This window comes from Actinomadura kijaniata NBRC 14229 (genome assembly GCF_001552175.1).
In the GTDB taxonomy this organism is placed as follows: Bacteria; Actinomycetota; Actinomycetes; order Streptosporangiales; family Streptosporangiaceae; genus Spirillospora; species Spirillospora kijaniata.
Genome location: NZ_BCQR01000038.1, coordinates 1 through 43,611 on the forward strand (window position 1 = coordinate 1; position 43,611 = coordinate 43,611).

The 43,611-nt window shown below is 75.7% G+C and carries 41 protein-coding genes; 28 read left to right on the plus strand and 13 right to left on the minus strand.

The features are described from left to right. The 8 genes from AKI01S_RS13840 to AKI01S_RS13875 form a co-directional block, all read left to right on the plus strand. Positions 1-1,383, plus strand: a 1,383-nt coding sequence (locus tag AKI01S_RS13840; RefSeq protein ID WP_067816208.1) for an HAD-IIIA family hydrolase, incomplete at its 5' end; no start/stop codon positions are given. Then, the gene (locus AKI01S_RS13845) at positions 1,380-2,369 is read left to right on the plus strand and encodes a glycosyltransferase family 9 protein (protein WP_067816211.1); all 990 of its coding nucleotides are present in this window, start codon (positions 1,380-1,382) and stop codon (positions 2,367-2,369) included. The genes AKI01S_RS13840 and AKI01S_RS13845, both read left to right, overlap by 4 nt. Continuing rightward, positions 2,366-3,361 (plus strand): glycosyltransferase, encoded by a 996-nt coding sequence (locus tag AKI01S_RS13850; protein WP_067816214.1) that lies wholly within the window; start codon positions 2,366-2,368, stop codon positions 3,359-3,361. The genes AKI01S_RS13845 and AKI01S_RS13850 overlap by 4 nt, the downstream gene beginning before the upstream one ends. Beyond that, positions 3,358-4,575, plus strand: coding sequence for a glycosyltransferase (locus AKI01S_RS13855; protein WP_067816216.1), 1,218 nt, complete (start codon positions 3,358-3,360; stop codon positions 4,573-4,575). The genes AKI01S_RS13850 and AKI01S_RS13855 overlap by 4 nt, the downstream gene beginning before the upstream one ends. Beyond that, positions 4,572-5,183, plus strand: coding sequence for a D-sedoheptulose-7-phosphate isomerase (locus AKI01S_RS13860; RefSeq protein ID WP_083999530.1), 612 nt, complete (start codon positions 4,572-4,574; stop codon positions 5,181-5,183). The genes AKI01S_RS13855 and AKI01S_RS13860 overlap by 4 nt, the downstream gene beginning before the upstream one ends. Continuing rightward, positions 5,180-6,607: a D-glycero-beta-D-manno-heptose 1-phosphate adenylyltransferase gene (rfaE2, locus tag AKI01S_RS13865; protein WP_067816219.1), complete on the plus strand. Its 1,428-nt coding sequence runs from the start codon at positions 5,180-5,182 to the stop codon at positions 6,605-6,607. Before AKI01S_RS13860 ends, rfaE2 begins: the two co-directional genes overlap by 4 nt. After that, on the plus strand, positions 6,604-7,557 hold the full coding sequence (locus AKI01S_RS13870) for a glycosyltransferase family 9 protein (RefSeq protein ID WP_067816221.1): 954 nt from the start codon (positions 6,604-6,606) through the stop codon (positions 7,555-7,557). The genes rfaE2 and AKI01S_RS13870 overlap by 4 nt, the downstream gene beginning before the upstream one ends. A 32-nt stretch (positions 7,558-7,589) precedes the next feature. Beyond that, a complete protein-coding gene (locus AKI01S_RS13875) occupies positions 7,590-8,594 on the plus strand; it encodes a UDP-glucuronic acid decarboxylase family protein (RefSeq protein ID WP_067816224.1) in 1,005 nt (334 codons plus the stop codon). Between the two features lie 84 nt (positions 8,595-8,678). Here the strand turns inward: AKI01S_RS13875 and mgrA are convergent, their stop codons facing one another. Together mgrA and AKI01S_RS13885 are read right to left on the minus strand one after the other, a co-directional pair. Then, positions 8,679-9,704 carry an L-glyceraldehyde 3-phosphate reductase gene (gene mgrA, locus AKI01S_RS13880; protein ID WP_067816227.1) on the minus strand — a complete coding sequence of 342 codons (1,026 nt, stop codon included), beginning with the start codon at positions 9,702-9,704 and terminating at the stop codon, positions 8,679-8,681. Positions 9,705-9,747: 43 nt separating this feature from the next. After that, on the minus strand, positions 9,748-10,149 hold the full coding sequence (locus tag AKI01S_RS13885) for a hypothetical protein (protein ID WP_067816230.1): 402 nt from the start codon (positions 10,147-10,149) through the stop codon (positions 9,748-9,750). A gap of 118 nt (positions 10,150-10,267) precedes the next feature. On the opposite strand from AKI01S_RS13885, the gene AKI01S_RS13890 reads away from it, so the two are divergent. Continuing rightward, the gene (locus AKI01S_RS13890; protein ID WP_067816315.1) at positions 10,268-10,780 is read left to right on the plus strand and encodes a hypothetical protein; all 513 of its coding nucleotides are present in this window, start codon (positions 10,268-10,270) and stop codon (positions 10,778-10,780) included. A 36-nt stretch (positions 10,781-10,816) separates the two neighbouring features. Here the strand turns inward: AKI01S_RS13890 and AKI01S_RS13895 are convergent, their stop codons facing one another. Both AKI01S_RS13895 and AKI01S_RS13900 read right to left on the minus strand, forming a co-directional pair. Beyond that, the gene (locus AKI01S_RS13895; RefSeq protein ID WP_067816233.1) at positions 10,817-12,397 is read right to left on the minus strand and encodes an AMP-binding protein; all 1,581 of its coding nucleotides are present in this window, start codon (positions 12,395-12,397) and stop codon (positions 10,817-10,819) included. Positions 12,398-12,465: 68 nt separating this feature from the next. After that, positions 12,466-13,296, minus strand: coding sequence for an NAD(P)H-binding protein (locus tag AKI01S_RS13900; protein WP_067816237.1), 831 nt, complete (start codon positions 13,294-13,296; stop codon positions 12,466-12,468). Positions 13,297-13,414: 118 nt separating this feature from the next. Here AKI01S_RS13900 and AKI01S_RS13905 point away from each other — a divergent pair, with 118 nt between their 5' ends. From AKI01S_RS13905 to AKI01S_RS13950, 10 genes are all read left to right on the plus strand, one after another. Further along, positions 13,415-13,996, plus strand: coding sequence for a hypothetical protein (locus AKI01S_RS13905; protein WP_067816239.1), 582 nt, complete (start codon positions 13,415-13,417; stop codon positions 13,994-13,996). A gap of 193 nt (positions 13,997-14,189) precedes the next feature. After that, positions 14,190-14,798: a GNAT family N-acetyltransferase gene (locus AKI01S_RS13910; protein WP_067816318.1), complete on the plus strand. Its 609-nt coding sequence runs from the start codon at positions 14,190-14,192 to the stop codon at positions 14,796-14,798. Positions 14,799-14,853: 55 nt separating this feature from the next. Next, a complete protein-coding gene (locus tag AKI01S_RS13915; protein ID WP_067816242.1) occupies positions 14,854-15,465 on the plus strand; it encodes a helix-turn-helix domain-containing protein in 612 nt (203 codons plus the stop codon). A gap of 89 nt (positions 15,466-15,554) precedes the next feature. After that, positions 15,555-16,721 (plus strand): NAD(P)/FAD-dependent oxidoreductase, encoded by a 1,167-nt coding sequence (locus AKI01S_RS13920; RefSeq protein ID WP_067816245.1) that lies wholly within the window; start codon positions 15,555-15,557, stop codon positions 16,719-16,721. After that, the gene (locus tag AKI01S_RS50490; protein WP_067816248.1) at positions 16,718-17,023 is read left to right on the plus strand and encodes a (2Fe-2S)-binding protein; all 306 of its coding nucleotides are present in this window, start codon (positions 16,718-16,720) and stop codon (positions 17,021-17,023) included. The genes AKI01S_RS13920 and AKI01S_RS50490 overlap by 4 nt, the downstream gene beginning before the upstream one ends. Further along, positions 17,020-18,450 (plus strand): FAD/NAD(P)-dependent oxidoreductase, encoded by a 1,431-nt coding sequence (locus tag AKI01S_RS13930; RefSeq protein WP_067816251.1) that lies wholly within the window; start codon positions 17,020-17,022, stop codon positions 18,448-18,450. Before AKI01S_RS50490 ends, AKI01S_RS13930 begins: the two co-directional genes overlap by 4 nt. Next, positions 18,447-19,376 (plus strand): dihydrodipicolinate synthase family protein, encoded by a 930-nt coding sequence (locus AKI01S_RS13935; RefSeq protein WP_067816254.1) that lies wholly within the window; start codon positions 18,447-18,449, stop codon positions 19,374-19,376. Before AKI01S_RS13930 ends, AKI01S_RS13935 begins: the two co-directional genes overlap by 4 nt. After that, the gene (locus tag AKI01S_RS13940) at positions 19,373-20,374 is read left to right on the plus strand and encodes a proline racemase family protein (RefSeq protein WP_067816258.1); all 1,002 of its coding nucleotides are present in this window, start codon (positions 19,373-19,375) and stop codon (positions 20,372-20,374) included. Before AKI01S_RS13935 ends, AKI01S_RS13940 begins: the two co-directional genes overlap by 4 nt. A gap of 307 nt (positions 20,375-20,681) precedes the next feature. Continuing rightward, positions 20,682-22,178, plus strand: coding sequence for an amino acid permease (locus AKI01S_RS13945; RefSeq protein ID WP_245681615.1), 1,497 nt, complete (start codon positions 20,682-20,684; stop codon positions 22,176-22,178). Further along, positions 22,175-23,563 (plus strand): aldehyde dehydrogenase (NADP(+)), encoded by a 1,389-nt coding sequence (locus tag AKI01S_RS13950; RefSeq protein WP_067816264.1) that lies wholly within the window; start codon positions 22,175-22,177, stop codon positions 23,561-23,563. The genes AKI01S_RS13945 and AKI01S_RS13950 overlap by 4 nt, the downstream gene beginning before the upstream one ends. Positions 23,564-23,594: 31 nt before the next feature. Here AKI01S_RS13950 and AKI01S_RS13955 read toward each other — a convergent pair whose 3' ends face one another. The 3 genes from AKI01S_RS13955 to AKI01S_RS13965 are packed head-to-tail and all read right to left on the minus strand — an operon-like array spanning position 23,595 to position 27,918. Next, complete coding sequence (locus tag AKI01S_RS13955; RefSeq protein WP_067816267.1) at positions 23,595-24,416, minus strand: ABC transporter ATP-binding protein; 822 nt, start codon at positions 24,414-24,416, stop codon at positions 23,595-23,597. Between the two features lie 38 nt (positions 24,417-24,454). Then, positions 24,455-26,254 carry an ABC transporter ATP-binding protein gene (locus AKI01S_RS13960; RefSeq protein WP_067816270.1) on the minus strand — a complete coding sequence of 600 codons (1,800 nt, stop codon included), beginning with the start codon at positions 26,252-26,254 and terminating at the stop codon, positions 24,455-24,457. Then, positions 26,251-27,918 (minus strand): ABC transporter transmembrane domain-containing protein, encoded by a 1,668-nt coding sequence (locus tag AKI01S_RS13965; protein ID WP_067816273.1) that lies wholly within the window; start codon positions 27,916-27,918, stop codon positions 26,251-26,253. The genes AKI01S_RS13960 and AKI01S_RS13965 overlap by 4 nt, the downstream gene beginning before the upstream one ends. A gap of 146 nt (positions 27,919-28,064) precedes the next feature. Between AKI01S_RS13965 and AKI01S_RS13970 the strand changes: the two genes are divergently transcribed. Both AKI01S_RS13970 and trxA read left to right on the plus strand, forming a co-directional pair. Beyond that, positions 28,065-28,262: a hypothetical protein gene (locus AKI01S_RS13970; protein ID WP_067816276.1), complete on the plus strand. Its 198-nt coding sequence runs from the start codon at positions 28,065-28,067 to the stop codon at positions 28,260-28,262. A gap of 91 nt (positions 28,263-28,353) precedes the next feature. Further along, entirely contained in the window at positions 28,354-28,725 is a 372-nt protein-coding gene (gene trxA / locus AKI01S_RS13975; protein WP_067816279.1) for a thioredoxin, read from the plus strand. A gap of 96 nt (positions 28,726-28,821) precedes the next feature. On the opposite strand, the gene AKI01S_RS13980 is transcribed toward trxA, so the two are convergent. Together AKI01S_RS13980 and AKI01S_RS13985 are read right to left on the minus strand one after the other, a co-directional pair. Next, complete coding sequence (locus AKI01S_RS13980; protein WP_157419831.1) at positions 28,822-29,910, minus strand: FecCD family ABC transporter permease; 1,089 nt, start codon at positions 29,908-29,910, stop codon at positions 28,822-28,824. Between the two features lie 3 nt (positions 29,911-29,913). Then, positions 29,914-30,969, minus strand: a complete 1,056-nt coding sequence (locus tag AKI01S_RS13985) for a FecCD family ABC transporter permease (protein ID WP_083999536.1) — start codon at positions 30,967-30,969, stop codon at positions 29,914-29,916. A gap of 100 nt (positions 30,970-31,069) precedes the next feature. Between AKI01S_RS13985 and AKI01S_RS13990 the strand changes: the two genes are divergently transcribed. Further along, complete coding sequence (locus AKI01S_RS13990; RefSeq protein ID WP_067816282.1) at positions 31,070-32,107, plus strand: ABC transporter substrate-binding protein; 1,038 nt, start codon at positions 31,070-31,072, stop codon at positions 32,105-32,107. An 18-nt stretch (positions 32,108-32,125) separates the two neighbouring features. Here the strand turns inward: AKI01S_RS13990 and AKI01S_RS13995 are convergent, their stop codons facing one another. Then, positions 32,126-33,154, minus strand: coding sequence for a lactonase family protein (locus AKI01S_RS13995; protein WP_067816285.1), 1,029 nt, complete (start codon positions 33,152-33,154; stop codon positions 32,126-32,128). 253 nt (positions 33,155-33,407) lie between these two features. Here AKI01S_RS13995 and pgi point away from each other — a divergent pair, with 253 nt between their 5' ends. Beyond that, positions 33,408-35,054: a glucose-6-phosphate isomerase gene (pgi, locus tag AKI01S_RS14000; RefSeq protein WP_067816289.1), complete on the plus strand. Its 1,647-nt coding sequence runs from the start codon at positions 33,408-33,410 to the stop codon at positions 35,052-35,054. Between the two features lie 22 nt (positions 35,055-35,076). Here the strand turns inward: pgi and AKI01S_RS14005 are convergent, their stop codons facing one another. From AKI01S_RS14005 to AKI01S_RS53405, 3 genes are all read right to left on the minus strand, one after another. Further along, positions 35,077-35,898 carry an alpha/beta hydrolase family protein gene (locus tag AKI01S_RS14005; RefSeq protein ID WP_067816328.1) on the minus strand — a complete coding sequence of 274 codons (822 nt, stop codon included), beginning with the start codon at positions 35,896-35,898 and terminating at the stop codon, positions 35,077-35,079. 203 nt (positions 35,899-36,101) lie between these two features. After that, a complete protein-coding gene (locus AKI01S_RS14010) occupies positions 36,102-36,359 on the minus strand; it encodes an EF-hand domain-containing protein (RefSeq protein WP_067816292.1) in 258 nt (85 codons plus the stop codon). Positions 36,360-36,487: 128 nt separating this feature from the next. Next, entirely contained in the window at positions 36,488-36,691 is a 204-nt protein-coding gene (locus AKI01S_RS53405) for a hypothetical protein (protein WP_067816295.1), read from the minus strand. Between the two features lie 323 nt (positions 36,692-37,014). Here AKI01S_RS53405 and AKI01S_RS53410 point away from each other — a divergent pair, with 323 nt between their 5' ends. The 5 genes from AKI01S_RS53410 to AKI01S_RS54250 are packed head-to-tail and all read left to right on the plus strand — an operon-like array spanning position 37,015 to position 43,581. Beyond that, positions 37,015-38,151 (plus strand): carbohydrate kinase family protein, encoded by a 1,137-nt coding sequence (locus tag AKI01S_RS53410; protein WP_245681616.1) that lies wholly within the window; start codon positions 37,015-37,017, stop codon positions 38,149-38,151. Next, on the plus strand, positions 38,152-39,513 hold the full coding sequence (locus AKI01S_RS14025) for an extracellular solute-binding protein (protein WP_067816299.1): 1,362 nt from the start codon (positions 38,152-38,154) through the stop codon (positions 39,511-39,513). It abuts the gene before it with no gap. Next, entirely contained in the window at positions 39,510-40,421 is a 912-nt protein-coding gene (locus tag AKI01S_RS14030; RefSeq protein ID WP_067816302.1) for a carbohydrate ABC transporter permease, read from the plus strand. The genes AKI01S_RS14025 and AKI01S_RS14030 overlap by 4 nt, the downstream gene beginning before the upstream one ends. Next, positions 40,418-41,209 carry a carbohydrate ABC transporter permease gene (locus AKI01S_RS14035; RefSeq protein WP_067816306.1) on the plus strand — a complete coding sequence of 264 codons (792 nt, stop codon included), beginning with the start codon at positions 40,418-40,420 and terminating at the stop codon, positions 41,207-41,209. The genes AKI01S_RS14030 and AKI01S_RS14035 overlap by 4 nt, the downstream gene beginning before the upstream one ends. 8 nt (positions 41,210-41,217) lie before the next feature. After that, on the plus strand, positions 41,218-43,581 hold the full coding sequence (locus tag AKI01S_RS54250) for a sugar-binding protein (RefSeq protein WP_067816309.1): 2,364 nt from the start codon (positions 41,218-41,220) through the stop codon (positions 43,579-43,581). Positions 43,582-43,611 lie beyond the last annotated feature (30 nt).

Consider the following 43,611-nt stretch of genomic DNA (forward strand, 5'->3'; position numbering starts at 1 on the left):
GCCCCCGGCCCGCCGCTGCCGCTACCGCCGCCCGGCGCCGCGGGACCCGGGCTGCGGGTCCTGCGGTCGGGCGGGCGCGGCCCCGCCGCTGCCCGCAACGTCGGCTGGCGCGCCGCGACCGGCGAGTGGACGGTGTTCCTGGACGACGACGTGGTGCCCTCGGACGGATGGGCCGCCGACCTGGTCACCGACCTGGCGGGCCTGCCCGCCGACGTCGGCGGCTCCCAGGGGCGCGTCACCGTGCCGCTGCCGTCCGGCCGCCGCCCCACCGACTGGGAGCGCAACACCGCCGGGCTGGAGTCGGCCGCCTGGATCACCGCCGACATGGCCTACCGGCGCGACGCGCTCACCGCGACCGGCGGGTTCGACGAGCGCTTCCCCCGCGCGTTCCGTGAGGACGCCGACCTGGCGCTGCGCGTCCAGGACGCCGGATGCCGCCTGGTCCGGGGGGAGCGCCGGACCGTCCACCCGGTGCGGCCCGCCGGGTTCTGGGCGTCGGTGCGCGCCCAGGCGGGCAACCGCGACGACGCGCTGATGGCCCGCCTGCACGGCCGCGACTGGCGGACCCGCGCCCGCGAGCACCGCGGCCGCTTCGGCCGCCATGTCGCGACCACCGCCGCCGGGCTGCTGGCGCTGGCCGCCCTGCCCGCCCGGCGACCGGCCGCGTTCGGGGCCGCCGCCGTGTGGGCGGCGCTGACCGCCGAGTTCGCCGCCGCGCGGATCCGGCCGGGCCCGCGCACCCCCGACGAGATCGCCCGGATGCTGGTGACCAGCGTCGTGATTCCTCCGGTCGCCGTGGCGCACCGGCTCCGCGGCGAGCTCGCCCACCGCGGCGCCGGGCCGTGGAGCCCGTGCCCGGTGGTGCTGTTCGACCGTGACGACACGCTGATCCATGACGTGCCCTACAACGGCGACCCCGCCAGGGTCGAGCCGGTGCCCGGCGCGCGTGCCGCCCTGGACAGGCTGCGCCGCCACGGCGTCCGCGTCGGCGTCGTGTCCAACCAGTCCGGCGTCGCCAAGGGCCGTATCACCGCCGCCGACGTCGGCCGCGTCAACGCCCGCGTCGAACGCCTCCTCGGCCCCGTCGACGTCTGGGAGTTCTGCCCGCACGACGACGCCGACGGCTGCGCCTGCCGCAAACCCCACCCCGGGCTGATCGAACGCGCCGCCGCCCGGCTCGGCGTGCACCCCTCCGACTGCGTCGTGGTCGGGGACATCGGCAGCGACATGCAGGCCGCCGCGGCCGCCGGGGCGCGCGGCATCCTCGTGCCGACCGTCCGCACCCGCCCCGAGGAGGTCGGCGCGGCCCGCGAGGTCGCCCCCGACCTGGCGGCCGCCGTGGACCTGGTCCTGTCCGGCGCGCGACCGGGGAGGCCGCGATGAGGGTCCTGGTGGTCCGGCTCGACAACCTCGGCGACGTGCTGCTGTCGGGGCCGGCGGTCCGCGCGGTCGCCGCCCGCGCCGACGAGGTCGTGATGCTGTGCGGACCGCGCGGCCGGGCCGCCGCCGACCTGCTGCCCGGCGTGGACCGCGTCGTGGAGTGGTGCGCCCCGTGGATCGACCCCGAGCCCGGCCCCGTCGAGCGGGCCGAGGCCGAACGCCTGGTGGACCTGGTGCGCGACGCCGACCGCGCGCTGATCTTCACCTCGTTCCACCAGTCGCCGCTGCCGCTGGCGCTGCTGCTGCGGCTGGCCGGGGTACCGTGGATCGGGGGGATCAGCGACGACTACCCCGGCTCGCTGCTGGACCTGCGCCACCGCTGCGACGCCGACGTCCCCGAACCCGAACGGATGCTGGCGCTCGCCGCCGACGCCGGGTTCCCCACCCCGCACGACACGCGGCTGCGCGTCCGCGGGCCCCTCCCCGACGTCACCGCGCTCACCGGCGCGGCCGGCTACGTCGTCGTCCACCCCGGCACCTCGGTGCCCGCGCGGGCCTGGCCGCCGGAACGTTGCGCCGAGGCCGTGCGGGCCCTCACCGCCGCCGGGCACCGCGTCGTGGTCACCGGCGACCGCCGGGAGAAGGAACTGACCGCCCACGTCGCCGGGGTCGACGGCGTCGACCTGGGCGGCCGCACCACCCTGCCGGAACTGGCGGCGGTGCTGGCCGGGGCCGCTGCCGTCGTCGCGGGCAACACCGGCCCCGCCCACCTGGCCGCGGCCGTCGGCGCCCCCGTGGTGTCGCTGTTCGCGCCGACCGTCCCGGCGGCGCGCTGGGCCCCCTACGGGGTCCGCACCGTGCTGCTGGGCGACCAGAACGCTCCCTGCAAAGACAGCCGCGCGCGGGTCTGCCCCGTTCCGGGCCACCCGTGCCTGTCCTCGGTGACCGCCGACCGGGTGGCCGCCGCCGTGGAGGAGGTCACCGCATGAGAGTGCTGCTGTGGCACGTGCACGGTTCCTGGGCCACCTCGTTCGTGCACGGCCCCTGGACCAGCGTCGTGCCGGTCACACCCGACCGGGGGCCCGACGGACTCGGCCGGGCCCGCACGTTCCCCTGGCCGGACCGCGCCGTGGAGGTCCCGCACGACCGGCTGCGCGACGAGCACGTGGACGCCGTGGTGCTGCAACGTCCCCACGAGTTCCGCCTCGTGGAGGAGTGGCTGGGGCGGCGGCCCGGACGCGACGTCCCGGCCGTGTACGTCGAGCACGACACCCCGCACCGCCGCTTCGCCGACGCCGACCTTCCCGAGGAGGTCGTCCCCGACATCCGCCACTTCCTGCACGGCCGCTCCGACGTCCCGCTCGTGCACGTCACCCACTTCAACGAGCTGTTCTGGAACTCCGGACGCGCCCCCGCCACCGTGATCGAGCACGGCGTCGTCGACCCGGGCTACCGGTTCGTCGGCGACATGCCGCGCGCCGGGATCGTCATCAACGACCCGCTGCGCCGCGGCCGGACCACCGGCACCGACCTGCTGCCGCGGCTGGCCCGCCAGGTCCCGCTGGACCTGTTCGGCATGAACGTCACCGACGCGCCCCGCGCGCTCGGCCTGCCCGCCGAGTCGCTGTGGACGTTCGAGGACCTGCCCCAGGCCCGGATGCACGCCGAGCTGGCCCGCCGCCGCGTCTACCTGCACCCCTACCGCTGGACGTCGCTGGGCCTGTCCCTGATCGAGGCGATGCTGCTCGGCCTGCCGGTGGTGGCGCTGGCCACCACCGAGGCCGTGGAGGCGGTGCCGCCGGAGGCCGGGGTGCTGTCCACCCGGGTGGACGCCCTCGCCGACGCGGCCCGCGCGCTGGCCCACGACCCCGAACGCGCCCGCCAGCTCGGCAAGGAGGGCCGGGCCGTCGCCGCGCAGCGGTACGGCCTGGCCCGCTTCCTGCGGGACTGGGAGTGCCTGCTGAACGAGGTGATCCGATGAGAGTGGCCATGATCTCCGAGCACGCCAGCCCGCTCGCCGCGCGCGGCGGGCTGGGCGGCGCCGACGGCGGCGGGCAGAACGTGTTCGTCGCCGACCTGGCCGCCGAGCTGGGCCGCCAGGGCCACCACGTGACCGTCCACACCCGCCGCGACGACCCCGGCCTGCCCGGACGGGTCCGGTGCGCGCCCGGCGTGACGGTCGAGCACGTCCCGGCCGGCCCGGCCGCCGAGGTGCCCAAGGACGAGCTGGTGCGCTGGATGCCCGACTTCGCCTGTCACCTGGAGCGCCGCTGGGCGCAGGAACCGCCGGACGTCGTCCACGCGCACTTCTGGATGAGCGGCATGGCCGCCCTCTGGGCGACCGGGCGGCTGCCCGGCCCGAGCGTGCCGGTCGTGCAGACCTACCACGCGCTCGGCACCGTCAAGCGCCGCCACCAGGGGGACCGCGACACCAGCCCGCCCGACCGGGTCGACTGGGAGCGCCGGATCGGGAGGGCGGTCGACGCGATCATCGCGACCTGCTCCGACGAGGCCCGCGAACTCGCCGACATGGGGGTGCCGACCGACCACGTCGCGGTCGTGCCCTGCGGGGTGGACCTGGGGCGGTTCCGCCCGGACGGCCCCGCCGAGCCGCGCGCCGCCCGGCACCGGCTGGTCGCGCTGTCGCGGCTGGTGGAGCGCAAGGGCGTCGACACCGCGATCCGGGCGCTGGCCCACCTGCCGGACACCGAGCTGGTCGTCGCCGGTGGCCCGCCCGCCGACGCCCTGGACGCCGACCCCGAGGTGCGCCGGCTGCGGGACGTCGCCGCCGGGACCGGGGTCGCCGGGCGCGTGACGTTCACCGGGCGGCGCGGCCGCGACGAGGTCCCGGCGCTGCTGCGCTCGGCCGACCTGGTCGTCACGCTGCCCTGGTACGAGCCGTTCGGGATGGTGCCGCTGGAGGCGATGGCCTGCGGCGTCCCGGTCGTCGCCACCGCCGTGGGCGGCCACCTCGACACCGTCGCCGACGGCCGCACCGGGCTGCTGGTCCCGCCCCGCGATCCGGCCGGGGCCGCGCGGGCGATCGGGGACCTGCTGGCCGACGGCGACCGCCGCGCGCGGATGGGCGCGGCCGCGCTGCTGCGGGCGCGGCTCGACCACTCCTGGGAGCGCGTCGCCCGCGCCACCGCCGACGTCTACGACAGGGCCGGCCGGCGAAGGGAGGTGCGGGCATGACCGCCACGTCACAGCAGCGTGTCTCGCTGCGGCACGCGTCCACCGCCGAGGACGAGCGCCTGGCGGAGCTGGCGCGGGCCGCGCTGCGGTTCCGCGCCTGGACCCCGGTGCTCAACCGGTGGGGGGTGCGGCTGGCCCGGGTGCTGGACTCCGGCGGGCGGCTGCTGGCCTGCGGCAACGGCGGCAGCGCCGCCGAGGCCCAGCACCTGACCGCCGAGCTCACCGGCCGCTTCGAGGACGACCGGCGCCCGCTGTCGGCGATCCCCCTGCACGGCGACGCCTCGGCGGTCACCGCCATCGGCAACGACTACGGCGCCGAGCAGGTGTTCGCCCGGCAGGTCCGGGCGCACGCGCGCCGCGGCGACGTGCTGGTCTGCCTGTCCACCAGCGGGCGCAGCCCCAACGTGCTGGCCGCCGCGCGGCAGGCCCGGCGGCTCGGCGCGACCGCCTGGGCGATCACCGGGCCGGGCCCCAACCCCCTCGCCGAGGCGTGCGACGACGCGATCACCGTGGAGGCGGAACGCGCCTGCACCGTCCAGGAGATCCACCTGGCGGCGGTGCACCTGCTGTGCGCGGTCGTCGACCGGACGCTGGGGGGGAAGCGGTGAGCGGGCCCCTGGTCGTGATCGGTGACACACTGCTGGACGTGGACATCGTCGGGGAGGCCGCCCGGCTGTGCCCGGACGCGCCGGTGCCGGTCATCGGGCGGGCCGTGGAGCGGCCCCGGCCCGGCGGCGCGGGCCTGGCGGCGCTGCTGGCGGCGGCCGACCGGCCCGGCCGGGACGTGGTGCTGGTGACCGCGCTGGCCGACGACGACCCCGGCCACCGCCTGCGGGCGCTGCTCGCCCCGCACGTGGAGATGGTGGCGCTGCGGCTGGGCGGCGGCACGCCCTGCAAGATGCGGGTCCGCGCGGGCCGCCACCCGGTCGCCCGACTGGACGTCGGCGACGGCGAGGCCGCCGACGGGCCGGTCGGCCCGGCCGTCTCCGACGCCCTCGCCGAGGCCGGGACGGTGCTGGTGTCGGACTACGGGCGCGGCATGACCCGGCACCGGGCCGTGCGTTCCCTGCTGGAGCGCCTGACCGGCCGCACGCCGGTGGTGTGGGACCCGCATCCGCGCGGCGAGCCGCCCGTCCCGGGCGTCCGGCTGGTGACGCCCAACGAGGACGAGGCGGCGCTGCTGGCCGCCGCGCTGGGCGGCGACGGCGGCGGCACGGGCCTGTCGGCCGCCGCGCGCCGCGCCCGGTTCCTGGCCGGGACCTGGAACGCGGCGGGCGTCGCGGTGACGCTCGGCGCGAGGGGGGCGCTGCTGCACGACGGCGCGCGCACCCCGTTCCTGGTGCCCGCCGAGCCCGCCGAGGGCGACACCTGCGGCGCGGGCGACAGCTTCGCCGCCGGGGCCGCGCTGGCGCTGGCCGACGGCGGCGCCCTCACCGACGCCGTCGGCGAGGGGGTGCGCGATGCGTCCCGGTTCGTCGGCGCGGGCGGCGCGTCGGAGCTGGCCGCGCGGCTGGCCGAGACCGGCTCGCCCCGGACGCCGGCGCCGCGGGAGGCCGACGCGTTCGAGGTGGCCGAGCGGACCCGGCGCGCTGGCGGCACGGTGGTGGCGACCGGCGGCTGCTTCGACCTGCTGCACGCCGGGCACGTGAGCCTGCTCCAGCAGGCCCGGCGGCTCGGCGACTGCCTGGTCGTGTGCGTCAACTCCGACGCCTCGGTGCGCCGCCGCAAGGGGCCCGACCGGCCGGTCACCACCGCCGGGGACCGGGTGCGCGTGCTGCGGGCGCTGGCCGACGTGGACGCCGCCGTCGTCTTCGACGACGACACCCCGGCCCCGCTGCTGGAGCGCCTGCGGCCCGACATCTGGGTCAAGGGCGCCGACTACGCCGGGTCACCGCTGCCCGAGGCCGGCGTCGTGCGCTCCTACGGCGGCGAGGTGGTGCTGCTGCCCCTGCTGGAGGGCCGCTCCACCACCCGCCTGCTGTCGTCGGCGCGGTCGCCCTCGAACGGCTCGCCGGCCGGAGGGGCGCGATGAGCGTCCCACGCGCCCTGGTGTTGCGGGCCCTCGGCCTCGGGGACCTGCTCACCGGCGTCCCCGCGCTGCGGGCGCTGCGGCGCGGGCTGCCCGACCACCGGATCACGCTGGCCGCCCCGCGCGCGCTGGAGCCCCTGGCCCTGCTGTCGGGGGCGGTGGACGAGGTGGTGCACAGCGTCGAGCTGGCGCCGCTGCCGCCGGTCGACGGCGTCGACGTCGCCGTGGACCTGCACGGCTGCGACCCGGCCAGCCACGACCTGCTGCGGCCGTCGCGGCCCCGGCGGCTGCTGGCGTTCGCCCATCCCGACTCGCCCGACATCGACGGGCCGCCGTGGGACCCCGAGGAGCGCGAGGTGCGCCGCTGGTGCCGCCTGGTGTCGTGGTACGGGTTCCCCGCCGACCCCGGCGACCTGGACCTGCCCGCGCCGCCGTGCGCGTCGCCCGCGCCCGGCGCGGTGGTGGTGCATCCGGGTGCGGCGTTCCCGTCCCGCCGGTGGCCTCCCGAGCGCTTCGCGGCCGTCGCCGCCGCCCTGCGCGACGACGGGCACCGCGTGGTGGTGACCGGCGGGCCCGACGAGACCGCCCTGGCGCGGCGCGTCGTCGAGGGCGCCGGGCTGGACCCCGACGCCGACCTGTCCGGCCGGACCGGCCCGCTGGAGCTGGCCGCGCTGATCCGCGAGGCGCGCCTGGTGGTGTGTGGGGACACCGGCACGGGGCATCTGGCCACCGCCTACCGCACCCCGTCGGTGCTGCTGTTCGGCCCGACCCCGCCCGCCTGGTGGGGGCCGCCGCCGGGGCGGACCCGGCACCGGGTGCTGTGGGCGGGCCGCAGGGGCGACCCGCACGGCCGCGTCCCCGACCCCGGGCTGCTGGCGATCCCGGCGGCCGTCGTCACGGACACGGCACGGCGGACGCTCGCCCTCCACCACAACTCTCTGGAGGCGACATGACAGGTGAGACGACAGACGAGACGACGGCCGACATGACGGGGGACACGGCGGGGGAAACAGCGGGGGACACGGCGGCGGGTCCGGCCGGGCGGCGTGCCGTGGTGACCGGCGGGGCCGGCTTCCTCGGCTCCCACCTGTGCGAGACGCTGCTCGACCGGGGGGCCGCGGTCGTGTGCCTGGACAACCTGCTGACCGGCACGGCCCGCAACATCGCGCACCTGCGCGCGCGGCCGGGGTTCCGGTTCGCGCACTGCGACCTCACCCGGCCGGTGGACGTGCCCGGGCCGGTGACGGAGGTGTACCACTTCGCCTCGGCGGCCTCGCCCGCCGACTACCTGCGGCTGCCGATCCAGACGCTGGAGGTCGGCAGCCAGGGCACCCGCAACGCCCTGGAGCTGGCCGAGCGCAAGGGCGCGCGGTTCGTGCTCGCCTCCACCTCCGAGGTCTACGGCGACCCCCTGGAGCATCCCCAGAAGGAGAGCTACTGGGGCAACGTCAACCCGGTCGGCCCGCGCAGCGTCTACGACGAGGCCAAGCGGTTCGGGGAGGCGCTGACCTCGGCGTTCCGGCACGCGCGCGGGCTGGACACCGCCATCGTGCGGATCTTCAACACCTACGGCCCCCGGATGCGGCCCGACGACGGCCGCGCCGTCCCCACGTTCCTCGGGCAGGCCCTCACCGGCGCGCCGCTCACCGTGACCGGCGACGGCTCCCAGACCCGTTCCATCTGCTACGTCGACGACACGGTGCGGGGCGTGCTGGACCTGGCGGCGTCCGACCACCCGGGGCCGATGAACATCGGCAGCCCGTTCGAGACCTCGATGCTGGACCTCGCCCGGCTGATCATCGAGATGACCGGGTCGCGGTCGCGGATCCGGTTCATCGAACGCCCCGTCGACGACCCGGCGGTGCGCCGCCCCGACACCACCCTCGCCCGCCGGGTCCTCGGCTGGGAGCCGCGGGTCTCGGTGGAGCAGGGGCTGCGCGCCACGATCGAGTGGTTCGTCAGGGAACTGGGCGTCCCGCGGAGCGCCTGAGCACGGCGACCGGCCCGGCGGCGCCCCCCCGGCAACGGTGGCCAGGTCCCGCCGGGCGTCGTCCGTGCCCGTGCGCTCCGGGGGTCAGTGCGCGCTGGAGGCCGACCAGATGTTGATCCCGGCTTCCACCGCGTCCTTGTCGATCGCGTCCAGCTCCTCGGCGGTGAACTCCAGGCGGTCCAGGCTCGCCACGTTCGCCTCCAGCTGGGCGACGCTGCTGGCCCCGATCAGCACCGAGGTGACCCGGCGGTCGCGCAGCGCCCAGGCCAGCGCCAGCTGGGCGAGGGACTGGCCGCGCCGGGCGGCGATCTCGTTCAGCGCCCGGACGTGCCGCAGGGTCTCCTCGGTGAGCAGGTCCGGGGACAGCGACTTGCCCTGGCTGGCGCGCGACCCCTCCGGTATCCCGTCGAGGTACCTGTCGGTGAGCATGCCCTGGGCGAGCGGGGAGAACGCGATGCAGCCCACCCCCTCCCGTTCCAGGGTGTCCAGCAGGCCGCCCTCGATCCAGCGGTTCAGCATCGAGTACGACGGCTGGTGGATCAGCAGCGGCGTGCCCATCTCCCGCAGGATCGCGGCGGCCTCGGCGGTGCGTTCGGGGGAGTAGGAGGAGATCCCGGCGTACAGGGCCTTGCCGGACCGGACCGCCCGGTCCAGCGCGCCCATCGTCTCCTCCAGCGGCGTCTCGGGGTCGAAACGGTGGCTGTAGAAGATGTCGACGTACTCCACGCCCATCCGCTTCAGCGACTGGTCGAGGCTGGCCAGCAGGTACTTGCGCGATCCCCACTCGCCGTACGGGCCGGGCCACATGTCGTAGCCCGCCTTCGTTGAGATGACCATCTCGTCGCGGTAGGCGGCGAAGTCCTCGCGGAGGATCCGGCCGAAGTTCCTCTCCGCCGAGCCGTACGGCGGGCCGTAGTTGTTGGCCAGGTCGAAGTGCGTGATGCCGAGGTCGAACGCCCGGCGCAGGATCGCCCGCTGGGTGTCCAGCGGGCGGTCGTCGCCGAAGTTGTGCCACAGCCCCAGGGACACGGCGGGCAGTTTCAGCCCGCTGCGCCCGCACCGGCGGTACTGGATTCGGTCATAGCGGTCGGCTGCCGCTGCGTAGGTCATGACCGTGATTGTCGCAGCGGGCCGTCCGGCGTCCCGCGCCGCCTCAGCGGTCGCGGCGCAGCGCCGTCCACTGGAGCGCGGCGAACCCGGCGACCACGACGGCCTGCATGACCGCCCACACCGAGCCCAGGGTGTTCAACGACAGCCAGCCGGTGACCACGGCGACCACGCTCAGGACGGTCCACAGCAGGTTGGCCTCGACCACCGCCCGCACCGCGACGCGGCGGGGGCGGCCGGGCATCGAGACCGCCCACACGGCGGCCGCGTACACCAGCAGGAACGCGCCGATCGCGCGGCCCGGCCCGGCGGGCAGCCCGAGCAGGTCGGCCACGGGACCGGCCAGGGCCAGGTAGACCAGGCCGTTCACGCCGGTGACGACGGCGTCCAGCCGGAGCGCCAGGCGGAGCATGGGGCGGGCGGCGGTAACGGACGAAACGGTGGTCATCGGGGTTCCCCTTCCGGGAGGTCCGCGTGTCGCTGACATCTCCGACGCTAGGGGGAGGAGGATCGGGGAAACGATTACCTCGCGGGTAGGCCCCGGGAAGACGGAGCGAGGAGACATGATGGGCGTGCTGTTCGAATACTTCCGCGCGGCCGACCGCGGCGCGGCCCTGGTGCTGCTCGGCCCGGACGGCGACCCGCCCTCGGCCCCGAGCGCCACCACCGCCGACGCGCTGCGCGCCGAGGGGATCGACTCGACGGTCATGCTGGGGCAGCTGGTGGCGCTGGTCCGCGAGGTGCCGTGGGACTCGGACCTGGTGCGCGTCGACCTGGTGTGGCCCGAGTCCGAGCCCGACGCCGCCGACGCCGGGGACCTGGCGGAGGACTCGCCGTGGAACAGCGGCGTCACGGTGGAGGAGCTGGACGACGGGCTGCGCGACGACCTGGCCGCCGTGCCGGACGCCGAGCTGCCCGCCCTCGCCGGGCGGTGGGCGCGGATCGAGCGGACCGACGAGCTCACCGACGACGCCGACCCCGAGGCCCTGGCGGCGCTGCTGGCGCAGCTGGTGGGGCTGGCGCGCCGGGCCCGCGACGACGGCGACCACCTGTACTCCTGGTGCTCGGTCGAGGTGTGACCGCCCGGGCCGCCGGGCGTCGGGGCCGGGGCGCGGTCAGTCGCGGGGCAGCTCCCGTCTGAGGAGCTTGCCGGTCGGGTTGCGGGGCAGCTCGTCCAGGAACACCACGTCGCGCGGCACCTTGTAGCGGGCGAGGCGCGCGGCCACGTGCGCGCGCACCTCGTCGGCGGTCAGGTCGCCGACCACGAACGCCCGCAGCCGCGTCCCGAACTCCTCGTCCGGCACCCCGACGACCGCCGCCTCCCGGACGGCCGGGTGTGCCGACAGCAGCTCCTCGACCTCGCCGGGGTACACGTTCTCGCCCCCGGAGACGATCATGTCGTCGGCGCGGCCGTCCACGAACAGCCGTCCCGCCGCGTCCAGGTGCCCGAGGTCGCCGACCTCCATCAGCCGTCCCACCTCGGTCCGGCCGCCCCCGCCGGTGTAGCCGCCGAACCGCGCCGGGGAGTCCACGAAGATCCGGCCGGTGATGCCCGCCGGGACGCGCCGCCCGTGCCCGTCCAGGACCGCCACGACCGTGCCGGCCGGCGGGCGGCCCACGCAGCCGGGCGCTGCGGCCAGGTCGGCGGGCGTGGCGATCGTGACGCAGGACGCCTCGGTGGAGCCGTAGAAGTTGTAGAGCCTCGGCCCCAGCGCCGCCAGCGCCCGCCGCGCGAGCGGGGCCTCCAGCGGCGCGCCGCCGGTCAGCACCACCCGCAGCCCCGACAGGTCGGCCGCCGCCGTCCCGGGCAGGTCCAGCAGCCGTCTCAGCATCACCGGGACCGCGACGAACGCCGTGCAGCGGTGTCCCACCAGGTCGTCGAGGACGGCGGCGGCGTCGAACCGGCGGCGCAGCACCAGCGTGGAGCCGACGCCGAGCGCCAGCAGCGCCATCGTCAGCCCGAGCCCGTGGAACATCGGCGGCCCCACGAACACCGCCTCCCCGCCGCGCAGCGGGACCTTCGACAGGATCCCGCCGGGCAGCGCCACCGAGGGCCCCTGGTGGCGCGGCGCGCCCCTGGGCCGCCCGGACGTCCCGCTGGTCAGGATGACCATCGCGCCCTGCCGCGACGGCGCGGGCGGGGGAGCGGGGTCCCCCTCGGCGATGAGCGCGTCCAGGTCGCCGTCCCCCGCGTCGCGCCAGGCCGTGAACGCGCCGTCGCGTAGCTCCAGCCCCTCGGCGACGGCGGCGAACTCCTCGTCGTACACCAGCGCGGTCACGCCCTCGCGTTCCACCGCGTCGCGCAGTTGCGGGGCGGCGAAGTCGGTGTTGAGGAACAGCACCGACGCGCCGGTCTTGGCCCCGGCCGACATCGCCTCCAGCAGGCCCCGGTGGTTGCGGCACAGCACCCCGACCGTGGAGCCGACGCCGATCCCGCGCGCCCGCCAGGCGTTGGCGAGGGCGTTGCAGCGCCGCTCCAGCTCACCGAACGTCAGCGCGCCGCGCTCGTCGACCAGCCCGGTCCGGTGCGGGAAGCGGCAGGCGGGCAGCGTCGTCGCCGCGCCCAGCGGGCCGTACCCGCGCAGCGCCCGCAGCGTCGCGGCCAGCGCCGTCGGGGACGTCGGCCCGAGCATTCCGGCGCGCAGCGCGGCGCGCAGGCCGTTCAGCTCGGCGACGATCCGGGGAAGGGAGACCATGCCCCGGATCGTAGGGAACAGCGCTACAAACAGACAAGAGTTGTAGCGCTGTTCCTCCGGTGTCCGGGTCAGGCCGCCGGGCGGAACGCGTCGGCGTTGCCGGCCGCCCACTCCGCGAACGTCAGCGCCGGGCGTCCCAGCACCTCCGGCACCGTCGGCGCGACCGTGTAGCCGATCTCGGGGGTGTTGCCGAGCGCGTCCACCAGGAACTCGATCAGCTCGGCGGCCATCCCGTCGGCCGCCCACTTCTCCCGGGCCTCCTGCTCGGTCAGCTCGACGAACGCGATGTCGCGCCCGACCGCCCCGGCCAGGATCCGCACCTTCTCCGCCGTCGTGATCGCCTCGGGCCCGGTCAGCACCAGCTCCCGGCCCGCGTACCCGCCCTCGGCCAGCACGGTCGCGGCGACCGCGCCGATGTCGGCCTCGTGGACCATCGCGCTGAGCCGCCCGCCGAACGGCTCGCGCACCACGCCCTCGGCCCGCACGCTCTCGGCCCACCACAGCAGCGTGTTGCCCATGAACTCGACCGGGACGAGCATCGTCCACTCCAGGTCGCTCGCGGTCAGGGCCTTCTCCAGCGCTCCCTCGTCGCGCCCGCCGAGCAGGGTCACCCGCCGCACGCCCTTGCGGACCATCAGGTCCACCAGCTCCGGGCCGTTGTCGAGGGCCCCGTACCCGTCGCCCGCGAAGTTGATCAGGTGGACCCCCGTGACGCCGTCGAACGCGGCCTCCAGGGACCCGGTGTCGGCCAGGTCGCCGCCGACGACCTCGACGCCCGCGGGCAGGTCCGCCTTCTCGGGGGTGCGGCTGAGCGCGCGCACGTCCCGTCCGAGCCGCAGCAGTTCCGCCACCACGTGCCGACCGACCATGCCCGTCGCACCCGTCACCAGGAAGGTCATACCGTAACTCCTTTTCCAGAGCGGAACGTTCTGTTCCCATAGTAGCAGAACGGAACGCTTCATTCCACAAGAGAGAGCTACCGTTGTCGCGGTCACCGGAGAAAGGGGCGGGAGGCGGATGGGCGACCGGGCGAGAACGCTCACCGAACGGCTGGAGGCCGCCCGGTGGGGCGGCGAACCGCTGCCGTCGTGGCCCCTGCTGTTCCGGGAGCACATGCGCATCGGCGCGTTGTGGGCGCGCCACCTGGGGCTGCGGGCCACGGTCTTCGACATCCCCGGCGAGGTCGCGCCCGGGATCGAGGCCGACGCCGCCCTCGTCCGGCGGGTCGACGAGACGCTGGCGAACGCGTACGCGAGCCACGACGACCGCCGGTCGGCGCGATGGGCCCTGGCCATGGCGGCCGTCCGGGACGAGGGCGCGGCGCTGCCGGACCTGCCCGACCCCTACGAACCGTTGATCATGCTGTTCGAGCGGGGCGGCTCGTTCGCCCGGGACTGCGCGGGCGTCCTGTGGGAGGTCGGGTTCGTCGGCGTCCCGCGCCGCAGGTACCTGGACGGCGAGGGCGTCACCGAGCCGGTCGCCCCTCTGGACCACGCCCTGCTGGACGCCTACGACCTGGACCGCGCCGCCCGGGACGCCCGCTGGCCCGGCGGGGCGAGCGCGATCCGCGAGGCCCTGGACGCGCTGCGGTCCCGCTGAGCGACCGGCCGTCCGCCCTCGGACGGGACGGCCCGCCTGGTCCCGCGCGCCGAACCGGTGGACCTGCCAGGCGGGCGCGGGCTGCCCTTCGGGGAGCCCGGCCTGTTCGTCGCTACGGTCGCCGGCCATCTGGACCGGCACGTCGCCGTCCCGGCGTGACCCCGCGGAGGGGTGGGCGAATAGCATGATCATGATGAGTGACGAGAACATCGGGGCCGCTGCCGTCCGTACCGCCACGCCCGGCGACCTGGACGGGATCGCCGACGTCCTGGCCGACGCCTTCGCCGACTACGCCTACACCCGCTGGGTCATCCCCGCCGACGACCACGAGCGGCGGCTGCGCGCGTTGCAGCTGTACTTCGCCGAACGGGTCGCGCTGCCCTACGGCAGCGGCTGGGTGGCGGGGGAGGGGGTGCCGGAGGCCGTGTCGCTGTGGACGCGGCCGGACAGCGAAGTCCCCGCCGAGCTGTTCACCGCCCCCGAGGTGCTGGAGCTGTACGGCGACCGGGTCGCGCGGGGCATGGCGTTCGAGGAGGCCATGGGCCCGCACCGGCCCGCCGGGCCGTGCTGGTTCCTGGCCTCGATCGGGGTGCGCCGCGACCGGCGGGGCGCCGGGCTCGGGGCCGCGGTGCTGCTGCCCGGGCTGGAGGCCGCCGACCGCGACGGCCACGACGTCTACCTGGAGACCTCCGACGAGCGCAACGTCCGCTTCTACCGCCGCTTCGGCTTCGCGGTGACCGCCGAGACCGACCTGCCCGACGGCGGCCCGCGGAGCTGGGGAATGCTGCGGCGGGCCGGCTGAGGGCCCGCGCCTATACTCGTTCGGTAAAGCGAACGGGTGAGGGAAAGGGACGGGTGTGAACGCTCCAGGCGAGTCGGTGCGGGAGACGCTGGCGACCAACCTCCGGCGCGTCCGGGGCGAACGGGACCTGTCGCTGTCGGAGCTGGCCCGCCGCTCCGGCATCGGCAAGGCCACGCTGTCGCAGCTGGAGGCCGGGTCGGGCAACCCGACCATCGAGACGGTCTTCAGCCTGTCGCGGGTGCTGGCCGTCCCCATCTCCGACCTGCTGGACCCGCCGCGCGCCGCCGGCCTGACCGTGGTGCGCGGCGCGGACGTCGAGGTGCTGCGCGGCCAGGGCGTGGACCTGCGCCCGCTGCGCGGCATCGAGTCCGGTGAGGCGATCTTCGAGGTGTACGACCAGCAGGTCAGGGCCGACTCGCGGCAGGACTCGCTCGGCCACGTCGGCACCGAGCACACCATCGTGCAGGCCGGGCGGCTCGGCGTTCGGGTCGACGGACGGGAGGTCGAGCTCGGCCCCGGCGACTACGTCGGGTTCGACGCGCTGCTGCCGCACTCCTACACCGCCCTCGACGGCCCCGTCCGCTCGGTGCTGCTCCTCCAGTACCGCGCTGACCAGCGGCTTCACTCGGCGCCCACGCGGTTGCCCTGCCTGCCGGAAAAAGAGTGACCCGGTGCGCCCGGGGGCGTTGACACTGGTCGGCCGGGAGGCATAGCCTCCGAAGCGTTCGGTTTACCGAACGTTCATCGGAGGTGAGCATGCGGGTCGTGGTGCTGGGCGCCGGGATCGTCGGCGCGGCCTGCGCGCGCGAGCTGGCGCGGGCCGGGCTGGCGGTGACCGTCCTGGACCGCGGCGGCCCGGCGGCGGCGACCACCGCGCACGGCGAGGGCAACGTGCTGGTGTCCGACAAGGGCCCCGGCCCCGAACTGGAGCTGGCCCGGATGTCGCGGCGTCTGTGGGAGGAGGCCCTCGCCGAGGCCGCCGGGCGATCGGACGCCGACCGGGTCGAGTGGGATCCCAAGGGCGGCATCGTCGTCGCCACCACCGACGCCGGGGCCCGCGGCCTGGAGGAGTTCGCGGCCGGGCAGCGCGCGGCGGGCGTCACCGTCGAGACCCTGGACGCCCCCGGCCTCGCCGCCGCCGAACCCCAGGTGACCCGCGACTTCGCGCTCGCCGTCCACTACCCCGAGGACGCCCAGGTGCAGCCGGTGGGCGCGGCGGCGTTCCTGCTGGGCGACGCGCTGCGCGCCGGGGCCGGGCTGCGCACCGGCGTGGAGGTCCTCGGCGCGGTCACGCGCGGCGGCCGGATCACCGCCGTCCGCACCTCCGCCGGGACCGTCGAGGGCGACGTGTTCGTCAACGCGGCCGGCCCCTGGTCCGGCGCCGTCGCCGAACGCCTCGGCGCGCCGGTCGACGTGCGGCCCCGGCGCGGCGAGGTGCTGGTCACCACCCCGCAGCCGCCCACCGTCTTCCACAAGGTCTACGACGCCGACTACGTGGGCGCGGTCGGCAGCGGCGCCGAGGAGCTCCAGGCGTCGGCGGTGGTGGAGTCCACCCGCGCCGGGACGATCCTGCTGGGCTCCTCCCGCCGCCGCGTCGGCTTCGACGACCGGATCCGCCCCGAGGTGCTGTCGGTGATCGCGGGCAAGGCGCTGCGGCTGTTCCCCCGCCTGGCCGGGGTCCCGGTGATGCGCGCCTACGGCGGCTTCCGCCCCTATGTCCCCGACCACCTGCCGGTCATCGGCCCCGACCCGCGCCTGCCCGGCCTGTGGCACGCCACCGGCCACGAGGGCGCCGGGATCGGCCTGTCGGTCGGCACCGGACGCGTGCTGGCCGACCTGCTGCTGGGCCGCGAGCCGGAGATCGACGCGGGGCCGTTCCGGGTGGACCGGCCCGCCGTGCTGTTCGAAGGAGACGACCAGTGAGCCCCAGACTCGTCCGGGCCGACCGCGACGCGGTCCGCCGCCGCGACACGCCCCTGAGCATCACCGTCGACGGCGACGCGCTGTCCGGCGTCGCGGGCCAGACCATCGCGGGCGTGCTGCTGGCCAACGGCCGCCGCGCCTGGCGCGCCGGGCCGTCGGGCGCACCGCGCGGGGTGTTCTGCGGCATCGGCGTGTGCTTCGACTGCCTGGTCACCGTCAACGGCGAACCCGACGTGCGGGCCTGCCGCCGCCGCGCCGCCGACGGCGACCAGGTCGCCACCCAGTCGAGGGAGGCCCGGTGAGCCGGAACGTCGTCATCGTCGGCGCGGGCCCCGCCGGGCTGGCCGCCGCCGCTGCCGCCCTGCGCGCCGGGGCCCGCGTCACCCTGCTCGACGCGGCCGAGTCCCCCGGCGGGCAGTACCACCGGATGCTGCCCGAGGCGTTCGCCGCCGAGCGCCCGGGCCGGCTGCACCACGGCTGGGCCGCGTTCGACCGGGCCCGCCGCCACGTGCTGGGGCACCCGCGCTGCACCTGGCTGGCCGAGACGTCGGTGTGGTCGCTGGAACGCCGCGACCCCGGCGACGCGCGGCCCCCGCGCGTCCACCTGGTGCACGGCCCCGACGGCGCCGGACGCGACCGGTCCGTCCTCGACCCGGACGCCCTCGTGCTGGCCACCGGCGCGCACGACCGCGTCCTGCCGTTCCCCGGCTGGGACCTGCCCGGCGTGTTCACCGCCGGGGCCGCCCAGGCCCTGGCCAAGGGCGAACGCCTCGCCGTCGGCGACGAGGTGCTGGTCGCCGGGTCCGGGCCGTTCCTGCTGCCGGTCGCCGCGTCCCTGCTGGAGGCCGGGTCCCGCGTGCGGGGGGTGCTGGAGGCCAACCCCGCCGCCACCGTCCTGCGCGGCTGGGGCGCCCGACCCCGGGAGCTGGCGTCCCAGCCCGGAAAGGCCGCCGAGCTGGCCGGGTACACCGCGCTGCTGGCGCGCCACCGCGTCCCCTACCGCACGGGCCGCGCCGTCATCGCCGCGCGCGGCGACGGACGCGTGGAGGAGGCCGTCACCGCCCGGCTGCGCGCCGACTGGTCGGTGGTCCCCGGCACCGAACGCGCCGTCCCCGTCGACGCCGTGTGCGTCACCCACGGCTTCAGCCCCCAGCTCGAACTGCCGCTCGCCGCCGGATGCGCGCTGCGCGACGGGCCGGAGGACGGCACGGCGTTCGTGGACGTCGACGACGACCAGCGCACCACCGCCCCCGGCGTCCACGCCGCCGGTGAGATCACCGGCGTGGCCGGGGCGCCCGCCGCCCGAGCCGAGGGGCTGCTGGCGGGCTGGCTCGCCGGGGGAGGATCCCCCGACGCGCCCGAGCTGCGCGCCGTGCGCCGCCGCCGCGACCAGGGCCGCGCGTTCGCGCGCCGCCTCGCCGCCGCCCACCCGGTCGGCGACGGCTGGAAGAGCTGGCTGACCCCGCGGACCGTGGTCTGCCGCTGCGAGGAGACCACCTACGGCGCGCTGTGCCGCGCCGCCGACGACCCGGCCGGCGGCTCCGACCGCGCCGTCCGGCTCGGCACCCGCGCGGGCCTCGGCCCCTGCCAGGCCCGGATCTGCGGGCCCGCCGTGGCCGCGCTGCTCGGCGGCCGGGTCACCCGGACCGCCACCCCGCACCACCGACCCGTCGCCCAGCCGATCCGGCTCGGCGAACTGGCACGACCCCCCAAGGAGGGCACCCCGTGAGCAAGGAGAAGGTCACCGGCCTCGGCGGCGTCATCGTCGCGACCGCGCTCCCCTACAAGGAGGACGCGTCCGCGCCCGCCGGGCTGGCCGTGGACTACGACCGCTACGCCGAGCACTGCCGCTGGCTGGTCGACAACGGCTGCCGCGGCGTCGGCCCCAACGGCTCCCTCGGCGAGTACTCCTCGCTCACCGACGAGGAGCGCCGCCGCGTCGCCCGCACCGCCGTGGAGACCGTCGGCGACGACGGCGTGGTGGTGGTCGGCGTCCACGGCCCCGGCTCCCACCAGGCGAGGCACTGGGCCGAGGTCGCCGCCGAGGACGGCGCGGACGGCGTGCTGTGCCTGCCGCCGACCATGTACCGCGCCAACCCCGGCGAGGTCGTCGCGCACTTCGAGGCCGTCGCCTCGGTCGGCCTGCCGGTCATGGTCTACAACAACCCGATCGACACCAAGGTCGACCTGACCCCCGAGCTGCTCGCCGAGATCGCGCAGATCGACAACGTGGTGGCCGTCAAGGAGTTCTCCGGCGACGTGCGCCGCGTCCTGGAGATCCGCGAGAAGGCCCCCGGCGTCGAGGTGGTCGCCGGTGCCGACGACGTCACCCTGGAGGCGCTGCTGATGGGCGCCACCGGATGGTTCGCCGGGTTCCCCAACGTGTTCCCCGCCGAGTCCGTCGAGCTGTACGAGCTGGCGCTGCAGGGGAGGGTCGCCGAGGCCCGCGAGCTGTACGAGCCGCTGGTCGCCGCGTTCCGCTGGGACTCGCGCACCGAGTTCGTGCAGGCCATCAAGCTCGGCATGGAGATGGTCGGCCGGTACGGCGGCCCGTGCCGCCCGCCGCGCGGCCCGCTGGTCGAGGAGCACCGCGCGGGCGTCACCGCCGACATGGAACGCGCCATCGCCGCCCTCCGGAAGAGGAGGGGCGCATGAGGTCGGTCCGGACCATCAGCGCCGTCGACTCCCACACCGAGGGGATGCCGACGCGCGTGGTGACCGGCGGCGTCCCGGTGATCCCCGGCGACACCATGGCCGAACGCCGCCGTCACGCGATCGAGCACCTGGACGGCCTGCGCCGCTTCCTGGTGGACGAGCCGCGCGGGCACCCGGCGATGAGCGGCGCGATCCTCCAGCCGCCCACCCGGCCGGACGCCGACTGGGGCGTGCTCTACATCGAGGTGAGCGGGTTCCTGCCGATGTGCGGGCACGGCACCATCGGGGTCGCGACCGTGCTGGTGGAGACCGGCATGGTCGAGGTCACCGAACCCGAGACCGTCGTGCGCCTCGACGCGCCCGCCGGGCTGGTGGAGGCCCGCGTCCGGGTCCGCGACGGCCGCGCCGAGCAGGTCACCCTGCGCAACGTCCCGTCGTTCGCCCTGGACCGGGACGCCCGGGTCGAGGTGCCGGGGCTCGGCGAGGTCCGCTACGACATGGCCTACGGCGGCAACTTCTACGCCATCGTGGACATCGAGAGCGTCGGCCTGCCGTTCGACCGCGCCCGCAAGGACGACATCCTGCGCGCCGGGCTCGACATCATGGCCGCGGTCAACGAGCGGAACCGCCCGCGCCACCCCGCCGACCCGCTGATCGGCGGCTGCAAGCACGTGCAGTTCCTCGCGCCCGGCTCGGACGCCGAGCACTCGCGCAACGCCATGGCGATCCATCCCGGGTGGTTCGACCGGTCGCCCTGCGGCACCGGCACCTCCGCCCGCATGGCCCAGCTCCACGCGCGCGGCGAACTGGCCCTGGACACCGAGTTCGTCAACGAGTCGTTCATCGGCACCCGCTTCACCGGCCGCCTGGTCGGCACCACCGAGGTCGGCGGCGTGCCCGCCGTCGTCCCGGAGTTCTCCGGCCGCGCCTGGATCACCGGCACCGCCAACTACCTGCTCGACCCGAGCGACCCGTTCCCCGAGGGCTTCGTCCTCTGAGACCCGCCCCCTGACGGCGGTGTCCCCGCGGTCCCGGCCCACGGCGCCCGCCCGGCGGCTCGCGCCGTGACCGTGCCCGGGCGAGTGCGGCACCGCTTCGCGATCCGCCCGGTGCGGCTCGCCTCCGGCGTCGCCTCACCGGCCGGGTCACGCGCTCGCGCGACGGCCGGGGGCCACCGGAGAACAGATCCCAACGCCCCGAAGGGGCAACCGGCGGCCCCAGGGCCGCCGTTCACCGCGCGTCCGCCGACTCCGGGCGCGCGGTCACCCCCATCGCATCCCCCGCACCCATCCGGGAGGGACCCCCATGTCCCGAGTCATGCCAGAAACCGGCTCCGGTCCGGCCCCCGCCGGGCGGACCGGAACCTTCTCCAGGGCGGGCGTGTTCCGCCTCAAGCCCGTCGACTCCTCCGAGCAGGAGACCGAGGGCGGCCTCAGGCGCACCATGGGCCTGTGGCAGCTGGTCGCCCTCAGCCTGGGCGGCCTGGTCGGCGCGGGCGTGTTCTCGCTGGCCGGGGTCGTCGCCCACGAGGACGCCGGACCCGGCGTGATGATCTCGTTCCTGATCGCGATCATCGCCAGCTCCGCCGCCGCCCTGTGCTACGCCGAGTTCGCCGGAATGATCCCGAAGGCCGGCTCCGCCTACACCTACTCCTACGCCACCCTCGGCGAGCTCGTCGGCTGGGCGATCGGCTGGGACCTGCTGCTGGAGTACACCGCGATCGTCGCGGTCGTCGCCATCGCCATCTCCGGCTACCTGTCCTACCTGTGCGAGCAGATCGGCCTCGACCTGCCGACCTGGGCGCTGGGCGCGCCCGGCACCGGGGCGGGCCACAAGGTGGACCTGTTCGCGGCGCTGCTGTGCCTGCTGCTGGCGTTCGTGCTGTCGCGCGGCACCCGCGAGTCGGCCCGCTTCGAGACGATCCTGGTGGTCGTCAAGCTCGCCATCGTCGCGCTGGTGCTGGTCGTCGGCGCCTTCCACATCTCCGGCGGCAACTACACGCCGTTCCTGCCGTTCGGCATCAGCGGCGCGGTCGCCGGGGCCGCCACCACGTTCTTCGCGGTGTACGGCTACGACGCGATGAGCGCCGCCGCCGAGGAGAGCGCCGAGGCCAAGAAGGTGCTGCCCAGGGCGATCGTCATCTCGCTCGGCATCGCCGCCGTCATCTACCTGCTGGTCTGCCTGGTGATGCTGGGCATGCAGAGCTACCAGGACATCGACACCAGGAGCCCGTTCTCCAGCGCCATGTCCTCGGTCGGCCTGGCCTGGGTCGGGACGATCATCGCGGTCGGCGCGGTGCTCGGCATCGCCAGCTCCGCCCTGGCCAACATGCTGGCGGTCACCCGCGTCTGGTTCTCGATGAGCCGCGACGGGCTGCTGCCCGCCTACTTCGCGCGCAACCACCCCACGCGGGCCGTGCCGACCCGCGTGATCTGGATCGTCGGCGTCGGCTCGGCCGTCATCGCCGGGCTGCTGCCGATCCGCGAGGCCGCCGACCTGACCAACATCGGCATCCTGTCGGCGTTCATCGTGGTGGCGCTCGCCGTCATCGTGATGCGCCGCACCCGCCCCGACCTGCCGCGCGGCTTCCGCACCCCGTGGGTGCCGGTCGTCCCGCTGGTCGGCGTCGCGTTCTCGGTCTGGCTGATCGCCAACCTCGACTGGGTCACCTGGGCCCGCTTCGCGGGCTGGATGGTCCTTGGCATGATCGTGTACGCGTTCTACGGTTACCGGCACTCGGCGGAGAACCGCCGCGCCGCCGACCCGACCCCGCCCGCGACCCCCGAAGGGAGCAGCACATGACCCCGGACCAGGCGGTCACCGCCGCCGCGTCCGCCGCCGCCGGCTGGGCGGGCACCCCGCCCGCCGCGCGCGCCGAGGCCCTGGAGGCCGTCGCCGCCGCGCTGGAGGCGGCCCGCGCCGAGCTCGTCGGGCTGGCCGCCGCCGAGTCGCACCTTCCCGACGCGCGGCTGAACGGCGAGCTGACCCGCACCACCTTCCAGCTCGGGCTGTTCGCCGAGCTGGTCCGCGAGGGCGCCCTCCACGACGCCCGCATCGACCGGCCCGACCCCGACTGGCCCACCGGCCCCCGTCCCGACCTGCGCCGCTACCGCGCGCCGATCGGCCCGGTGCTGGTGTTCGCCGCCAGCAACTTCCCGTTCGCGTTCAGCGTCGCCGGCGGCGACACCGCCGCGGCGCTGGCGGCGGGCTGCCCCGTCGTGGTCAAGGCCCACCCCGGCCACCCCCGGCTGTCGCGCCGCACCGCCGAGATCGTCGCCAAGGCGCTGCCCGAGGGCGTGTTCGGCCTGATCGAGGGGGAGACCGAGGGCGTGGAGGCGCTGCGGCACCCGGCGCTGGCCGCCGCCGCGTTCACCGGCTCCGAACGCGGCGGGCTGACCCTGGCGAGGATCGCCGCCGAACGCCCGGTGCCGATCCCGTTCTACGGCGAGCTCGGCAGCGTCAACCCGGTCGTGGTCACCCCGCGCGCCGCCGCCGCCCGCGCCCGGGAGATCGCCGAGGGGTACGTCGGGTCCCTCACCCTGGGGGCGGGCCAGTTCTGCACCAACCCCGGCCTGCTGTTCGCGCCCGCGTCGCTGGTGGAGCACCTCACGCCGCTGGTGGCCGGGGCCCCGGCCGCGCCGATGCTCAACGACCGCATCGCCGCCGGGTTCGTCGACACCGCCGCCGCCCTGGCCGAACGCCCCGGCGTCCGCCGCGCGGTGTGGCCGGAGGACGTCCTGCGGCCCCGCCTGCTGACGATGGACCTGGCGGCGTTCCGGGCCGACCGGGACGCGGCGCAGGAGTGCTTCGGGCCGCTCGGGCTCGTGGTGACCTACGACGACCTGGCCGAGGTCGCGGACGCCGTCGCCGCGCTGCCCGGCCAGCTCACCGCGTCGCTGCACGCCGAGCCCGACGAGGCCGCCGACCTGGCGGCCCTGGCGGCGACGCTGGTCGACCGCAGCGGCCGGGTGCTGTGGAACCAGTGGCCCACCGGCGTGTCGGTCACCTCCGCCATGCAGCACGGCGGGCCGTTCCCGGCGACCACCGCGCCGCTCACCACCTCGGTGGGCACCGCCGCCGTCGAACGGTTCCTGCGCCCGGTGGCGTTCCAGAACTGGCCGCCGGAGCTGCTGCCGGAGCCGCTGCGCGACGACAACCCCTGGAACGTCCCGCAGCGGACCGGCTGAGCCGCCGGCCGGGGAGGAGGGGCGCCCCCGCTCAGGCGGGGGCGCCCGGCGCCCGGTGGTGGCGGCCGATCGGGACGACCAGCGGCGTGCCGCTGACCGGATCCGGCACGATCTCGCACTCCAGGCCGAACACGTCGGCGACCAGCGCCGCCGTGACGACCTCGCGGGGCGCCCCCCGCGCCACGACCCTCCCGGCCTTCATCGCGACGATGTGGTCGGCGTACCGGCACGCCTGGTTCAGGTCGTGCAGCACCATCAGGACGGTGCGGCCCTCGTCGCGGTTCAGGTCGACGACCAGGTCCAGCACGTCGACCTGGTGGGCGAGGTCGAGGTAGGTCGTCGGCTCGTCCAGCAGCAGGACCGGTGTCTCCTGCGCGACGGCCATCGCGATCCAGGCGCGCTGCCGCTGCCCGCCCGACAGCTCGTCCACCGCCCGGCCGGCCAGGTCGGTCATCCCGGTGCACTCCAGGGCGCGGGCGACGGCGCGCTCGTCGTCGGCCGACCACTGCCGCCACCACGTCTGGTGCGGCGACCGCCCCTGGCCCACCAGCTCCCCGACGGTCAGGCCCTCCGGCGCCACGGGCGACTGGGGCAGGATGCCCAGCCGCCGCGCCAGCGTCCGCGTCGGGATCGACGACAGCGCGCGCCCGTCCAGCAGCACCCGCCCCGCCCGGGGCGACAGCAGCCGCGCCAGCGCCCGCAGCAGGGTGGACTTGCCGCAGGCGTTGGCCCCGACGATGACGGTGACCTTCCCCGGCGGGACGGTCAGGTCCAGGTCGTCCACGACGACGCGGCCGTCGTAGGCCAGCCGGAGCCCGGCGGCGCTCAGCTCCGGGACGTTCTGCTCGGTCACGGTCGTGGATCAGCCTTCCCGAAGGGGCCGGACGGGGGTCAGGGAGCGGTGCGGGAGCCGGACCAGGCGGCCCACAGCTCGGCGTAGCGGCCGCCCGCGTCGCGGAGCTCGGCGTGGGTGCCGCTCTCCACGACGCGCCCGCCGTCCATGACCAGGACGCGGTCGGCGGCGGCGGCCTGGGTGAGACGGTGCGCGACGATCAGCGCGGTGCGGCCCTCCACGGCCGCGGCGGCGGACCGCTCCAGCGCGCGGGCGCCGGTGCTGCCCGCCTCCGCCGTCGCCTCGTCCAGCACCGCGACCGGCGGGTCGGCCAGCACCAGCCGGGCGAGCGCGAGCTGCTGGGCCTGCGCCCCGGTGAGGCGGTGGCCGCCCTCGCCGACGACGGTGTCCAGTCCCTCGGGCAGGGCCTCGGCCCAGCCGAGCGCGCCGACCCGGTCCAGCGCCCGGCGCAGGTCGGCGTCGGAGGCGTCCGGGCGGGCCAGCCGCAGGTCGTCGGCGAGCGGCCCGGCGAACACGTGGACCTCCTGGGTGACCAGCGCGACGGCGCGGCGGGTCGCGTCCGGGCCCAGCTCGTCCAGGGCGACGCCGCCGAGCCGCACGGTGCCGCCGGTCGGCGGGTGGACGCCCGCGACGATCCGGGCCAGCGTCGTCTTGCCCGCGCCGCTGGCGCCGACGAGCGCGACGCGCTCCCCGGCCCGCAGGTCCAGGTCCACGCCGTGCAGCACGGGGCGGTCCGGCAGGTAGGCGTGCTCGACGCCCTTGGCCGACACCGTCGCCTCGGCCGGGACCGGGCGGCCGGTGGCCTCGGCGGCGGGACGGTCGGCGACCCCGACCAGGCGGGCCAGGCCCGCGGCGGCGGCCTGCGCGTCGTCCAGCAGCACCAGCACGGTGTTCATCGGGGCGAACAGGTTGTGGAAGTACAGCGCGGCGGCGGTCGCGGTGCCGACCGACACCGACCCGCCCCGCACCAGCCAGAACCCGGCGGCCAGCACGGCGGCCAGCCCGGCGAACTCGGCCACGTGCAGCCGGTTGTAGAACCGCAGCACCAGGTGGACGCCCCGCAGGGTCCAGTCCACGACCGACCCGGAGGAACGCGCGACGCGTTCGGTGTGGTCGTCCTCCAGCCGGAACGCGCGCACGGTCGCGCCCCCGCCGATGCTGTCGAGCAGGCGCTGCTGCTGCTTGCCCGTCTCGATCCGCTGCCGCGCGTACAGCGACGTGGCGCGCCGCACGTACCAGCGGGCCGTGGCGACCTGGACGGGCAGCGCCACCAGCGCCGCCAACAGGAACCGCCAGTCCAGCAGCGCCATCGCGGCCAGCGTCAGGACGATCGCCAGGCTGGAGCGGACCAGCTCGGGCAGCGCCCGCCGGACCGCCTCGGCGACCAGCGAGACGTCGCCGGTGACGCGCGCGGTCAGGTCGCCGGTGCCCGCCCGCTCGACCTCCGCCAGCGGGAGGGACAGCGCGCGTTCGACGAACCGCTCGCGCAGGCGGGCCAGGACGGTCTCGCCGAGCCGCGACACCAGCGACAGCCCGGCCGCCGTGGCGAGGCCCTGGACGACCGCGACGGCCACCAGCAGCACGGCCACGGGCGTGACGGCCGAGGCGGGCCGGTGGTCGGCCACGATGTCGACGACGCGGCCGAGCGCGGGGGCGGTCACCAGCCCGACGCCGGTCGCGGCGGCGAGCACGGTGAAGCCGGCGGCGGCCAGTTCCCGGTGCGGGCGGACCAGTTCGCCGAGCACGGCGCGCACGCGCGCGCCGGAGGCGGTGGGGAGCAGGGCGTCGGGAGCCCCGGGGGACTCGGGGGTCTCGGGGGTCTCGGGGGAGGGGGTCATGCCAGCACCGCCGTCCGGTAGTCGTCGTGCCGGTCGACCAGCTCGGCGTGCGGCGCGGTGTCGGCGGCCCGGCCGCCGGTCAGCAGCACCACGCGGTCGGTGACGGCCAGCAGCGCCGGGCTCGTGGTGACCACGATCGTCGTGCGGCCGGTGCGCAGGGCGCGGATCCCGTCGGCGATCCGCGCCTCGGTGACGGCGTCGACGGCGGTCGTCGGGTCGTGCAGCACCAGCACGGGCGCGTCGGCGGCCAGCGCGCGGGCCAGCGCGACCCGCTGCCGCTGCCCGCCCGACAGGGACCGGCCGCCCTCGCCGACCGGGGCGGCCGCGTCCACGTCGTCGGCTCCGGCGGCGGTCAGGGCCGCGCGCGCGTCGAGGCGGGCGGCGGCGGAGACGTTGTCCAGCGGGGTGCCGTCGAACAGGTCGGCGTCGTGCGGGGCCACCAGGATCTCCCGCCGCACGTCGCCGGGGTCGAGCGAGGCCAGCCGGACGCCGTCCAGCTCCACCGCGCCGTCGTCGGGGTCGCGCTCGCGGCCCAGGCAGCGCAGCAGCGCGACGGCGTCGGCGGGGTCGGCGGCGACCACCCCGACCAGCTCGCCGGGCCGCGCCTCCAGGTCGAGGCCGCGCAGCGTGCCGCAGGTCACGCCGGTCAGCCGGACGTGCCCGCGCACCGGGCGCGCCGGTTCGGCGTCGCCGGGCGGGACGGCGGCGGGGGAGGCCAGCACCTCGGCGATCCGGGCGGCCGAGGCCCGCGCCTGCGCGAACTCGGTGTTCACCCACGCCAGCACCTGGAGCGGCCCGAGCAGCAGCAGCGCCAGGCCGACGGCGGTGACCAGGTCGCCCAGGGAGATGTCGCCGGCCGCCGCGAGCCGCCCGCCGATCAGCGCGACGATCGCGATGAAGGTCCCGGTGAGGGCGAGCACGGTGCCGTTCTGCCAGGCCTCGGCCCGCGCCGCGCGGACCGTGGCGGTCAGCGACTCGCCGCTGATGCGCCGGTAGCGCCGGACGGCGGCCGACTCGGCGCCGACGCCCTTGAGCACCCGCAGCCCGCCGATCAGGTCGGCGGCGACGGCCGAGGCGTGGGCGGCGCGTTCCTGCTCGGCGTGGCTGCGGCGCTCCAGGGGCTTGCTCAGCAGGTGCCCGGCCGCCAGCAGCGCGGGGGTGCCGAGCAGCACCAGCAGGCCGAGCGGGAGCGACACCCGCAGCAGCACCACGGCCGCCACCACGATCGCCACCAGCGCCGCGACCCCGGCGAAGACCGCCACGTTGACCGCGCCGACGCGCCGGGCGTCCTCGGTGGCGATGGTGGCCAGGGCGCCGGGCAGCCGCCCGTCGGCCGCGCCGCCGCGCGGGTCCAGGACCCGCCGCACCAGCGCGGTCCGCAGGCCGTGGGCGGCGCGGGCCCCGGCCCGCTCCCCGGCCCCGGCGCCGAGCCGGAAGCCCCACGACAGGCCGAGGTAGACGACGGCGAGGACGGCCAGCCACAGCAGCAGCGCGCCGCCGTCGCCGCGCCCGATCGCCCGGTCCACCGCCAGGCCGATCAGGACGGGGACCAGCGTCTCGCCGATCTGGTGCCCGGAGGTGAGGACGGAGCTGACCGCCACGTCCCGCCACTGTCCCCGGACGGCGCCCCACAGCACCCGCCGCCCTGTCAGCGCCTCGTCCACGTCCCCCCACTTCGATGATCAGCAACTTAGGTAAGCCTTATCAAACCAGGAGAGTCGCAAAGCGGGCAAAACATGATCTGGGCGCAGTTTTCTGTCCCGTTTTGCGGGGACAGGTCCGACACCGCCGTTGGAAGAGAGGTCGTGTCATGAGGATCGGATCGCTCGTACTCATCGTCTGGCTGGTGATCGGCGCCATCGCGGGCGGGCAGCGCGGCTACTACACGGGCGAGGTCGAGAACTGCAGCAAGGTCGGGACGATCCTGGTGACGATCATCGCGGGGCCGCTCAACTACATCGGCCTCAACCCCAAGATCTCCTGCGACGCGCCGGAACCCAGCAAGTGATCGGACGGAATGCGGACGGTCCTCCTCCGGTTGTACGGGGCGCCGGTGGCCGACCGCGCACCCGGCCCGCCCGAGGATCCAGGAGGAGAGCATGGCCACGATCGAGCTGACCAAGGAGACCTTCACCGAGACGGTGGAGTCCCACGACATGGTCCTGATCGACTTCTGGGCGTCGTGGTGCGGGCCGTGCCGCCAGTTCGCGCCGGTCTACGAGAAGGTCTCCGAGCGCCACGAGGACGTCGTGTTCGCCAAGGTGGACACCGAGGCCGAGCAGGAGCTGGCCGCCGCGTTCCAGATCACCTCGATCCCGACGCTGGCCATCATCCGCGACAACGTGATGGTCTTCTCCCAGCCGGGCGCGCTGCCCGAGCACGTCCTGGAGGACCTGGTCGCCCAGGCCCGCGCCCTGGACATGGAGGAGATCCGCAGGGACATCGCCGCCCAGGAGGAGCAGCCGTCCTGACCCGGCCCCGGCCTGCCGCGCGGTCCCTCCGGCCCCGCCCGCGCCCGACGCGGACGGGGCCGCCGCGTTCCCGGGACCGCCTGCGAAGGGCGGCGTTCACCCGCCCGAGCCCGCCCGGTTGGCGCGCGCGAGCTGCCACAGCAGGAACGGCGCGCCGAGCACCCCGGTCACCACGCCGACGGGCAGCATCAGCGAGCCGAACGCCCGCTGGGCGACCAGGTCGGAGACCAGCACCAGCGACGCCCCGGTGAGCGCGGCGGCCGCCACCGGCGGGGCGGCGGCGCGGGTCAGCCGCTGGGCGATCTGCGGCGAGGCCAGCGCGACGAACAGCACCGGACCGGCCGCGGCGGTCGCGAACGCCGCCAGCGCCGTCCCGCACAGCAGCAGCGCCAGCCGGGTGCGCTGGACCGGCGTGCCGAGCCCGGCGGCGACCTCGTCGCCCAGCATCAGCGTCCGGCGCAGGCGGCCGAGCAGCAGCAGCGTCGGCAGCAGCGCCGCCAGCGCCAGCGCCGTCGGCCGGGCGTGCTCCCAGCCCCGGTCGTTGAGGTTGCCGACCAGCCAGCCCAGCACCTTCTGCGCCTGGTGCAGCTCGGCCCGGCTGAGCAGGTGGTAGGTGAGGCTGAGGCCCATCCAGCTCACCCCGACGCCCACCAGCACGATCCGGTAGCCGGTCGTGCCCCGGTTCCACGCCAGCGCGTACACCAGGACCCCGGCCGTCAGCGCCCCCGCCAGCCCGAGGTCCTGCGTGCCGAGCCCGGCGCCGGTGCCCAGCACCATCCCGGCGGCCACCGCCGCGCCCGCGCCCTGGGTGATGCCGAGCATGTCCGGGCTGGCCAGGGGGTTGCGCGTCACCGACTGGAAGACCGCGCCCGCCGCGCCGAACGCCGCGCCCGCCGCGAGGGCGACCGACGCCCTCGGCAGCCGCAGCTCGCGCACCACGAACAGCGAGGCGGTGTCGCCGCCGCCCCACAGCGCGGGCACCACCTGCGTGAGCGGCACCGTGTAACCGCCGCTGCCGAACGCGACCGTCCCGCAGAACACCAGGAACGTCACGGCCGCCAGCGCCAGCCCCACCAGCGCCGTCCGCACGTGCACCGTGCCGGAGACGGCGGGCCGGTCCAGCCGGAAGGCCACCTTCCGGGTCGTGTCCATCGCCTCCATCGCCTCCACCGTCTTCGCGCGCATCGCCTACAGCCCCGCCATCCGCCGCCGCCGGACCAGGGCGATGAAGAAGGGGCCGCCGAGGAACGCGGCGACCAGGCTCACGTCGATCTCCTGCGGCCGCGCGACCACCCGGCCGAGGATGTCGGCCGCCAGCAGCACGCCCGGCGCGACCAGCATCGACCCCGGCAGCAGCCAGCGGTGGCCGGGGCCGACGAGGGACCGCAGCAGGTGCGGCACCACCAGCCCGACGAACACGATCGGCCCGGTGACGGCGACGGACGCGCCGGTCAGCAGCGTGACCGCCAGCGCCGCGCGCGTCCGCACCGCGCCCAGCCGCCGGCCCAGCGACGTCGCGACGTCGTCGCCGAGGGCGATGCTGTCGAGCGCGGGCGCGGCGCTGAGCGCCAGCAGCGCCCCGGCCGCCAGGAACGGCGCCACCCGCGCCAGCGTGGCCCCGTCGTGCCCGGTCAGCGAACCGGCCGACCAGTACCGGTAGCGGTCCAGCGCCTCGGGGTCGGTCAGGGCGATCCCGCTGGTCAGCGAGTCCAGCAGCGCCGTCACCGCGACCCCGGCCAGGGCCAGCTTCACCGGCGAGGCCCCGCCCCGGCCCCGGCTGCCCAGCAGGTACACCGCGACCGCGGCGGCGAGCGCGCCGCCGAAGGCGAACCAGATCGACCCGAGCAGCCCGGTCAGCCCGAGCAGCCCGGCGGCGACCACGGTGCCGAACGCCGCGCCCGCGCTGACGCCGAGCAGGCCCGGGTCGGCCAGCGGGTTGCGGGTGAGCCCCTGCATGACCGCGCCCGCCAGCCCCAGCGCCGCGCCGGTCAGCACGGCGACGAGGGTGCGCGTCGCGCGGGTGCCGCGCACGATCGCCTCGGTCTCGGCGTCCACCGCCGGATGCGCCGGGTCCCACAGCGCGCGCACGACCGTGTCGAGGGGGATCGAGCGGCTGCCGACGGCCAGCGACGCCAGGCACAGCAGGACGAGGACCACGGCGGCCACGGACAGCACCAGGGTCCGCCGGGCCGTGCGGCCCGTCCCGGCGGCGACCGCCGGGGGAGGGGCGGTGGAGAGTGTCACGAAGATCCGATCTGAGGGGGAGGCCCGGCTCCGGTGTTGATCTTAGGTAAGCCTCACCTTAGTATCGCCGGGCCGGCCGGCCCCACCCGAAGAGGACACGATGCCCCATCTCCGCAAGACCCGCGCGGGCGCGCGGCGCACCCGGCGCCTGACCGCGGCGCTCGCCGCCCTGACGCTGGGACTGTCCCTGGCCGCCTGCGGATCGGGCGCCAAGGACGGCGGCCCCGCCCCGGCCGGTCCGAACGCGGCGGGCGGCTCCTTCCCCGTCACCGTGGAGCACTCCTTCGGCACCACCGAGATCAGGAAGCGGCCGGAACGGATCGTCACGATCGGCCTCAGCGACCACGAGCCCGTGCTGGCGCTCGGGTACCGGCCGGTCGGCGTGGTCGACTGGTTCCAGCGCGAGCCGTTCACCGACTGGCCGTGGACCAGGGCCGCCTGGGGCGGCGCCGAGCCGACCGTGCTCGGCCTGCGCGAGGACGGCGTCGACTTCGAGAAGCTCGTCTCCCTCAAGCCCGACCTGATCTTCGCGATGTACGCGGGCGTCACCAAGGAGAACTACGACAGGCTCTCCAAGCTCGCCCCCGTGGTCGCCCAGCCCAGGGGCTTCGACCCCTACGCCGCGCCGTGGCAGGAGTACACCCGGCTCGCCGGGAAGGCCCTGGCGCAGGACGCCAAGGCCAAGGAGCTCATCGACGGCATGCGGGCGCGGTTCGCCAAGGTCCGCCAGGACAACCCGCAGTGGCGCGGCAAGACGGCCGTGGCCGCCGACAGCTTCAAGGCCGGCACCTACTCGGCGTTCCAGAAGGGCGACCCCAAGTCGGCGTTCCTCGCCGAGCTCGGCTTCACCGTCCCCGAGAACATCACCAGGGCGGCGGGCAAGTCCAACGTCGCCGAGTTCGGCTCCGAGGGGCTGAACATGCTGGAGGTCGACCGCCTGGTGTGGCTGACCACCGGCAAGGAGCCCCACGAGCGCATCAGGAACGACAAGGTCTACAAGGAGCTGAAGGTCGCCAGGGAGGGCCGCGACCTGTTCCTGACCTACCAGGACCCGCCGATCGGCGCGGCGCTGTCGTTCAACACCGTGCTGAGCATCCCCTACGCCATCGACCAGATGACGCCGCTGCTCAGGAAGTAGCGCCCGGAGGGCGGGCGCTCAGGAGGCGGGCAGCAGGCACACGGGGGCGGGCACCGCGACGGTCCCGCCCACCGGCGCCGGAACGCCGGTCTGCTCGTCCAGCCGGAACGTGCGCACGTCGCCCGCGTGCTGGTGCGCCACGTGCAGCCACGGGCCGTCCAGCACGAAGTCGCGCGGCCAGGACGCCCCGGTCGGCACGTCGGCGACCGGCTCCAGGCGCGCCCCGCCGTCCAGTACCCGGTGCGTGGTGACGACGTCGGCGCCCCGGGTGGAGGTGTAGACGAAGCGGCCGTCGCCGCCCAGCCGGATCGCCGCGCACAGCGATCCGGAGCCGGGGTCGCCCGCGGTCGCGGGCGACTCGGCGGTCACCTTCAGGTCGGCGTACGAGTCGCCCGGCGTCAGCACCAGGACGCGCGGCTCCAGCTCGGTCAGCAGGTACACGTGGCCGCCGGGACGCACGACCAGGTGGCGCGGGCCGTACCCGGCCGGGACCGGGATCTCGGCGACGGGCTCCAGGCCGCCGGGCGTGCGGCGGAAGGCCCGGACCAGGTCCGCGCCCAGGTCGACGCTCAGCACCGTGCCGTCCGGGGCCCACGCGACGGCGTGCGCGTGCGGGCCCTCCTGACGGTCGGCGCGCGGGCCGCCGCCGCTCCCCCGGAAGAGCGCCGGGTCGCCGGTGAACGCGCCCGCGGCGTCCAGGCGCAGCGCGGCGACCGTCCCGGCGGTGTAGCTGGCCACCAGCAGCGTCGCGCCGTCCGGCGAGACGGCCAGGTGGCAGGGGTCGGCCGGAACGGCACGCGACCCCAGCGGACGCAGCCGCGCACCGTCCTCGACGGCGAACGCCGTGACCGACCCCTCGGCGTCCTCGCCGACCGCGTACAGCACCTCCAGCTCCGGGTGCGGGGCCAGGTAGGACGGGCTCGTCGCGCGCGCCGCGAGCACCGGGTCGCGCAGCGCGCCGTCCGGGCCGCGCCGCACCAGGTAGACGCCCTCGCCCGGTCCCATCGCGCCGGTGTAGGTCCCGACCCAGAAGCGCCGCTCGTCCATCCCCGCCCTCGCCTCCGCCGTTCCCGTGGTCCCCGGCCACTGTACGCGCACCGATGATCTTCGGGGACCGGTGATCGGCGCCGCGTTCGACGCGCCCCGCGCGGGGTAGGGGCGTGCCGGGAAGACGGCGCGCCCCGCGCGGGTTGGCGTCCATGCGAGCGAACGCCGAAATAAGATCGCCGCGGGGGCGTGAGGCAGTTCCTTCCCGGGGGCGCCGTCGGCGTTCGCCTGGCATGGCGAGGAGAAGAGGACCGTGACTGATATCACCGAGACCGCCGAGTGGTCCGCGCTGGCCGAACACCACGCCGAGGTGTCGGTCCGGCACCTGCGCGAGCTGTTCGCCGAGGACCCGGAGCGGGTCGGCCGGATGAACGTGACCGCCGCCGACCTGTACCTGGACTACTCCAAGCACCGCGTCACCGCCGAGACCGTGCGGCTGCTGACGGCGCTGGCGGGGGCCGCGGGGCTGCGCGAGCGGATCGAGGCGATGTTCACCGGCGAGCACATCAACGTCAGCGAGGACCGCGCGGTGCTGCACACCGCCCTGCGGCTGCCCCGCGACGCCCGGCTCGTCGTGGACGGCCAGGACGTGGTGCGCGACGTCCACGAGGTGCTCGACCGGATGGCCGCCTTCTCGGACCGCGTCCGGTCGGGGGAGTGGACCGGCCACACCGGCAAGCCGATCCGCACGGTCGTCAACATCGGCATCGGCGGCTCCGACCTCGGCCCCGCCATGGCCTACGAGGCCCTGCGCGACTACGCCGACGCGGGGATCACCGCCCGGTTCGTCTCCAACATCGACCCCGCCGACATCACCCGCGTGCTCGACGAGGTCGACCCCGAGCAGACGCTGTTCATCGTCGCCTCCAAGACCTTCGGCACGCTGGAGACCCTCACCAACGCCAAGGTGGCGCGGCAGTGGCTCGTCGAGCGGCTGGGCGACGACAAGGCCGTGGCGCGGCACTTCGTGGCGGTGTCCACCAACGCCGAGCGTGTCGCCGGGTTCGGCATCGACACCGACAACATGTTCGGCTTCTGGGACTGGGTCGGCGGCCGCTACTCCTTCGACGGCGCCATCGGCCTGTCCCTGATGGTCGTCGTCGGGCCCGAGCGGTTCCGCGAGATGCTCGCCGGGTTCCACGCGATGGACGAGCACTTCCGCACCGCGCCGTTCGAGGAGAACATGCCGGTGCTGATGGCGATGCTCGGCGTCTGGTACACCGACTTCTTCGGCGCCCAGACCCACGCGGTGCTGCCCTACAGCCAGCGCCTGGCCCGCTTCCCGGCCTACCTCCAACAGCTCACCATGGAGTCCAACGGCAAGTCGGTGCGCGCCGACGGCGTCCCCGTCATCGCCCAGACCGGCGAGATCTTCTGGGGCGAGCCCGGCACCAACGGCCAGCACGCGTTCTACCAGCTGCTGCACCAGGGCACCCGGCTGGTCCCGGCCGACTTCATCGGCTTCGCCGAGCCGTTCCAGGACGCCGCCGCCGAGGGCGGGGAGGGCATGCACGACCTGCTCACCGCCAACCTGCTGGCGCAGACCTCGGCGCTGGCGTTCGGCAAGACCGCCGACGAGATCGCCGCCGAGGGCACCCCCGTCGCCGTCGTGCCGCACAAGGTGATGCCGGGCAACCGGCCCACCAGCACGATCCTCGCGCCGAAGCTGACGCCCTCGGTCCTCGGCCAGCTGGTCGCGCTGTACGAGCACATCACGTTCACGCAGGGCGTGGTGTGGGGCATCGACTCGTTCGACCAGTGGGGCGTCGAGCTCGGCAAGGTGATGGCCAACCAGCTCACCCCGGCGCTGACCGAGGGGGAACCGCAGGACGGCGCGCCCGACCCGTCCACCGCCGCGCTCGTGCGGCGCTACCGCGCGCTGCGGGGCCGCCGGGTCTGACCCGCGCGGCCGGGGCGGGCGGTCAGGCGCCGCCCGCCCCGGCGTTGCGCACGAACGCCGACCACCGCGGGTCGCCGCAGTACCCGCAGCCGGGACCGAAGAACAGGGCCCTGGCCCGGGCGTCGCCGAGCAGCGTCGCGCGCAGCCACGCCGTCGTGGGCCCCCGGTACCCCCCGCCGTCCGCCAGCGGGGTGAAGTGGTCGGCGCCCCGCAGCTCGGCGTAGATCGCGGGCACCTGCCCGGCGGCGTCGAAGTACCGCCTGACCTCGGCGGGCGTCACGATCGAGTCCTTCTCCCCGGCCAGGAACAGCGCGGGCCCGCGCAGCCGCGCCCCGTCGGCCCGGCCGCCCGGCTGGATCGGGACGGCGGTCGCCACGCGCGGGTCGGCGGCGGCGTTGATCGCACCGGCCCCGCCCTGGGAGTGCCCGCTGGTCGCCACGCGCCGCAGGTCGATCCTCCCGCCCAGCGGGCCGGTCCCGGCGTCGCGCGCGGCCAGGACGTCGAGCCCGGCGAGCATCTCCCGGCCCGTCCCCGACATGGGGGTGTTGGCGGCGGCCACGACGAACCCGTGACCGGCCCAGTGCCGCAGCAGGCTCACATAGAACAGGGGGATGGCGGCGGTGCCGTTCCCCCACAGGATCACCGGCCGCCGTCCGGGGCCGGGGTGTTTCGGATAGAAGAGCGTGTGCGCCGGGAGGACCTCCACGGCGACCTCGTGCGGGCCGGGCCGGGACCAGTCCGGCTCCGCCGTCCGCGCGCCCGCCCGCGCGGGCACCGCGCCCACCAGGGCCAACGCGGTGACGACCGCGACTACCAGCGAGGACCAACGCGCGCGCACGGACATCACCACGCCTTCCGGGCGTCCCAGTGGTGACCGGAAGATAACCCCGCCCACCGCACCCGGCAAGATCCCCGCCCGCACCCGGCCACGTGCCCGGCCGCGCATCCGGCCGCGTATCAGGGCATGGGGCGTCCACGGGGGCGGTCCGGTGCCGCCGCCGCGCGGGCGCGGCACCGGACGGGGTCAACGCGGTGACGACCGCGGGCTCAGCCGCGCGCGGTCTGCAGTCCGCCCTCGGCCCAGCCCTGGGTCTCGAGCAGCGCCCGGAACTCCGGGAAGGAGATCAGCCCGTCGCGGTTGGTGTCGGCCTTCTCGAAGCGGTCCTGCACCTCCGCCTTGGACCAGGACATCCCGAGGCTGTCCAGGACCAGGGTGAACTCCATCAGGTCGAGTTGCTCGTCACCGCCGAGGTCGGCCCGCGCGAACACGGCAAGAAGATCGCCCTCGGTCGGCTTGGTGGTCATCTCACTCCTTGTGTCAGTCCGAATGTGCCCGCATCATGCCATAAGGGAATGGCGGATCACGGAGAGAAACGCCGCCGCGACCGCGCCGGTTCCCACCGGCGGCCGGCCACCGCGGATTTCCCCGCCGTTCATTTGTCCTCCGGCTCCACCTGGGGCGCCTCGGCGGGGCCGTGCCCCTCGCTCTCGCGCTGCCGCACGGGCTCGGGCCGGAACTCGAACGTCACGTCGCCCTCGCCCCCGCCGCCGGGGCCCACGTCGCCGCGCGGTCCCTCGCGCCGCGCGGCCTCGTCCTCCTCCGCCCGCCGGCCGGGGTGTTCGTTCTTTTCGCTCATGTCGCCCCCCTGCCCACGAATGCCGAGGTCATGCCGGTCGGGAGGAACCTCGCACCGCCCCTCCGCGCCTTCCGTTCACACGGTGGGAAAGGCGTGAAGCCAGGGAAACACCGCCGGTGAACCGAGGGGACAACGCGTTCCCAACATCATCGGTCGGCGCCGGGAACCTTTCCGGAAGAAGGGTCCCGAAGGAGGGCCGCGCCGGACGCGCCGGGCCGTACCGTCCCGGAAAATATGATCATTTTGGTCCGTGGAACGTGCCTTCCAGCGCATCGCCGGGTTATCGTCGCGACACCCGCCGTTGGCCTCACCGTGGAGGCGCCGTGACCCAGACCGCGGACGCGCGCCCGGCCGTGCCGGAGCCGTCACTGGACGACCCCTGCCCCGAGCGCGAGCCCGCCGGCGAACGGCTGCACGAGGGCCGGACCGGGCTGGACGTGTTCCTGTCCGGCCGGGTCTTCATGGACATGATCTTCACGGGGCTGCCGGGGCTGCCGCCGCCCGGCACCGAGATCGTCACCGACGGCCTCGGCTCGGCCCCCGGCGGGGTGGCCAACATCGCGGTCGCGATGAGCCGCCTCGGCCTGCGGGTCGGGCTGGCCGCGCCGTTCGGCGACGACCTGTTCGGCTCCTACCTGTGGCGGACCCTCGCCGTCCAGGAGGGCGTGGACCTCAGCCGGTCCCGGCTGGTCCCGGACTGGGCGACGCCGGTGACGGTGTCGATGGCCTACGACGCCGACCGCAGCATGGTCACCTACGAGCGCCCCGCGCCCGTCGGCGAGGACGACCTGGTCGGCGGGGACCCGCCGGACGCGCGGGCCTGCTTCGTCGACGTGGACCGTCCGGTCCCCGGCTGGGCCCGCGCGATGCGGAGCCGGGGCGCGACCGTCTTCGCCGACCTCGGCTGGGACCCCACCGGCGCCTGGTCGGCGGAGGTCCTGGACCGGCTGGAGCACGTGGACGTGTTCCTGCCCAACGCCGTGGAGGCCATGGCCTACACCCGCACCGGCACCCCCGAGGACGCCGCCCGCGCCCTCGCCGAGCGGCTGCCGGTCGTGGTCGTCAAACGCGGCCCTCGGGGCGCGGTGGCGATCGACTCGCGCACCGGGGAGCGGGCCGAGACCGACGCGCTGCCGGTGCGGGCGCTGGACGCCACCGGGGCCGGGGACGTGTTCGCCGCCGGGTTCGTGTTCGCGACCCTGGCGGAGCTGCCGCTGCCCGAGCGCCTGCGGTTCGCCAACCTGTGCGCGGGCCTGTCGGTGCGCCACCGCAGCGGATCGCTGGGATCGCCGTGCTGGGGGGAGATCGCGGCGTTCGGCGAGTCGGGCGAGGTGCCCGAGTCGGTCCTGGCCGAGTACGCGTTCGTGATCCCGTTCATCCCCGACGCGGCCGCCGACACGGTCGTGCGCGCCGAGCCCACCCTGCGAAGGGAACCGCCGACACCCCGAAGGGAACCGTAGATGCAGACACCGGTCGGGCGGAGGACGCTGCTGGGAACCGCCGTGCTGGGGGCCGCCGCGCTGGCGGCCGCGGCGTGCGCGCCGGGCGGGGGAGGGGACCGGCCCGCCGCCCGGACGCCCGCATCGGTGAGCACCGACGTGGCGAAGGCGGGGAACGTGACGCTCACCGTCTGGGACCAGGAGGTCCAGGGCGGCCAGCGGCGGCAGATCGAGAAGCTGAACGCCGCGTTCCAGACGAAGTACCCCAACGTCAGGATCAACCGGGTGGCGCGGTCGTTCACCGACCTGCAGAAGACGCTGCGCCTGGCGCTGTCGGGCGGCAACCCGCCCGACGTCGTGCAGGCCAACCAGGGCTACGCCGCGATGGGCCAGTTCGTCAAGGCCGGGATGCTGCTGTCCCTCAAGCCCTACGACCAGGTCTACGGCTGGACCAAGCGCTACCCCAAGGGCCTCACCGACCTCAACAGCGTCACCCCCGACGGAAGGTCGATCGGGTCGGGCGACCTGTACGGGCTGTCCCTCAACGGCGAGATCGTCGGCGTCTACTACAACAAGGACAAGCTGGCCGAGATCGGTGTGCAGCCGCCGAAGACGTGGGACGAGTTCGAACAGGCGCTCGCCACCGCCAAGAGCAGGGGCGAGCAGCCGCTGGCGTTCGGGAACCTGGAGAAGCTGCCCGGCATCCAGCTCTACGGCGTCGTCCAGGACCAGCTCACCGGTAAGGACAAGGTCCGCGACCTGGTGTTCGGGCGCGGCGGCGCCTGGACCGACGGGCCCAACGTCCAGGCCGCGCAGAAACTCGCCGACTGGGCGAGGCAGGGTTACCTCAACAAGGACGCCAACGCCGTCAAGTGGGACGACACCCCCGTCGACTTCGCCAGGGGGCGGGGCGTGTTCATGATCGGCGGCACCTGGTGGGCCGCCGACCTCCACGACCGGATGAAGGACAGGGTCGGGTTCATGGCCCCGCCCCCGCGGCAGGCGGGAGCGCCGCCCACCACGATGGGCGGCGAGAGCCTGCCGTTCTCCATCACCGCCAAGTCGAGGCACCCCGACGTGGCCGCCGCCTACATCAACTTCATCACCTCGCCCGAGGCGATGGACGTGTCCGTCGAGACCGGCAACCTGCCCGTCCTGAAACCGCCGACCAGGCAACCCGCCGAACCGGTGATGAAGGACATCGCCGCCGCCTGGGACGCGCTCAGCAGGGGCGACGGGATCACCCCCTACCTCGACTACGCCACGCCCACCTTCGGCGACGCGTTCGGCGGCCCCCTCCAGGAGCTGGTCGCGGGCCGCACCACGGCGGACAGGGCCATGCAGGCCGCGCAGAAGGACTACACGACCTTCCTGAAGAAGTGACCCCGCCGCGCGGGAAGGGGCGCCCGCCCGGAGCGCCCCGGAACATCGGATGGCTGTACGTCCTGCCCGCCCTGCTGGTCTACGCGGCGTTCCTGGTGTGGCCGGTGATCCGCGGGGTGTGGTTCTCGCTGTACGAGTGGGACGGCCTCGGCACGGGCACCTGGGCGGGCCTGTCCAACTACGCCCGGGTGGCGACCGACGCGTCGCTGCGCGGCGCGTTCGGCCACGCCCTGGTCCTGGTCGTCTTCTACGCGGTCATCCCGTGCCTGCTGGCGTTCGTGCTGGTCGCGGCGGTGTCCCGGACGCGGGTGCGGGGGCTGGCGTTCTTCCGGACGGTGCTGTTCCTGCCCCAGGTGATCGCGATGGTCGCGGTCGCGGTGGCCTGGCAGTGGATGTACTCGCCGGACGGCCCGGTCAACGGCTTCCTGCGGCTGCTGCACACGCTCGGCCTGCCCGACTGGTCGCGCGGCTGGCTCGGCGACTTCGACCTGGCGCTCCCGGCGGTCGGGCTGGTCGGCACGTGGGTGGAGGTCGGGCTGGCGATGGTGCTGTTCCTGGCGGGCGTCCAGAAGATCCCCCGCGAGCTGTACGAGGCCGCGCGGATCGACGGGGCCGGGCCGGTCGCCGAGTTCCGCGCCGTCACCCTGCCGGGCCTGCGCCGGGAGCTGGGCGTGGCGCTGACGCTCACCTCGGTCGCGGCGCTGCGCAACTTCGACCTGGTGTACGTCACCACCAAGGGCGGGCCGGGCGAGGCCACCAAGGTCCCCGCCTACGAGGTGTACCACCGCACGTTCGAGACCGGGGAGGTCGGCCTGGCCTGCGCGATCGGCGTGACGCTGGCGGCGCTGGTGTTCGCGCTGACCGCCGGGATCAGCCGCCTGGCCGAGGGGCGGAGGGGGGCCGCGTGATCGGGACCCGGGAACGCGTCCTCAACTACGCCATCCTCGTGGCGTTCGCGTTCGTCGCGCTGTTCCCGCTGGTCGGCGCGGTGCAGCAGGCGCTGCACCTGCCCGACCTCGACCTGTCGGCGTTCCAGCGGGCGTGGCGGGACGGCCACTTCGGCACCTACCTGCGCAACAGCGTGATCGTCACGACGGTCACCGTCGCGCTGGCGACCGTGCTGTCGATCATGGCGGGGTACGCGCTGGGCACGCTGGAGTTCCGCGGCTCGGGCGCGCTGTTCCTGCTGTTCCTGGCCGGGCTGACCGTCCCGACCGAGACCGTGGTGGTGCCGCTGTACTTCGACCTGCGGACGCTGGGCCTCGACAACACCTACGCCGGGGTGATCCTGCCGCAGGTCGCGCAGTCGGTGGCGTTCGGGTCGTTCTGGATGCGCGCCTACTTCCGCAGCGTGCCCCGCGCCCTGCTGGACGCGGCCCGCGTCGACGGCGCGTCCAGCTGGACCACGCTGTGGCGGGTCCTGGTGCCGATGGGCCGCCCCGCCGTCCTCACCATGGTCCTGCTGGTCGCGATGTGGACCTGGAACGAGTTCCTGCTGCCGCTGGTGGTGCTGAACTCCGCCGAGGACCTGCGCACCGCGCCGCTCGGCCTGTCGTTCTTCCAGGGCGCGCACCAGACCGACTACACGCTGCTCACCGCCGGAGCGCTGATCATCGCCGCGCCGATCGTCGTGCTGTACGTCTTCCTCCAGCGCCACTTCATCACCGGGATGCTTTCGGGGGCCGTCAAGGAGTAGGAGTCACCATGCGCAGAACCGTGCCGCCCGCGCCGCTGGCCGTGCTGCTGGCCGCCGCGCTCGGCCTCGGCGCCGCCCCCGCGGCGCAGGCGGGGCCTTCCGGACGGCCCCCCGAACGGGGACGCCTCGACGTGCTGTTCGTCGGGGCCCACCCCGACGACGAGGCGTCCACCCTGTCCACGCTCGGCCAGCTGCGGGAGCGGGGCGCGCGCGTCGGCGTGCTGACCGTGACGCGCGGGGAGGGCGGCGGCAACGCGGTCGGCACCGAGGAGGGCCCGCCGCTCGGGCTGCTGCGCGAGGGCGAGGAGCGCCGCGCCGTCGGCGGGGCGGGCATCACCGACGTCCACTACCTCGACGAGGTCGACTTCTACTACACCGTCAGCGCCCCGCTCACCGCGCGCGCCTGGAACCACCGGGCCGCCCTGGAACGGGTCGTCCGGCTGGTCCGCGAGACCCGGCCCAGGGTCGTCGTCACGATGGACCCCGCGCCGCTGCCCGGCCAGCACGGGCACCACCAGGAGGCGGCGCGGCTGGCCGCCGAGGCGTACTTCGCGGCGGCGGACCGCACGGCCTTCCCCGGCCAGCTCCGGGGCGAGGGGCTGCGGACGTGGGCGCCCCGCCGCCTGTTCATGGGCGGCGGCGCGACCGGGCCGACCGGCCCCTCCTGCGAGACGACGTTCACCCCCGCCGACCCCAGGGCGGTCGTGTACGGGGTGTGGGCGGGCCGCCGCTCCACCGCCCACGGCGGCCGGACCTGGGCGCAGATCGAACGCGACGCGCAACGCCAGTACGTCAGCCAGGGGTGGGCCGGGTTCCCCGACGTCCCCGCCGACCCGAACCGGATCGGGTGCGACTACTTCACGCAGCTGCACAGCCGTTCGACCGGGCCCGGCGGGTCCCGCGACGCGGCCGGGATGCTCGCCGGCACCGGGGCCGCCGCGCCCGGGGCGCCCGCCGGGCCCGCCGTCACCGGCGAGCAGGAGCCGCTGCCGCGCGTCGCCGACTACGACGCCTGGGCCGTCCGCGCCGGGCTGCCCGCCCTCGCCGGACGCGTCAAGCGCGTCCTCACGCTCGGGTCGGGCCGGTCGCGCCCGGTGCGGATCGACCTGACCAACACCACCGGCAGGGCCCAGTCCGGAACCGTCACCCTCGCCCTGCCCAGGGGGTTCGCCGCCGACGCCGCGAGCAGGCCCTACACCCTCGCGGCCAACGCCAGGGGGTCGGTCACGTTCACCGTCCGCAACACCGATCCGTCGCTGCCGACCTCCAACCAGGGCGGCGTCAACGGCGACCACGACTACACCATCACCACCACCAGCGCCTCCGGCCCGGCGGACGTGCGGAAGGCGGCCCTGGAGCTCGTCCCCGTCGCCACCCTCGCCAAGGCCCCCGCCGCGCCCGTCCTCGACGGCCGGGAGAGCCCCGGCGAGTACCCCGGGCCGGAGCTGGACCTGTCACGGGTCTGGGAAGGGACGGCCTGCGCGTCGCCCGCCGACTGCTCGGCCACCGGCCGGGTCGCCTGGACCGCCGACGCCCTGCACGTCCTGGTGACGGTCCGCGACGACACGCGGGGCGCGGTCCTCGGCGCCGACGACTGCAAGCGGCACTGGCGCACCGACTCCGTCGAGATCACCGTCGATCCGCGCGGCGACTCGGAGAACACCTCCACCACGTTCAAGACCGGGATCTTCCCCGCGATGGCCGACGGGAGGCCCTGCTTCCAGCGCGACGCCGACAACCACCAGGGCCTCGGGCCGCGGACCGCGCCCGGAATGCGGGTGGCGGCGTCGGTGACCGCGCCCTACACCGGCTACACCGTCGAGGCGAGGATCCCGTTCACGGCGCTGCCGGGCACCGTCGACCCCGCCCGCATGGGCCTGAACCTGTTCGTCTACGACTCCGACACCCAGGACAGGACCGGCCAGACCCGCATCGGCTGGTCCACCTGGGGCGGCGTGCAGGGCGACCCGTACCGGTGGGGCCTGGCCGCCCTGCCCGGCCTCACCCCGCCGCGGGTCGCCGCCAAGGCGCCGGTCCTGCCGTCGGAGGCGGCCCGCTCGGTGGCGTCCCCGCAGTCGATCATCCAGGCCGCCGCGACCGGCGTCCCGCTGGCCGGAGGCCCCGCCGCCCGGGCCCGCCTCGTCGGGAGGCCAAGCGTCTCCGGCGGCTCCACGACGTTCCGGATCCGGACCGCCGGGCCCGGCCGGATCCACGCCCACGTCTGGGACGGCCGGGTCCTCGGCAGCGTGCGCGTCTCCACCACCGGCGCGGGCGTGCGCACCGTGACCGTTCCCGGCGCGCGGGGCACGCTGGCGGTCGCGTTCGAGTCCCGCGCGGGCGGCACCGCGTCACTGACCGCCCCGCTCCGCTAGCCCGTGTTTCAAAGCCCTGGCCCACGGCGC

Excerpts from the sequence above, each read along its gene's own strand:
- AKI01S_RS54250 (WP_067816309.1), top strand. The coding sequence starts at position 41,218 with ATGCGCAGAACCGTGCCGCCCGCGCCGCTGGCCGTGCTGCTGGCCGCC.
- AKI01S_RS13910 (WP_067816318.1), top strand. The coding sequence starts at position 14,190 with ATGAGTGACGAGAACATCGGGGCCGCTGCCGTCCGTACCGCCACGCCC.
- mgrA (WP_067816227.1), bottom strand. The coding sequence starts at position 9,704 with ATGACCTACGCAGCGGCAGCCGACCGCTATGACCGAATCCAGTACCGC.
- AKI01S_RS13950 (WP_067816264.1), top strand. The coding sequence starts at position 22,175 with ATGACCCCGGACCAGGCGGTCACCGCCGCCGCGTCCGCCGCCGCCGGC.
- AKI01S_RS13890 (WP_067816315.1), top strand. The coding sequence starts at position 10,268 with ATGGGCGTGCTGTTCGAATACTTCCGCGCGGCCGACCGCGGCGCGGCC.
- AKI01S_RS13850 (WP_067816214.1), top strand. The coding sequence starts at position 2,366 with ATGAGAGTGCTGCTGTGGCACGTGCACGGTTCCTGGGCCACCTCGTTC.
- AKI01S_RS13905 (WP_067816239.1), top strand. The coding sequence starts at position 13,415 with ATGGGCGACCGGGCGAGAACGCTCACCGAACGGCTGGAGGCCGCCCGG.
- AKI01S_RS13860 (WP_083999530.1), top strand. The coding sequence starts at position 4,572 with ATGACCGCCACGTCACAGCAGCGTGTCTCGCTGCGGCACGCGTCCACC.
- AKI01S_RS13895 (WP_067816233.1), bottom strand. The coding sequence starts at position 12,397 with ATGGTCTCCCTTCCCCGGATCGTCGCCGAGCTGAACGGCCTGCGCGCC.
- AKI01S_RS13885 (WP_067816230.1), bottom strand. The coding sequence starts at position 10,149 with ATGACCACCGTTTCGTCCGTTACCGCCGCCCGCCCCATGCTCCGCCTG.
- AKI01S_RS13995 (WP_067816285.1), bottom strand. The coding sequence starts at position 33,154 with ATGGACGAGCGGCGCTTCTGGGTCGGGACCTACACCGGCGCGATGGGA.
- AKI01S_RS13870 (WP_067816221.1), top strand. The coding sequence starts at position 6,604 with ATGAGCGTCCCACGCGCCCTGGTGTTGCGGGCCCTCGGCCTCGGGGAC.
- AKI01S_RS53405 (WP_067816295.1), bottom strand. The coding sequence starts at position 36,691 with ATGAGCGAAAAGAACGAACACCCCGGCCGGCGGGCGGAGGAGGACGAG.
- AKI01S_RS13980 (WP_157419831.1), bottom strand. The coding sequence starts at position 29,910 with ATGCGCGCGAAGACGGTGGAGGCGATGGAGGCGATGGACACGACCCGG.
- trxA (WP_067816279.1), top strand. The coding sequence starts at position 28,354 with ATGGCCACGATCGAGCTGACCAAGGAGACCTTCACCGAGACGGTGGAG.
- AKI01S_RS13855 (WP_067816216.1), top strand. The coding sequence starts at position 3,358 with ATGAGAGTGGCCATGATCTCCGAGCACGCCAGCCCGCTCGCCGCGCGC.
- AKI01S_RS13940 (WP_067816258.1), top strand. The coding sequence starts at position 19,373 with ATGAGGTCGGTCCGGACCATCAGCGCCGTCGACTCCCACACCGAGGGG.
- AKI01S_RS14010 (WP_067816292.1), bottom strand. The coding sequence starts at position 36,359 with ATGACCACCAAGCCGACCGAGGGCGATCTTCTTGCCGTGTTCGCGCGG.
- AKI01S_RS13945 (WP_245681615.1), top strand. The coding sequence starts at position 20,682 with ATGTCCCGAGTCATGCCAGAAACCGGCTCCGGTCCGGCCCCCGCCGGG.
- AKI01S_RS14025 (WP_067816299.1), top strand. The coding sequence starts at position 38,152 with ATGCAGACACCGGTCGGGCGGAGGACGCTGCTGGGAACCGCCGTGCTG.
- AKI01S_RS14005 (WP_067816328.1), bottom strand. The coding sequence starts at position 35,898 with ATGTCCGTGCGCGCGCGTTGGTCCTCGCTGGTAGTCGCGGTCGTCACC.
- AKI01S_RS13845 (WP_067816211.1), top strand. The coding sequence starts at position 1,380 with ATGAGGGTCCTGGTGGTCCGGCTCGACAACCTCGGCGACGTGCTGCTG.
- AKI01S_RS13900 (WP_067816237.1), bottom strand. The coding sequence starts at position 13,296 with ATGACCTTCCTGGTGACGGGTGCGACGGGCATGGTCGGTCGGCACGTG.
- AKI01S_RS13920 (WP_067816245.1), top strand. The coding sequence starts at position 15,555 with ATGCGGGTCGTGGTGCTGGGCGCCGGGATCGTCGGCGCGGCCTGCGCG.
- AKI01S_RS13960 (WP_067816270.1), bottom strand. The coding sequence starts at position 26,254 with ATGACCCCCTCCCCCGAGACCCCCGAGACCCCCGAGTCCCCCGGGGCT.
- AKI01S_RS13875 (WP_067816224.1), top strand. The coding sequence starts at position 7,590 with ATGACGGGGGACACGGCGGGGGAAACAGCGGGGGACACGGCGGCGGGT.
- AKI01S_RS13970 (WP_067816276.1), top strand. The coding sequence starts at position 28,065 with ATGAGGATCGGATCGCTCGTACTCATCGTCTGGCTGGTGATCGGCGCC.
- AKI01S_RS13990 (WP_067816282.1), top strand. The coding sequence starts at position 31,070 with ATGCCCCATCTCCGCAAGACCCGCGCGGGCGCGCGGCGCACCCGGCGC.